General features: G+C 57.2%; 51 protein-coding genes, 1 tRNA gene and 1 pseudogene (2 of these 53 cut by a window edge). 33 read left to right on the top strand and 20 right to left on the bottom strand.

Translation table 11 applies throughout. The features are described 5' to 3' along the window. Together IGS55_RS20585 and IGS55_RS20580 are read left to right on the top strand one after the other, a co-directional pair. A tRNA-Ile gene (locus IGS55_RS20585) sits at positions 1-73 on the top strand; it begins 6 nt to the left of the window's first position. Between the two features lie 101 nt (positions 74-174). Continuing rightward, entirely contained in the window at positions 175-510 is a 336-nt protein-coding gene (locus IGS55_RS20580; protein ID WP_230518445.1) for an FKBP-type peptidyl-prolyl cis-trans isomerase, read from the top strand. 15 nt (positions 511-525) lie between these two features. On the opposite strand, the gene IGS55_RS20575 is transcribed toward IGS55_RS20580, so the two are convergent. The 7 genes from IGS55_RS20575 to IGS55_RS20545 form a co-directional block, all read right to left on the bottom strand. Then, positions 526-1,014 (bottom strand): DUF2726 domain-containing protein, encoded by a 489-nt coding sequence (locus IGS55_RS20575; protein ID WP_230518446.1) that lies wholly within the window; start codon positions 1,012-1,014, stop codon positions 526-528. Between the two features lie 97 nt (positions 1,015-1,111). Next, positions 1,112-1,825, bottom strand: coding sequence for a YjjG family noncanonical pyrimidine nucleotidase (locus IGS55_RS20570; RefSeq protein ID WP_230518447.1), 714 nt, complete (start codon positions 1,823-1,825; stop codon positions 1,112-1,114). A 157-nt stretch (positions 1,826-1,982) separates the two neighbouring features. Beyond that, positions 1,983-2,375, bottom strand: coding sequence for an STY0301 family protein (locus tag IGS55_RS20565; protein ID WP_230518448.1), 393 nt, complete (start codon positions 2,373-2,375; stop codon positions 1,983-1,985). Then, entirely contained in the window at positions 2,372-2,827 is a 456-nt protein-coding gene (locus IGS55_RS20560) for a BPSL0067 family protein (RefSeq protein ID WP_230518449.1), read from the bottom strand. Before IGS55_RS20560 ends, IGS55_RS20565 begins: the two co-directional genes overlap by 4 nt. A gap of 37 nt (positions 2,828-2,864) precedes the next feature. Next, positions 2,865-3,356 (bottom strand): DUF4265 domain-containing protein, encoded by a 492-nt coding sequence (locus tag IGS55_RS20555; RefSeq protein ID WP_230518450.1) that lies wholly within the window; start codon positions 3,354-3,356, stop codon positions 2,865-2,867. 120 nt (positions 3,357-3,476) lie between these two features. Next, entirely contained in the window at positions 3,477-4,082 is a 606-nt protein-coding gene (locus IGS55_RS20550; protein ID WP_230518451.1) for a glutathione S-transferase, read from the bottom strand. Between the two features lie 71 nt (positions 4,083-4,153). Next, positions 4,154-4,873 carry a Crp/Fnr family transcriptional regulator gene (locus IGS55_RS20545; RefSeq protein WP_034747863.1) on the bottom strand — a complete coding sequence of 240 codons (720 nt, stop codon included), beginning with the start codon at positions 4,871-4,873 and terminating at the stop codon, positions 4,154-4,156. Positions 4,874-5,353: 480 nt separating this feature from the next. Here IGS55_RS20545 and IGS55_RS20540 point away from each other — a divergent pair, with 480 nt between their 5' ends. Beyond that, complete coding sequence (locus IGS55_RS20540; protein WP_230518452.1) at positions 5,354-7,039, top strand: methyl-accepting chemotaxis protein; 1,686 nt, start codon at positions 5,354-5,356, stop codon at positions 7,037-7,039. A gap of 11 nt (positions 7,040-7,050) precedes the next feature. Here IGS55_RS20540 and IGS55_RS20535 read toward each other — a convergent pair whose 3' ends face one another. Beyond that, entirely contained in the window at positions 7,051-7,269 is a 219-nt protein-coding gene (locus tag IGS55_RS20535) for an oxidoreductase-like domain-containing protein (protein ID WP_230518453.1), read from the bottom strand. A gap of 387 nt (positions 7,270-7,656) precedes the next feature. Between IGS55_RS20535 and IGS55_RS20530 the strand changes: the two genes are divergently transcribed. The 22 genes from IGS55_RS20530 to IGS55_RS20425 all read left to right on the top strand — a co-directional run bounded on the left by IGS55_RS20530 (position 7,657) and on the right by IGS55_RS20425 (position 33,279). After that, positions 7,657-9,210 (top strand): DEAD/DEAH box helicase, encoded by a 1,554-nt coding sequence (locus IGS55_RS20530; protein WP_230518454.1) that lies wholly within the window; start codon positions 7,657-7,659, stop codon positions 9,208-9,210. Between the two features lie 393 nt (positions 9,211-9,603). Next, entirely contained in the window at positions 9,604-10,644 is a 1,041-nt protein-coding gene (locus IGS55_RS20525; RefSeq protein WP_230518455.1) for a glycosyltransferase family 2 protein, read from the top strand. Between the two features lie 3 nt (positions 10,645-10,647). Next, positions 10,648-11,718, top strand: coding sequence for a dTDP-glucose 4,6-dehydratase (rfbB, locus tag IGS55_RS20520; protein ID WP_230518456.1), 1,071 nt, complete (start codon positions 10,648-10,650; stop codon positions 11,716-11,718). Then, positions 11,715-12,611: a dTDP-4-dehydrorhamnose reductase gene (gene rfbD, locus IGS55_RS20515; protein ID WP_230518457.1), complete on the top strand. Its 897-nt coding sequence runs from the start codon at positions 11,715-11,717 to the stop codon at positions 12,609-12,611. Before rfbB ends, rfbD begins: the two co-directional genes overlap by 4 nt. Positions 12,612-12,613: 2 nt before the next feature. Continuing rightward, positions 12,614-13,504 carry a glucose-1-phosphate thymidylyltransferase RfbA gene (gene rfbA, locus IGS55_RS20510; protein ID WP_230518458.1) on the top strand — a complete coding sequence of 297 codons (891 nt, stop codon included), beginning with the start codon at positions 12,614-12,616 and terminating at the stop codon, positions 13,502-13,504. Next, positions 13,501-14,046, top strand: a complete 546-nt coding sequence (rfbC, locus tag IGS55_RS20505; protein ID WP_230518459.1) for a dTDP-4-dehydrorhamnose 3,5-epimerase — start codon at positions 13,501-13,503, stop codon at positions 14,044-14,046. The genes rfbA and rfbC overlap by 4 nt, the downstream gene beginning before the upstream one ends. After that, positions 14,043-14,897 (top strand): ABC transporter permease, encoded by an 855-nt coding sequence (locus IGS55_RS20500; protein ID WP_230518460.1) that lies wholly within the window; start codon positions 14,043-14,045, stop codon positions 14,895-14,897. The genes rfbC and IGS55_RS20500 overlap by 4 nt, the downstream gene beginning before the upstream one ends. Further along, the gene (locus IGS55_RS20495; protein ID WP_230518461.1) at positions 14,887-16,254 is read left to right on the top strand and encodes an ABC transporter ATP-binding protein; all 1,368 of its coding nucleotides are present in this window, start codon (positions 14,887-14,889) and stop codon (positions 16,252-16,254) included. The genes IGS55_RS20500 and IGS55_RS20495 overlap by 11 nt, the downstream gene beginning before the upstream one ends. Position 16,255: 1 nt before the next feature. Then, complete coding sequence (locus tag IGS55_RS20490) at positions 16,256-19,903, top strand: glycosyltransferase (RefSeq protein ID WP_230518462.1); 3,648 nt, start codon at positions 16,256-16,258, stop codon at positions 19,901-19,903. A 191-nt stretch (positions 19,904-20,094) separates the two neighbouring features. After that, entirely contained in the window at positions 20,095-21,120 is a 1,026-nt protein-coding gene (locus IGS55_RS20485) for a GHMP family kinase ATP-binding protein (protein ID WP_230518463.1), read from the top strand. After that, positions 21,108-21,704, top strand: a complete 597-nt coding sequence (locus IGS55_RS20480) for a D-sedoheptulose 7-phosphate isomerase (protein WP_230518464.1) — start codon at positions 21,108-21,110, stop codon at positions 21,702-21,704. The genes IGS55_RS20485 and IGS55_RS20480 overlap by 13 nt, the downstream gene beginning before the upstream one ends. After that, the gene (locus IGS55_RS20475) at positions 21,704-22,390 is read left to right on the top strand and encodes a nucleotidyltransferase family protein (protein WP_230518465.1); all 687 of its coding nucleotides are present in this window, start codon (positions 21,704-21,706) and stop codon (positions 22,388-22,390) included. Before IGS55_RS20480 ends, IGS55_RS20475 begins: the two co-directional genes overlap by 1 nt. Continuing rightward, positions 22,390-22,938: a D-glycero-alpha-D-manno-heptose-1,7-bisphosphate 7-phosphatase gene (locus IGS55_RS20470; protein WP_268991999.1), complete on the top strand. Its 549-nt coding sequence runs from the start codon at positions 22,390-22,392 to the stop codon at positions 22,936-22,938. Before IGS55_RS20475 ends, IGS55_RS20470 begins: the two co-directional genes overlap by 1 nt. Positions 22,939-22,991: 53 nt before the next feature. Next, a complete protein-coding gene (locus tag IGS55_RS20465) occupies positions 22,992-25,937 on the top strand; it encodes an acyltransferase family protein (RefSeq protein WP_230518466.1) in 2,946 nt (981 codons plus the stop codon). A gap of 115 nt (positions 25,938-26,052) precedes the next feature. Then, positions 26,053-26,826, top strand: a complete 774-nt coding sequence (gene rfbF / locus IGS55_RS20460; RefSeq protein ID WP_230518513.1) for a glucose-1-phosphate cytidylyltransferase — start codon at positions 26,053-26,055, stop codon at positions 26,824-26,826. After that, positions 26,823-27,896, top strand: a complete 1,074-nt coding sequence (gene rfbG / locus IGS55_RS20455) for a CDP-glucose 4,6-dehydratase (protein WP_230518467.1) — start codon at positions 26,823-26,825, stop codon at positions 27,894-27,896. Before rfbF ends, rfbG begins: the two co-directional genes overlap by 4 nt. A 35-nt stretch (positions 27,897-27,931) precedes the next feature. Further along, the gene (gene rfbH / locus IGS55_RS20450) at positions 27,932-29,260 is read left to right on the top strand and encodes a lipopolysaccharide biosynthesis protein RfbH (protein WP_152250489.1); all 1,329 of its coding nucleotides are present in this window, start codon (positions 27,932-27,934) and stop codon (positions 29,258-29,260) included. A 12-nt stretch (positions 29,261-29,272) separates the two neighbouring features. Next, on the top strand, positions 29,273-30,091 hold the full coding sequence (locus IGS55_RS20445; protein ID WP_230502313.1) for a transketolase: 819 nt from the start codon (positions 29,273-29,275) through the stop codon (positions 30,089-30,091). Beyond that, complete coding sequence (locus IGS55_RS20440; RefSeq protein ID WP_230518468.1) at positions 30,088-31,005, top strand: transketolase family protein; 918 nt, start codon at positions 30,088-30,090, stop codon at positions 31,003-31,005. The genes IGS55_RS20445 and IGS55_RS20440 overlap by 4 nt, the downstream gene beginning before the upstream one ends. A gap of 3 nt (positions 31,006-31,008) precedes the next feature. Then, on the top strand, positions 31,009-31,950 hold the full coding sequence (locus IGS55_RS20435) for an NAD-dependent epimerase/dehydratase family protein (RefSeq protein ID WP_230518469.1): 942 nt from the start codon (positions 31,009-31,011) through the stop codon (positions 31,948-31,950). Next, positions 31,947-32,339, top strand: coding sequence for a GtrA family protein (locus tag IGS55_RS20430; RefSeq protein ID WP_230518470.1), 393 nt, complete (start codon positions 31,947-31,949; stop codon positions 32,337-32,339). Before IGS55_RS20435 ends, IGS55_RS20430 begins: the two co-directional genes overlap by 4 nt. 4 nt (positions 32,340-32,343) lie before the next feature. Then, positions 32,344-33,279 carry a glycosyltransferase gene (locus tag IGS55_RS20425; protein ID WP_230518471.1) on the top strand — a complete coding sequence of 312 codons (936 nt, stop codon included), beginning with the start codon at positions 32,344-32,346 and terminating at the stop codon, positions 33,277-33,279. 117 nt (positions 33,280-33,396) lie between these two features. On the opposite strand, the gene IGS55_RS20420 is transcribed toward IGS55_RS20425, so the two are convergent. The 4 genes from IGS55_RS20420 to IGS55_RS20405 all read right to left on the bottom strand — a co-directional run bounded on the left by IGS55_RS20420 (position 33,397) and on the right by IGS55_RS20405 (position 38,107). Beyond that, positions 33,397-35,346, bottom strand: coding sequence for a polysaccharide biosynthesis protein (locus IGS55_RS20420; RefSeq protein WP_230518472.1), 1,950 nt, complete (start codon positions 35,344-35,346; stop codon positions 33,397-33,399). Between the two features lie 82 nt (positions 35,347-35,428). Further along, positions 35,429-35,989, bottom strand: a complete 561-nt coding sequence (locus IGS55_RS20415; RefSeq protein WP_230518473.1) for a sugar transferase — start codon at positions 35,987-35,989, stop codon at positions 35,429-35,431. After that, entirely contained in the window at positions 35,973-36,932 is a 960-nt protein-coding gene (locus IGS55_RS20410; protein WP_230518474.1) for a UDP-glucose 4-epimerase family protein, read from the bottom strand. Before IGS55_RS20410 ends, IGS55_RS20415 begins: the two co-directional genes overlap by 17 nt. A gap of 284 nt (positions 36,933-37,216) precedes the next feature. Further along, the gene (locus IGS55_RS20405) at positions 37,217-38,107 is read right to left on the bottom strand and encodes a sulfurtransferase (protein ID WP_230518475.1); all 891 of its coding nucleotides are present in this window, start codon (positions 38,105-38,107) and stop codon (positions 37,217-37,219) included. A gap of 137 nt (positions 38,108-38,244) precedes the next feature. Here IGS55_RS20405 and dnaE point away from each other — a divergent pair, with 137 nt between their 5' ends. Continuing rightward, positions 38,245-41,784 (top strand): DNA polymerase III subunit alpha, encoded by a 3,540-nt coding sequence (gene dnaE / locus IGS55_RS20400; protein ID WP_230518476.1) that lies wholly within the window; start codon positions 38,245-38,247, stop codon positions 41,782-41,784. 61 nt (positions 41,785-41,845) lie between these two features. Here dnaE and IGS55_RS20395 read toward each other — a convergent pair whose 3' ends face one another. From IGS55_RS20395 to IGS55_RS20385, 3 genes are all read right to left on the bottom strand, one after another. Next, a complete protein-coding gene (locus tag IGS55_RS20395; protein ID WP_034747058.1) occupies positions 41,846-42,076 on the bottom strand; it encodes a DUF6139 family protein in 231 nt (76 codons plus the stop codon). A gap of 117 nt (positions 42,077-42,193) precedes the next feature. Continuing rightward, the gene (locus IGS55_RS20390) at positions 42,194-43,192 is read right to left on the bottom strand and encodes a VirK/YbjX family protein (RefSeq protein ID WP_230518477.1); all 999 of its coding nucleotides are present in this window, start codon (positions 43,190-43,192) and stop codon (positions 42,194-42,196) included. A 152-nt stretch (positions 43,193-43,344) separates the two neighbouring features. Continuing rightward, positions 43,345-44,166, bottom strand: coding sequence for a MipA/OmpV family protein (locus IGS55_RS20385; protein ID WP_189396616.1), 822 nt, complete (start codon positions 44,164-44,166; stop codon positions 43,345-43,347). Between the two features lie 157 nt (positions 44,167-44,323). Between IGS55_RS20385 and IGS55_RS20380 the strand changes: the two genes are divergently transcribed. The 4 genes from IGS55_RS20380 (at position 44,324) to IGS55_RS20365 (ending at position 48,711) form a co-directional block, all read left to right on the top strand. After that, on the top strand, positions 44,324-45,010 hold the full coding sequence (locus IGS55_RS20380; RefSeq protein WP_230518478.1) for a response regulator: 687 nt from the start codon (positions 44,324-44,326) through the stop codon (positions 45,008-45,010). Next, on the top strand, positions 45,007-46,395 hold the full coding sequence (locus IGS55_RS20375; RefSeq protein ID WP_230518479.1) for a sensor histidine kinase: 1,389 nt from the start codon (positions 45,007-45,009) through the stop codon (positions 46,393-46,395). The genes IGS55_RS20380 and IGS55_RS20375 overlap by 4 nt, the downstream gene beginning before the upstream one ends. A 119-nt stretch (positions 46,396-46,514) precedes the next feature. Beyond that, positions 46,515-48,110: an ATP-binding protein gene (locus IGS55_RS20370; RefSeq protein ID WP_230518480.1), complete on the top strand. Its 1,596-nt coding sequence runs from the start codon at positions 46,515-46,517 to the stop codon at positions 48,108-48,110. Next, positions 48,097-48,711, top strand: a complete 615-nt coding sequence (locus IGS55_RS20365; protein WP_230518481.1) for a response regulator transcription factor — start codon at positions 48,097-48,099, stop codon at positions 48,709-48,711. Before IGS55_RS20370 ends, IGS55_RS20365 begins: the two co-directional genes overlap by 14 nt. Before the next feature lie 15 nt (positions 48,712-48,726). On the opposite strand, the gene IGS55_RS20360 is transcribed toward IGS55_RS20365, so the two are convergent. From IGS55_RS20360 to IGS55_RS20345, 4 genes and pseudogenes are all read right to left on the bottom strand, one after another. After that, complete coding sequence (locus IGS55_RS20360; RefSeq protein ID WP_230518482.1) at positions 48,727-49,827, bottom strand: glycosyltransferase family 9 protein; 1,101 nt, start codon at positions 49,825-49,827, stop codon at positions 48,727-48,729. Between the two features lie 35 nt (positions 49,828-49,862). After that, positions 49,863-51,596: a lipid A export permease/ATP-binding protein MsbA gene (gene msbA, locus IGS55_RS20355; protein ID WP_230518483.1), complete on the bottom strand. Its 1,734-nt coding sequence runs from the start codon at positions 51,594-51,596 to the stop codon at positions 49,863-49,865. Positions 51,597-51,647: 51 nt separating this feature from the next. Continuing rightward, positions 51,648-52,862: an O-antigen ligase family protein gene (locus IGS55_RS20350; protein WP_230518484.1), complete on the bottom strand. Its 1,215-nt coding sequence runs from the start codon at positions 52,860-52,862 to the stop codon at positions 51,648-51,650. Between the two features lie 252 nt (positions 52,863-53,114). Next, positions 53,115-54,353 (bottom strand): annotated as a pseudogene (locus IGS55_RS20345) (malic enzyme-like NAD(P)-binding protein); the annotation flags it as partial. Between the two features lie 207 nt (positions 54,354-54,560). Between IGS55_RS20345 and IGS55_RS20340 the strand changes: the two are divergent. The 3 genes from IGS55_RS20340 to IGS55_RS20330 all read left to right on the top strand — a co-directional run bounded on the left by IGS55_RS20340 (position 54,561) and on the right by IGS55_RS20330 (position 56,781). Next, positions 54,561-55,586: a LacI family DNA-binding transcriptional regulator gene (locus tag IGS55_RS20340; protein ID WP_230518485.1), complete on the top strand. Its 1,026-nt coding sequence runs from the start codon at positions 54,561-54,563 to the stop codon at positions 55,584-55,586. A 109-nt stretch (positions 55,587-55,695) separates the two neighbouring features. After that, positions 55,696-56,175: a hypothetical protein gene (locus IGS55_RS20335; RefSeq protein WP_230518486.1), complete on the top strand. Its 480-nt coding sequence runs from the start codon at positions 55,696-55,698 to the stop codon at positions 56,173-56,175. A 66-nt stretch (positions 56,176-56,241) separates the two neighbouring features. Next, positions 56,242-56,781 carry a hypothetical protein gene (locus IGS55_RS20330; protein ID WP_230518487.1) on the top strand — a complete coding sequence of 180 codons (540 nt, stop codon included), beginning with the start codon at positions 56,242-56,244 and terminating at the stop codon, positions 56,779-56,781. On the opposite strand, the gene IGS55_RS20325 is transcribed toward IGS55_RS20330, so the two are convergent. Beyond that, on the bottom strand, positions 56,757-57,230 hold the 3' portion of the coding sequence (locus tag IGS55_RS20325; protein ID WP_230518488.1) for a LysE family translocator. The gene runs 150 nt beyond the window's last position; the window shows 474 of its 624 coding nt (coding positions 151-624); its start codon lies beyond the right edge, outside the window; it ends in the stop codon at positions 56,757-56,759. The genes IGS55_RS20330 and IGS55_RS20325 overlap by 25 nt on opposite strands.

Below are 57,230 nucleotides of genomic sequence, written 5' to 3'. Positions count from 1 at the left end.
CTAGCTCATGCTTGGTTAGAGCAGCGGACTCATAATCCGTTGGTGCCGTGTTCGACTCACGGGAGGCCCACCAGAATTTAGCAAGAATAGAACGAGCCCCGACAGGTGACTGCCGGGGCTTTTTTCGTGCTGTCGTACAATCGCGGCATAGCGATTGATGAGGGATGGAACGAGATGACGGCTGAAGTGAAGATTGACGATATCGTGGTGGGTGACGGCAAGGCGGCGGCGCGTGGCGCGCTGGTGACTGCTCACTATCGGGGCTGGCTGGAAGATGGGACGGAGTTTGACTCGTCGCACAAGCGGGGCGAGCCTTTTCGCTGTGTGTTGAGCAATAACAAGGTCATCCAGGGCTGGATTTTGGGTTTGCATGGCATGCAGGTGGGCGGCAAGCGCAAGCTGTGGGTGCCGGCGGAGCTGGCGTATGGCGAGCGGCAGGTGGGCTTGATACCGCCGAACTCCAATTTGATCTTCGAGATCGAATTGCTGGAAGCGCTGACGCGCGATTGATCGCTTGACACGCAATCAGGCGGGCAGGGTACTTGCCTTCACTCCGGCTTTTTGCGTGAGCAGTTGCTCGATGTCGGCGCGCAGCGCTTGCTGGGTGGGGAAGTTGGCATAACGCAAGGTCACGTAGCCTGCCAGCCTGAGCATGGCGTCGCGTTCCTTGTCCTGGCGTTCGCGGCCGGCGTGGCTGCGGTCGTCGAGTTCGATCACGGCGATGACGTGCAGTTGCTGGCTGCACAGCACAAAATCGGCCACCTTGCGGTCGAAACGGTTTCTGTTTGCCCATCCCTGCACCGTCACCAGCGCGGAAAACGCCACTTGCGCCAGCACCGTACATTCCGGCAAGGCCTTCTGCAGCAGGTGGTACATCTGCTGTTCGCGCGCCGTCATGACGGGTTTTCTTTGCAGGCGCAGCGGCCTGCGCGACTTGGCAGCCTGGCGCGTGGCCAGCATGGCAAGGAACAGGATCACTGCCGCGATGGCGATCAGGACGGTGTAGGAAGGCATGGGCTGGCACCAGAATGGACGAGCTCTGATGGTACGCGAACAGCGGCGTGTTTTCGTGCCGCTGCCAGCGTATTTCCGGTGGTGCGCTTGTTGGCGATCAAGCCTGTTTCAAGTTGACCGGCATCATACCCAGCACCGGCACGATGTCATGCAGGCTGGCCACTTCATAGGTGGGGATGGCGGCCGAGGTGTTGGCCATGCTGTCCGGATTGAACCAGCAGCTGGCTATGCCGTAGCGGTTGGCGCCGAGGATGTCGGCGTCCAGGCGGTCGCCGATGATGATGGTCGTATCCTTGCTGAATGCGCGCGCCATGTTGGCGGCATATTCAAAGAAGCGCACGTCCGGCTTGGCGTGGCCGCACGCTTCGGAGGTGGCGACGAAGGAAATGTAGTCGCTCAGGCCGGATGCGGCGATGCGGCGGTTCTGGATGGACTCGACGCCATTGGTGATGATGCCCACTTCGCCGATGCGCGACAGCGTTTCGCACACTTCTTTGGCGCCATCGATGAGCACGACCGTGTCCGGCAGCGAGTCCAGATACAGACGGCTGGCCAGTTCCGGATCGATGGCGATGCCGTTCAGCGCAAACGTCTTGCGGAAGCGTTCCACCTTCAGGAAGTCCTTGCTCACATCACCCGTTTCGAAACGTCTCCACAGGTCGACGTTGATCGCCTGGTACTGGGAAAACAGCGCGTCGATGTTGTCGCGCAAGCCCAGTTCGTGCATGGTGTGCAGGAACGAGCGTTTTTCGGATGCCCGGAAGTCGAGCAAGGTATCGTCGAGGTCAAACAGGAATAGCTTGTATTTCATGGCGTGTCATTGAAAGGAACTTGGCTTGCATCGTAGCACGTAGCGATGAGTTCGGTTGGCCGTGCCCCGCGCGGGCGATCCACCACAACCGCTGCCAGACTTGTCACACGCACTCCGTTTTTTCCCATGAGCATGCATGAGAAATTCGGTCCAAGCACTATTTGCACTGAAAACTTATTTTCTTCGTTCGCTGTTGGATGGCTGCGGTGCACTGTTTGACTTCCGGCAAATCCAAGCGCAGGTAGCGTTCGGTACCGGCATACAGGCAGTCCACTTGAAACAGATAGTGGGGGGCATCGAAATTGATATTCCAGCGCTGATACAAGGTGCCGACACGTGTCCACTCCCTGATCGGGGCCAGAATAGGCAAGGCTCCGCCATCCACCGGCGGCTGATTCGCCGGATAGGACAGCACGCGCACGCTGTCGAGCCTGGCGGCTGGCAGGTTCCAGGTCAATGGAGCTGCTTGCGGGCAAGAAAGAGGGGCTGCTGCAGTTGGCTGCATCGTTGTGGCCGCGATAGCCAATGCCAGCAGTGCGAGCGGCTTCATTCGACCACCGAATAGAGCTCAGGGCGATTCGATGCGCCTGCCGCCGAACGGCCAAAGTGGATCACGCGGGCGCTCGGTTTGTGGTTGCGCCACTGGTCGAAAATTTCAATGCCGCCAGGCACCTGGCGAATGAAGAGCGCTGCATGGTTGCTCTGCCGCAAATTCTGATAGCGGCCATTGACGAAGGTGGCAATCAGCGTGCCTTTCGCGATGCCACCTTTTTCCAGCAGGTCCGGCACTTTGTCGCCTTCGCTCCAAAGCGACGAGGCACGGGCGCCAGTGAGGTGCCTGGCCAGGGTGACGCACTCGCCATTTCCTACGATCTCTTTTTGCTTTGCATAGTCGGCACGCGCAATGTAGGGCATAGCGTTTCTCTCTCTGGATGACGGTAGAGAGAGCGTACGCAAGATGCGGGCAGGTATCTTGATGTGCGCCAGGGCAATACGACGCATTGACGCGTGTCATGACCCCGCCTGGCGCACGGGCACCCTACATATCCGCCCACCAGTTGAGCAAGGTTTCATCATCGTCGTCATCGAGGTTGACGTAGATGTTGGCGAAGTACCATTCCACGCCCGTCGCTTCGCGGAAGGCGTCGAAGGGACCGTTGACGTTGTAGATGCCGTGATGCCCCGGCACGCTGAAGGTGAGGTTACCCTTGTACTGGCCGTCCATGGTGCCGCCGAGCTGGCTTTGTACGTCGCGTTCGAGCTGGTCCACTGCCTCTTGCGACACGTCGTCGGCATAGATCTGGATGCAGAAGTTGCCGCCGCGTTTTAATACTTCGGCGGGGGCGAGCGGGTCGGCGATGCTGACGATGTCGCCGCGCGCCAGGTTCAGGGTCAGGCCGGGTGAGGCCAGCAGTTCGTAGACGTGCTCGTCGATCTGGCGCGCGGGCAAGGTTTCATACACGGGGCCGCTGGAGTTTTCGCCTGCCAGTACGCGGATGTGTGGCAAGCCTTCGCAATTGATGTCTTCCATTCATTCTTTCATGGTGCCGGCGCGCCGCGCTGTTGGGCGCGCCAGATAGGGGAATACCAATATTGTAACGGGTGCGTGCCTGCTGGGGCCGCACCTGCCGCAGGCAGTTCCCTCGGTGGTTCAGACTGGCGGCGCGGCCAGGAAGGCGGGCAGGGTTTCCGCCGAGCGCGTATAGGCGTGGATGGCCGGGTAGTCAGCCGGTTTGACGATATCGGGCGTTTCCAGCTGGGCGAAGCTCCAGCCGACGGCAATGGTCACGCCCGTCTGGTCGATGGTGCCCGTCTCGCCAGGCAGAGGCAGGCGCGCGCATTCCTGTTCCAGCAGGCTCCACGCGGCGTGCAATTGCATGCTGACCCGTTCCAGCCATGGCGCGTGCTGCTTGTCGAGCGGGCGCAACTTGCGTTCGTAGACGATTTGCACGGCCTTTTCATAGGCGGCCAGCGCCAAGCCTGTCAGGCGCAGTGCGCGCACGCTGTTGGCGAGGTCAGGGATGGAGGTGGCGGGGCGCAGCAGCGACAGATATTGCAGGATCAAGGTGGAATCCATCAGCACTTGCCCGTCGTCCAGGACCAGGGTCGGCACCTTGATGACGGGATTGATTTCGCGCACGGCATCCATGTTGCGGAACACGGACAGCGGCAAGTGCTCATAGTTAATGCCCTGCAGTTGCAAACAGATGGCGACCCTGCGCACATAGGGCGAGTCGAGCATGCCGATCAGTTTCATGGCCAGTCTCCGGGGAAGTCAGCGGGAATGCCTACGATACCCGCTTGCCTGCCCGTTTGCCAGCATGGTGCTTAATTGTGTGCGCTGATGCCGCTGCGGAATTGTTCGAAACCGGCGCGGGCGGCCTTGTAGCAATTGCCGGCGGCCGCTTCCAGGCCTTCGCGGTCGAGTACTTCGACCGTGCCGCGGCGGTACTGGATCAAGCCTTCGTCCTGCAGCTTGCGGGCCGTGACGGTGATGCTTTCGCGGCGCACGCCCAGCATGTTGGCCATGGTGTCTTGCGTCACCTTCAGCTCGTTCGACAGCGAACGGTCGAGGCGGTCCAGCAGCCAGCGGCACAGTTTTTGTTCGATGCTGCAATGGCGGCCCCCCACCACGTTCTGCGCCATTTGCGCAAACATGGCGCTGGTGTAGCGCATCAGCAATTGCGCCAGGGCGCCGCCTTCATTGAACACTTCGCGCAGGAAGGCCGTTTTCAGGCGGTAGCCGTAGCCGGCCGTTTGCACGATGGCGGTGCAGGTGGCGCGCTCCGCTTCGTACAGCACCACGCCGGCCACGCCTTCGCGGCCGACGACGGCGATCTCGGTGGTGGCGCCGTCTTCCATCACATACAGCAGGGAAACGATGGCGTTGGTGGGGAAGTACGTGTATTCAATCTTGCCGCCGCAATCGAACAGGTGCTTGCCGGCAGGCAAAGCGACCAATTCCAGTTGGCAAAACAGGCGCTCCAGATCGGCGCGCGACAAGGCGCGCAGCAATTCGTTCTGTTGCGCGCCCGTGATGCTGATCATGGGCGTGGCGGGAGCGGCTTGCCAGTTGTGCTGGGCGGCTGCGTGGGCATTCGTTGCTGGTGTCAGGTTGCTATAAGCTTTGTACATGGTAGGGCCTCGTCTTCTGATTTTGTTGGATGGCGCTGCTTTTATGGCTTGCTAGCGTTGTGCTGAATCTTGTATCCACTATAGGACCAGAGGGTGCTGGCGGGCATCGGATGAGCCGACGTGCTTATGTAGGCTGGGAACATTGCCCCGTGTCATCCGACTCCTACGCCTGCTGCTGGATTTTTCCCTGTGGAAACAAACGTGCTTGGGTAAAAAACGCCACCTTCCCGCTATGCGTGAACTTTGGCCGCACGCCGCGATCAAACCACTCTGCGCTGCAGTACGACGGTGATAAAATGTTGCAATACGGAAATTTGATATGTGTGCCGGTATGAGCTTGCTCTCCATCACTGCTCACTTTTGTCCCGTTTGTTTAATGAAGGAAAGCAACGCATGAAATGGTTTTTTGATTTGAAAATTGCCACCAAGCTGATCTTGTCGTTTGGCGCCGTGCTGTTATTGACGGCGGCCTTGGGCGTGTCGGCGATCTTGTCCATGGCGCGCATCAATGCCGCATCGACCGACCTGTCCGACAACTGGATGCCCAGCGTGCTGACGGCCATGAATATGCGCAGCGATGTCAGCGATTTCCGCCGCTGGGAGCTGGCGCACATGCTGGCCGCGCAGGATGCCGACATGGCGCAGAACGAAACGCGCATGACGGAAACCCAGGCCAAGCTGAAGGCCGATGCCGACAAGTACCGCGGCCTGATTTCCGCAGCGGGCGAGAAGGAAGTGTTCGAGCGCTTCCTGGCGCTCAACGAAGAATTCATGCGCCTGCATGCAACCATGCTGAGCCTGTCGCGCGAGATGAAAAAGGAAGAGGCGCGCGCGCTGGCCGTGGGGCCGTCGGCCCAGGTCATGCTGGACATGATGGCGGCCCTCGATAAACTGGTGTCGATTAATACGGACGGCGGCGTGCGCTCGAGCGCCAGCGCCGATGCAACCTATGCGGCCTCGCGTGCCAGCCTGATCGGCTTGGTCGTGGGCACCGTCGTCATCGGCATGCTGCTGGCATTGTGGGTGGCGCGCAGCGTGGCGCGTCCGCTGATCGAGGCCGTCGGCGTGGCGCGCCAGGTGGCCGCTGGCGATCTGACGGCACAGATCGTTGTGCAATCGCAAGACGAAACGGGGCAGTTGATGCAGGCCCTGAAAGACATGAATGCCAGCCTGCAAAAGCTGGTGGGCCAGGTACGCAGCGGCACCGAGACCATCGCCACGGCGTCGAGCCAGATTGCCGCCGGCAACCAGGATTTGTCGTCGCGCACGGAAGAGCAGGCCAGTTCGCTGGAAGAAACAGCCTCGTCGATGGAAGAGTTGACCTCGACCGTGAAGCAGAATGCGGACAATGCGCGCCAGGCCAACACCATGGCGCTGACCTCGTCGAGCATCGCCATCGAAGGTGGCAAGGTCGTCGGCGAAGTGGTGGGTACGATGGCATCGATCAACGAATCGTCGCGCAAGATCGTCGACATCATCGCCGTCATCGACGGCATTGCTTTTCAGACCAATATCCTGGCCTTGAATGCCGCCGTCGAGGCGGCGCGCGCAGGCGAACAGGGGCGCGGCTTTGCCGTCGTGGCCACGGAAGTGCGCAACCTGGCGCAACGCTCGGCCGCGGCGGCCAAAGATATCAAGGTCCTGATCGGCGATTCGGTCGAGAAAGTCGAGGCGGGATCGAAACTGGTCGACCAGGCGGGCCGCACGATGGATGACATCGTTGCCAGCATCACCCGCGTGACGGATATCATGAGCGAGATCACGGCCGCCAGCAGCGAGCAGAGCGCCGGTATCGAACAGGTTAACCAAGCCATTGCCCAGATGGACCAGGTGACGCAGCAAAATGCGGCCCTGGTGGAAGAGGCGGCCGCTGCGGCTGAGTCGATGCAGGAGCAGGCCGCCAGCCTGAGCGCCGTCGTCAGCGTCTTCAAGCTCGACGCGGTCAGCGCCGCCGGGAGCCAGCCGCGCGCGTCCGCCACCGTCAAGGCGCCGGCAGCCGTAGCGCCAGCAATGGCGTCGCGTCAACTGGTCAGCACGGCGCGTCGCGCGGCGCCGGTGGATGAGTGGGAAAGCTTTTAATGTAAATTAAGTCAAGCGCGCTTGCGCGGCTTTTTGATGCCCTGGGCAGCGGGCGCGGCAGCAGCTTGCTGGCGCTGTTGCCAGGCCTTCAGGGCTTCTTCGTAGGCGGCCAAGTCTTCCTGGTACATTTCCAGCACGCAAAAGGTGCAACCGCTATGGCAGCATTCGTCATTGCCCGGTTTGCTGGGCGCTTGCGGTTGCGGATCGTGGGGTAAAGGCGCGGTGGGCATGGCGAGGGCAGGGAGTGGAGCAGCAGGCATAGCAGCTGGCATAGGATCTGGCATAGGAACTGGCATGATACGGCATCCCGGCGTGCCGTTGCTGGAACGCTTTTTGCTCAAAAATCACGGTTTCCGTGTACAGTTGCGGTGAATTAGGGTATCGTTTACAGCACTGATATTGTATCTTCTGCGCGCGATGTTCCGCCGGCGCGATCTCCGCCGCCATCGCAGCACATCTCTTCGACGCTCCCGCATACGCCTTCCAGCATGTCCCGGAGCCCGGAGGTGCCGCAAGAACAATGATCCATGGCTTGCAAGACGGAGCTGCCTGTGCCCCGAAATGTTGTTTATTGAGAAAGCATGGCTTCCGCAGTGCGGAGGCACACCAGAAAATTTATGTCTGAAACCGAATCGACTCCTACGCCCAGCCCGGCGATTGCCCCTGAAGCGGCGCCCGCCGCCGCTGCGCCTGCACCAGCACCTGCCGCATCCGCTGCTCCCAGCCTGACTTTTGCCGACTTCGGCCTCGCGCCTGAAATCCAGCGCGCACTGACCGACCAAGGCTACACCCATCCGACACCGATCCAGGAACAAGCGATCCCCGTAGTGCTGCAAGGCCGCGATGTGATGGGTGCCGCGCAAACGGGCACCGGCAAGACGGCCGGTTTTTCCTTGCCGATCATCCAGTTGCTGATGGCGCATGCCAGCAGCAGCATGTCGCCGGCGCGCCACCCGGTGCGCGCGCTGATCCTCACGCCGACGCGTGAACTGGCGGTGCAAGTGGCCGAAAACGTCAAGGCTTACGCCAAGCACACGCCGCTGCGCTCGACTGTCGTCTTCGGCGGCATGGACATGAAACCGCAAACCGTCATCCTGCGCGGCGGCGTGGAAATCGTCATCGCCACGCCGGGCCGCTTGCTCGACCATATCGAGCAAAAGAACATCAGCCTGAGCCAGGTGCAGATGCTGGTCATGGATGAAGCGGACCGCATGCTGGACATGGGCTTCCTGCCGGACTTGCAACGCATCATCAACTTGCTGCCGAAGCAACGTCAGAACCTGATGTTCTCGGCCACCTTCTCGCCAGAAATCAAGAAACTGGCCGCCACCTTCCTCAACGATCCGCTGACGATCGAAGTGGCGCGCAGCAACCAGACGGCCGACAAGGTCACGCAAGTGGTCTACAAGGTGACGGAAGACCAGAAGCATGCCCTGGTAGCCCATCTGTTGCGCCAACGCGACCTGAAGCAGGTCATCGTATTTTCGAACACCAAGATCGGCGCTTCGCGCCTGGCCCGCGTGCTGGAACAGGAAGGCATGAGCGCCACGGCGATTCACGGCGACAAGAGCCAGCAGGAGCGCATGGCGGCGCTGGAAGCGTTCAAGAAGGGCGAGATCGACGTGCTGGTGGCCACCGATGTGGCGGCGCGCGGCCTGGATATTTCCGACCTGCCTTGCGTCATCAACTTCGACTTGCCGTACAACGCGGAAGATTATGTGCACCGCATCGGCCGCACGGGCCGCGCCGGCGCCTCGGGTGACGCCATCTCGATCTACTCGGATAAAGACGAGCGCTTGCTGGCCGATATCGAGAAACTCATCAAGCAAAGCATCAAGCGCGGCGAATTGACGGGCTTCAACCCGGCTCCCGCCCGCAGCGGCGACAGCGAGCGCCGTCCGCCGCGCCGCACCGAAGGTGGCGAGGCGCGTCCCGCGCGCGCGCCCGACAGCCGCTACGCGGGCGATGCCGAGACGCGTCTGGCGAGCCGTCCGGCCGACCGCGCCAGCCGTCCCTTCTCCGCAGGGCCGCGTCGCGACAAGACCGATCCGTGGTTCCTCAAACCGTATGAGCCTGCGAAAGTGGCCGCGCCCGTCGTTGCCGCCAACGTCCCACCCGCGAAGCCCAAGCAAAAAGTTGCCGCATTGCTCGGTGGGTTAATGAAGCGCTAGGTCTGTCGGCATTTCGCCTACTTTCCTGTAGGCATTTTCCTCTTATGCGCCATCAAATGGCGCATTTCTGTATATTCTTCACGCAGAAACAATATTTATTTATCCGCATTCTTTATTTTCGGAAACTGTTTTGCTTGTAATTTTTTTTAGATATCTAGGAAACTTTCTATGGTAATTCAATGCTCAATAAGTTATAATTATAGCAATTATCTTGAGGCAATTTATTTACCTTAGTTTAAATTGGCAATGGAATTTCATTGTTACCTTGTGTTACAAGCTTGTTAAATAGTTGCTGCGTCTGCGATACTTCGTCTACTAGGCGTGCTGAGCGTGCTCAGAGCGGCCTATTGGAATGTCAAACGTGGAGGCAAGTTGGTGAGTCAGGTGAGTGAGATGCTTTCAGGTGATACTCTTTGCAAGATCCATGGGTCTGCCGAGCGTTTTGCAACTGCTAATAAAAAAGAGCATAATGGTACTAGAATGGTAACAAATTCTTGTGGTGATAAGACTGCTGCCGCCAAGGTGGCGATCTTGCTGTGCACCTACCATGGGCAGCGCTATTTGGCCGAGCAGCTTGATTCGTTTGAGGCGCAAACCCATGCCAACTGGGAAGTGTGGGCGTCCGACGATGGCTCGAAAGATGCCACGCATGATATTCTGGAGGGGTACAGAGAGAAGTGGGGTAGCGAGCGCCTTTCCATACATTTTGGTCCCGCTGGAGGCTTCGCAGCCAATTTTCTCTCACTGACTTGCAAGGCAGATATAGCTGCTGACTACTTCGCCTATTCCGATCAGGATGACATATGGGAGGCCGATAAGCTGCAGCGTGCTTTGGATTGGCTGAGTACTGTACCAGAAGGTGTGCCCGCTTTGTATTGTTCGCGCACCCGCTTGGTGGATGGAGATGATTGCGAGATCGGCCTATCTCCCCTTTTTCCAAAGAAACCTGATTTTGCAAATGCACTGGTGCAAAGTATCGGTGGTGGCAATACCATGGTATTCAATGTTGCGGCGAGCAAGTTGCTGCGTGATGTGTGTGATGGCTTATCTGTGCTTACGCATGACTGGTGGAATTATCTGGTAATCAGCGGCTGTGGCGGCAAAGTCTTTTATGATGCTTATCCTTCGCTACGTTACCGTCAGCACAGCGATAATGTGGTAGGGATGAATTCCAGCTGGATGGCGCGCCTGGCGCGTATCAAAATGCTGTTTCAGGGACGCTTCAGGCAATGGAATGATGAGCATATTGCCTCCTTGCAACTAATGCGCGACAGGTTAACGCCCGAGAACCGTCAACTGTTGGATATTTGGGCAACTTCGCGGAATCGCTGGCTGTTGCCTCGCATGTGGGGATTGTGGAAAGCCGGAATTTATCGTCAGACAGTATTCGGCAATTTGGGTTTAATTGTGGCAGCAATATTTAAAAAGATATAAAAAATGAGCATAATCGTAACGGGTGGCGCGGGATTTATCGGTAGTAATTTTGTTCTGGATTGGCTTGCTCAATCCGCTGAAACGGTGATTAATCTTGATAAGCTGAGCTATGCTGGCAATCTGGAAAACTTGATTAGTTTGCAAGGTAACTCGTCTCATCAGTTTGTAAAGGGCGATATTGCGGATACCGATCTGCTTGTTGCGTTGTTGGCTCAGTATCAGCCCCGTGCCGTACTGAATTTTGCGGCAGAGAGTCATGTTGATCGTTCCATTCTGGGCCCTGGCGAGTTTGTTCAGACCAACATCGTCGGTACATTTAATTTGCTTGAGGCTGTGCGCTCCTATTGGGGCGCGTTACCGGGTGCGCAGAAGGCAGAATTCCGCTTTCTCCATGTTTCTACCGATGAAGTGTATGGTTCGCTGGCTCCGGATGCGCCTGCTTTCACGGAGACGCATCAATACGAGCCGAATAGTCCGTATTCCGCCAGCAAGGCGGCAAGCGACCATCTTGTGCGGGCCTACCATCACACGTATGGCTTGCCTGTCTTAACCACCAATTGTTCGAATAATTATGGTCCATATCATTTCCCGGAGAAATTGATCCCGTTGATGATCGTCAACGCCCTGGCCGGCAGGCCTCTGCCTATCTATGGCGATGGGCAGCAGGTACGCGACTGGCTGTACGTGAAGGATCATTGCAGCGCCATCCGGCGCGTGCTGGAAGCCGGTACCTTGGGCGAGGTGTACAACGTGGGCGGATGGAACGAAAAGCCGAACCTGGAAATCGTGCATACCGTGTGCGCCTTGCTGGACGAGTTGCGTCCGCGCGCGGATGGACTGAGCTATGGCGAGCAGATCACGTATGTGACCGATCGCCCAGGCCATGACCGCCGCTATGCCATCGACGCGAGCAAGATTGAGCGCGAATTGAACTGGAAACCTGCAGAGACCTTTGCCACTGGCATCCGCAAGACGGTCGAATGGTATCTAGCCAACGCATCCTGGGTCGCCAACGTGCAGTCCGGTAGCTATCGTGACTGGGTCACGGCAAATTATGCCGAGCGCCAGGCATGAAGATTTTGCTCTTTGGTAAAGGTGGGCAGGTAGGCTGGGAGCTGCAGCGTAGCTTGGCCGCCTTGGGTAGCGTGACCATGGTTGGCACGGATAGCCAGCCATTGTGTGGTGATTTCCGCGACCTCGATGGCATCGCGGCCACCGTCCGTGCCATCGCGCCTGATGTGATTGTCAATGCGGCCGCCTACACGGCAGTCGACAAGGCGGAGAGCGACGCCGATAGCTGCCGGCAGATCAATGCAGCGGCGCCTGGTGTACTTGCTGCGGAGGCCAAGCGGTGCGGTGCGCTGCTTGTGCACTATTCCACCGATTATGTGTTTGATGGCAGTGGCACCGAGCCTTGGCAAGAAGATAATGATGCCGGTCCGCTGAGCGTTTATGGCGCCACAAAGCTGCAAGGCGAGCAACTGATCCAGACCTCTGGCTGCCACTACTTGATCTTCCGCACGAGCTGGGTCTATGCAGCGCGCGGCGGCAACTTCGCCAAGACGATGTTGCGCTTGGCCAGCGAACGCGAACAGTTGTCCGTCGTCAATGACCAGGTTGGCGCTCCTACCGGTGCTGATCTCATCGCCGATGTCACTGCGCATGCAATCATTGCGGCACGGCAGGACCCGCAACTGGTGGGTGTTTATCATCTTGCCGCCAGCGGCGATACCTCTTGGTATGGTTATGCATGCTTTGTGCTGGAAGTTGCACGTAAGAAGGGAGTCGCCTTGAGAATTCATGCGGACGCTATTACTGCGGTCGATAGCACGGCTTTTCCTGCCCCCGCGCCGAGGCCGAAAAACTCCCGTCTTGATACGCATAAATTGCAAACGGCTTTCTCCTTGTTGATGCCGCGATGGCAGCCGGGGGTGGAGCGCATGCTTACTGAAATTATTGAGAGATAGTCATGAATAAACAACGCAAAGGTATTATTCTCGCTGGTGGTTCTGGGACGCGTCTGTATCCGGTGACCCAAGCCGTGTCGAAGCAACTGTTGCCGGTGTACGACAAACCGATGATTTATTATCCGCTGAGCACCTTAATGCTCGCCGGTATACGCGACATATTAATTATTTCCACACCGCAAGATACGCCGCGCTTCGAGCAATTACTGGGGGATGGGCACGCATGGGGCATCAATCTGCAGTATGCCGTGCAGCCGGAGCCAGAGGGTCTCGCGCAGGCATTTATTATCGGAAAGGATTTTGTCGGCGAGGATTCTTGCGCGCTGGTGTTGGGCGACAATATTTTTTATGGTCATGACCTGCAGGGCCAACTGGAACGTGCCGCCTCGCAGGCTGCGGGAGCCACGGTCTTTGCCTATCATGTCCAGGATCCTGAGCGCTATGGCGTGGTTGACTTTGACGAGGATGGCCAGGCGACCAGTCTGGAAGAGAAACCAGTGGCACCGAAGAGTAATTATGCTGTGACCGGCCTGTATTTTTATGATAACCAAGTCCTCGATATTGCGGCCAGTTTGAAGCCGTCTGCACGCGGGGAACTTGAGATCACCGATGTCAATCGAATCTATCTCCAGCGCAAACAGTTGAACGTCGAGATCATGGGACGTGGTTATGCCTGGCTGGATACGGGCACGCACGAGAGCTTGATCGAAGCGAGCAATTTCATTGCCACCATCGAGCATCGGCAAGGACTGAAAGTGGCATGCCCCGAAGAAATTGCTTACCGCAAGGGCTTTATTGACGCGGCACAAGTCGCCAAGCTGGCGGAGCCGTTGGCGAAAAATGGCTATGGACAATATCTGTTGCGTTTGCTGAAAGAGGGAGTGCCGCGTTGAAATTAATCAGCACACAGATTCCTGACCTTTTGATTCTGGAGCCGAAAGTTTTTGGCGATGAGCGTGGGTTTTTTTTCGAGAGTTTCAATCAACGTCAGTTTAAACAGTTGACCGGACTGGATGTCGATTTCGTTCAGGACAACCATAGCCGCTCGGCAAGAAATGTTTTGCGCGGACTACACTATCAAATCCAGCAGCCACAGGGAAAATTGGTGCGTGTCGTACAGGGCAAAGTATTTGACGTTGCAGTTGATTTGCGGCGGAGCTCGCCTACGTTCGGCCAGCACGTCTGTCTTGAACTGTCTGCGGAAAACAAGCGCATGTTCTGGATCCCTCCAGGTTTTGCGCACGGCTTCGTGGTGCTTTCAGAGAGCGCGGAATTTCTATATAAAACAACGGATTACTGGGCGCCGGAGTTCGAGCGTTCCCTGTTGTGGAATGATCCTGCCTTGGCAATTGAGTGGCCGTTGGACGGCATGCCGCAGTTGTCTGCAAAAGATCAGGCTGGGAAAAGTTTCGATACCGCAGAGTGTTTTGCATGAGTCAGCATGCTGTGAGTGTCAATCCGCATGCGGCTCATCCCACATCACCTGTCGCCTTGGCAAAAAGCCTGTGGCGAAATCGGCAACTGGCCATGCAAATGACTAAGCGTGAAGTGGTCGGCCGCTACAAAGGCTCGGCGATGGGCCTGGCATGGTCGTTTTTTAATCCTGTTTTTATGCTGTTGGTCTACACCTATGTATTTTCCGAGATTTTCAAGTCGCGTTGGAATGGACTGGGCGGTGACGGTACCAAAACCCAGTTTGCCATCGTGCTGTTCGTTGGAATGATCGTGCAGGGTTTGTTTTCTGAAATGCTGAACCGGGCGCCGACCTTAATTCTCGGCAATGCCAATTATGTCAAGAAAGTAGTATTTCCTATTGAAATATTACCTGTGGTGAATATGGGTGCCGCACTATTTCACAGCTTGGTGAGCATCGTCGTTCTATTGATGGCATTTGGCATTTTTAATGGTTATCTTCAGTGGACCGCGATCTTCATCCCGCTGGTTTTGCTGCCATTGGTCATATTAACGCTTGGTATCGTCTGGATTCTGGCGTCACTGGGTGTATTTTTGCGCGATGTCGGTCAGTTTATTGGTGTTATTACCACTGTGCTAATGTTTCTAGCACCAGTGTTCTATCCTATCAGTGCGGTCCCTGCGTCGCTCAAGCCGTTTATCATGGCCAATCCCATGACGTTCATTATTGAACAAGCACGGGATGTACTTGTGTGGGGGCATATGCCTGATTGGGCTGGCTTGATTGTGTATACCGCAGTTGCCATATTGATTGCCTTGATTGGTTTTGTCTGGTTTCAAAAGACCAGAAAGGGTTTTGCGGATGTCCTCTGAAGAAATTGCTATTCGGGTTGAGAATCTCAGTAAATGCTATGAAATTTATGACAACCCCCGTGATCGTCTGAAGCAATTTGTGCTGCCGCGTCTACGAAGCGGGGCCGGCCTGAAGAAAAAACAGTATTTCCGCGAATTCTGGGCGCTCAAGAATGTGTCATTCGAAGTAAAAAAAGGTGAAACTTTCGCAATTATCGGACGCAATGGCAGTGGCAAGTCCACGTTGCTGCAGATGATTTGCGGAACCTTGAGTCCCACGAGTGGCTCTGTGCAGACGAATGGCCGCATTGCCGCATTGCTAGAGCTTGGCTCCGGCTTCAATCCAGAGTTTACTGGGCGTGAAAACGTCTATATGAATGCTTCTGTATTGGGCCTCAACAACGATGAAATTGATGCGCGCTTCGATGATATCGTGAGTTTTGCCGATATCGGCAGCTTTATTGAACAGCCAGTCAAGACCTATTCCAGCGGCATGATGGTAAGGCTGGCATTTGCCGTCATTGCCCATGTGGATGCAGATATCCTCATCGTTGATGAGGCGCTTGCCGTGGGTGATGCCTTTTTTACGCAGAAGTGCATGCGCTTTATGCGTAATTTCATGAAGAATGGCACTGTCCTCTTCGTTAGTCACGACACGGGCGCCGTCGTGAATTTGTGTAACAAGGCGGTATTGCTGGAACGTGGTGAGTTCAAGGAAGAAGGTACGCCCAAGGAAGTCATCGAGCATTATTTGGCGACCCTGTATGAGTCGACGACCGAAGCGGCGCAAGCCAAGACCGGGCGCGACATCGTGGCGGCAACGCGGGCCAAGGCAATGGAACTGCCCCACGTTGACATGCGGGCATCGTTGTTCAATGGCTCGACCTTGCGTAATGATATCGAGGTGTTTCAGTTTGATCCAGATCAGGCTGGCTTTGGCACAGGCGAGGCAAAAATCTTCTCAGTGCGTTTGCTCGAACCGAGTGGTGCGCCGTTGTCGTGGATAGTTGGTGGTGAGGAAGTGGTATTGGAAATTCGATGTCTTGCCCAAAGCGATATTCTGCGCCCCATCATCGGTTTTCAATTCAAGGATCGTTTGGGACAGGTAATCTTCGCCGATAACACATTCCTCGTTTATAAGAATAGTCCGGTTGCTGCGGCTGTGGGTACGGAACTGACCGCACGGTTCGAGTTCCGTCTTCCCGTACTGCCGTCGGGGGATTACAGTATTTCGCCTGCGATCGCCGACGGTACGCAGGACGATCATGTCCAGCATCACTGGTTGCACGATGCACTGATGGTGCGCGTGCATGCCAGCTCGGCGTGCTTTGGTTTGATTGGCTTGCCAATGACAAGAATTAGTTTGGAGATTGAATAAGATGCAGTTTACAGGTGAGCGGTTTATTCCCACTGAAGAAGGAAAAATTCAGCTTGAACACTATCATCGCTATGCGGTGGTGCGGGATATGGTCGCCGACAAACGCGTGCTTGATGTCGCTTGTGGCGAGGGATATGGCTCTTCAATGCTGGCAGAGGTTGCACTTGCCGTCACCGGTGTGGATATCTCCAGCGAAGCCGTGCAGCATGCTGCGGCAACCTACGTCAAATCGAATTTGACCTACCTGGAGGGCAGCGCAACCGCCTTGTCCTTTGCCGACGCTTCTTTTGATGTGGTAGTGTCATTCGAGACAATTGAACATTTGGCCGGACAGACTGAAATGGTGTCGGAGTTGCGCCGCGTGTTGCGCCCTGAAGGCATCCTGATCATTTCTTCGCCAAATCGCCCTGTGTATTCGGAGGAGAGCGGCGAGCATAACGAGTTTCATGTCAAGGAGCTGGACTTTACGGAATTTGACGCTTTGCTGAAAGTCCAGTTCCCGGCTGTGCGCTATCTTGGACAGCGCATGCTGATGGGCTCGGTGATTCAACCACTGAGCAGCGGACTCGATGCATTCCGTGCCTGGCACATGGATGCGGGAAATATCCAGGATGGCAGCGGCCTGATGCAGGATCCCGTGTACTTCCTGGCCATCTGCGGTGCGTCGGAAAACCTTCTGCCGGAAACCAGCATCGGCATGACGTCGTTTGTTCATCCAGGGAAACTGGATCTGATCAAGCAATATGTTGGTTTCGCGAAGTGGGCCAAGGCGCAGGATGAGGCAGTGGCAGAACGCGATGGACATATTCGCCGCATGCAGCACGATGCTGAAGAGCATCTCGACTTCATCAAGAAACTGCAGGCGAGTCAGGCTGAATGCGAACAGCAATTGCAGGGCCACGTTAGTACTGCTGCCGACCTGAACAGCGACATGCAATCGCTGCGACAAATTGTCGTGGAGCGCGAAGCCAGCCTGGACGCACTGCGCCAGATGCTTGCTGACCGTGACAGCGGCATGGATTCGCTGCGTCAACTGCTCACCGATCGGGATAGCGGTTTAGATGCGTTGCGTCAGCTGCTTGCCGATCGGGATAACCTTTTGCTCGAGTTGCGTGAACGCCTTGCCGAGCGCGACGAAGGCTTGGCCCTGATGCGGGGCTTGCACGATAAGATTTTTGTAGAAGCTCAAGCCTTTACGGCAACGCACAACGCTCGCATACTCGAGGGACAGCGTTCCAGTGATGCCGCCCTTTCGCAAAGTCGCGATCAGGCTATTCTGGATTTGAGGCATGAGCTCGAAAACTGTCATCAGCATATATCTTCGTTGATAGACGAAACCGTGCGTCGCGGAGAGTGGGGCCTACGGCTTGACGCCGAGATTAAAGAGGCGCGCGATGCCTTGAAGTACATCGTCAACACCAATTCCTGGCGCTTGACGAGGCCATTGCGCGAGGCGCGGCGCTGGGTGAGTGCGCCTGTAATGCAGGGTAAACGCTATATTAAAGGCGCTGTTCAGCTTGCCAAGCGTGGTTATACACGTTTGCCTATTAGTGTCAGCACCCGCATACAGCACAGATTTTTGCTGCAAAAACATTTACCACGGTTATTCCGTATGGCTGCAGATCAAACCATCGGTGTTTCCGTAGAGCATGTGTCCACTGCCGCAACCATCGAAGCACATGATTTCGATACAATCGCGCGTAGTATCCAGTTGCCAGTCTTTGATGCACCGCTGGTGTCGGTGATCATCCCGATTTATGGGAAGTGCGACTACACTTTGCGTTGCCTGATGTCGGTTGCGGCACAGCTGCCGCAGGCTTCATTTGAAGTCATTGTGGTGGATGATTGTTCCCCCGATAGCTCCGCGGAAGTCCTGCGGCAGGTTCGTGGAGTTCGCCTGCTGCTCAATGAGGAAAATCAAGGTTTCATTCGTTCGTGCAACATCGGTGCGAAAGCCGCTACCGGGAAGTATTTGTATTTCCTTAATAATGATACGGAAGTGATTCAAGGTTGGTTAGATGAGTTGCTCAATACCTTCCACCTGTTCGCCAACGTGGGTTTTGTCGGCTCCAAACTGATCTACCCGGATGGTAGCCTGCAAGAGGCTGGCGGCATTATCTGGAAAGATGGCAGTGCCTGGAACTTCGGTCGCAATCAAAATGCATCTTTACCGGTGTATAACTATGCCCGCGAGGTTGATTACTGCTCGGGTGCGTCCATTATGGTACCGCAGCCCCTGTTTGAAAAACTGGGCGGATTTGATGAGCATTATTTGCCTGCTTATTGCGAGGATTCCGATCTCGCATTGAAAATTCGCGATGCCGGCTATAGCGTTCTGTATCAACCACTGTCGGTCGTGATTCATTATGAAGGCATTACATCAGGAACGGATACCGGTGGTCAGGGCGCCAAGGCTTATCAGATTGAAAATAGTAAGAAGCTGTTTCAGCGCTGGAAGCACCGCCTGGCACATCACCAGAAAAATGGTATTGATGTAGATGATGCCAAAGACAGAATGGCGCAGCGTCGCGTGCTGGTGCTGGAGCATTGCACGCCAACCCCAGATCAGGATGCTGGTTCGGTGAGTGTGTTCAATATTTTGCTCTTGTTGCGCAATATGGGCTATCAGGTCACATTTATTCCTGAAGATAATTTCTTGTATATGTCCGACTACACTACCTTGTTGCAGCGCGTCGGTATTGAGGTCTTATATTATCCATATCAAAATTCAGTCGAACAACATTTAATTGAATATGGCAGCCGCTATGATCTGGCGTTCCTGTTCCGCCCTGCTGTAGTGCAAAAACATCTGCAGGCTGTACGGAAGTATGCACCTCAGGCGAAAGTATTGTTTTACACGCATGATTTGCATTATCTGCGCATGTTGCGTGAAGCCGCGTTACAAAATAATTCGGACAAGAAAACTGCGGCATTTGAGATGAAACAAATCGAGCTGGCAGCGATGCGTGCGGTAGACGCATCCATACTGGTCAGTCCAGCAGAGATGGAAGTGCTGCGTACAGACTTGCCTGATCAGAAATTGCATGTATTGCCGCTGATTCTGGATATTCCTGGAACTGAAGTTCCATTTTCACAACGTAACGATATTGTCTTTGTCGGTGGCTTCCAGCATCCACCGAATATTGATGCTGTTCAATATTTTGTCGCGGAAGTCATGCCGCGCTTGCGTCCATTATTACCAGGAATACGGTTCTTTGTTGTTGGCAGCAAACCGACAGCAGAGATCCATGCCCTGGAAAGTGATGATGTTATAATTTCCGGCTTTATCCCGGATTTGACTAGTTATCTGAACCGCATGCGTGTTGCCGTTGCGCCATTGCGTTACGGTGCCGGTGTAAAAGGGAAGATCGGTACAGCGATGGCTGCAGGTTTGCCCACGGTCGCCACTGAACTTGGGGCAGAGGGTATGGGATTGACGGATGGCGAGAATATTTTTGTTGCCGACGATCCTCAGTTATATGCGGAGGTTATTGCCCGGCTCTATAAAGATGAATCCTTGTGGAATCATGTTTCGAAATCGGGAATCATTTTTTCTGAACAGGCCTGGGGAATGGCTGCAGGCGAGGCGAACCTGGAACGTATCCTTGATGATATTGATTTGCCGCGCCTGGTAGTTGCGCCACAGTGATATGTGTCGCGCAGCTGCCCACCGGCTCCTTGTTGCTGACGAACCCAAGGCTGCTGAGCTATTTAGAATTGCACACGATTAAATTTATCTATCTGTATCTCAATGACGACATTATTTTATTTAGACAGTGCGGCAACAAATGATGCGCGCACTGCAACTCCTATTTTGCCTATGCATATGAAGGGATCGTTATGATTATTCGTGCCCGGGCACCTTTGCGTCTTGGCCTTGCAGGCGGCGGCAGCGACGTTTCCCCTTTCTGCGATCTACATGGAGGCTATGTACTGAACGCAACCATTGACCGCTATGCGTATGCTGTGATCAAGACTCTAGATGAACCTAAGGTTCGCTTTGTCGCCACGGATCAGCAAGAAAAAGTGTCTTTTGCGATCGGCGAGGCATTACCTGTCGATGGCGAGCTGCGTCTGCATATGGCGGTGTACAAGCACATGATCCGGCATTACAACGCTGGCGTGCCGCTGGCAATTGAGCTAAGCACATTCTGCGATGCGCCGGCAGGGTCTGGCCTTGGTTCCTCGTCGACGTTGGTTGTCGTGATGATCCGGGCCTTTGCCGAATTGCTTAATTTGCCGCTGGATGATTACGCGATCGCACATCTGGCGTTTCGCATTGAGCGCGTTGACTGTGGCTTGCAGGGTGGCCGGCAAGACCAGTATTCCGCGACGTTTGGCGGCTTCAATTTCATGGAGTTCTACGCCGATGAGCGTGCCGTAGTTAATCCTCTACGTATCAAGAATTGGATTATCTGTGAGCTGGAGGCTTCGCTGCTGCTGTTTTATACAGGGGTATCGCGTGAGTCTGCTAAGATTATCGCGGATCAAAGTGCGAACGTGCTCTCCGGTTCTGTCGAGGCAAAAGATGCCATGCACGGTATTAAGCGCGAGGCATTGGTCATGAAGGAGTGTTTGCTTCGTGGTGATTTCGATGGGATTGTCGATTCGATGCGGCAAGGTTGGGAAAGCAAGAAACGCTCAGCCAAGACGGTCTCAACTCCACATATCGAAGAAATTTATAACGCCGCCATCGCCGCAGGGGCGCTGGCTGGCAAAGTGTCGGGTGCCGGTGGCGGTGGCTTCATGATGTTCTTCGTACCGCCTGACAAGCGCATGGACGTGGTGCGAACATTGAGCAATTTCGATGGACAAGTCAGCAATTGTCATTTCACCAAAAACGGTACACAGGCATGGAGAATTTAATGAAACAGTATATTCAGAAGCAGATTGAAGAATCTCAACGCGTGATGACAGCCATGCTGGCTGATCAGCCATTGCAGGAAGCCACCTTGGCAGCGGCGCAAGCATGTATTACGTCGCTGCAAAACGGCGGACGTATCTTGTTGGCCGGCAATGGTGGCAGTGCCGCCGATGCGCAGCATATCGCGGGCGAGTTTGTCAGCCGCTTCATGTTTGATCGTCCAGGCTTGCCGGCGATCGCGCTGACGACCGATACCTCCATCCTGACTGCCATTGGCAATGATTATGGCTATGAAAAGTTGTTCGCGCGCCAGGTGCAAGCCCACGGCAACAAGGGCGACGTGTTCATTGGTTACTCGACGTCGGGCAAGTCGCCGAACATCCTGTTGGCCTTCCAAGAAGCGCGCGCGCGCGGTCTGATCTGCATTGGCCTGACGGGTAACCGCGGTGGTCCAATGCGCGAGCTGTGCGACCATTTGCTGGAAGTGCCATCGCCGGATACCCCGAAAGTCCAGGAAGGCCATCTGGTACTGGGACATACCATTTGCGGTCTGGTCGAGAGCGCGATCTTCACTGCGCCAAATTGATGGAAGCGATCGTTCTCGCGGGTGGTTTCGGTACCCGGCTGCGCGCCGTCGTACCGGATCTGCCCAAGCCGATGGCGCCCGTTGCAGGGCGTCCTTTCCTTGAGATTTTGCTGACGACCCTGGCGGCCAAAGGCTTTACCAGGGTCATCCTGTCACTGGGCTTCATGGCGGATAAGGTTGTCAGCCATTTTGGCCGTGAGTTCCGTAGCATGGAACTGGTGTACGAGATCGAAACGACGCCGCTCAACACTGGCGGCGCCGTGCGTGCCGCCATCGGCCATTGCCGTAGCGATCATGTCTATGTATTCAATGGCGATACCTATCTGGACCTTGAGGTTGCTGAGCTGGAACGTCAATGGCAAGCGACCAAAGAAATGCAGATCGTCGTGCGCGCAGTGGAAGACACGGCACGCTTCGGCCGCGTGGACCTGTCGCACGGCCATATCGTCGCCTTTCGCGAAAAAGGCGCAGCGGGGCCTGGCCTGATCAATGCTGGCTGCTACGTGCTTCCTGCCGCCGCGCTCGACGCCTTTGCGCTGGGCCAGCCATTCTCACTTGAAACGGAGTTTCTCATCCCTGCCGTGCGGACGACACCAGTCGGTGGCTTCGTCACGCAGGGGCTGTTCATTGATATCGGAGTGCCCGAGGATTACGACCTGGCGCAAAGCATGCTGGCGGAGATTTGATGGAAAAGCGGCGCGCTTTATTCCTTGATCGCGATGGCGTGATCAATCACGACTCGGGCTATACCCATCGTATCGAGGATTTTCATTTTATCGATGGTATCTTTGACTTGTGCCGTGCAGCCCAGCAGGCCGGCTATCTGATCATCGTCGTTACGAACCAGGCGGGAATCGGCCGCGGCTACTATACGGAAGAGGACTTCCAGGTGCTGACCACGTGGATGGTTGGCCGGTTTGCCGAAGAGGGCGTCACCATTACGGATGTGCTGTATTGCCCGTCTCATCCGGAGCATGGCGTAGGGGAATATAAAAGGGATAGTTTCAACCGGAAACCGCAACCCGGAATGATACTGACGGCAGCCGTGAGCCATGGTTTGGATGTTGAGTCTTCGATTATGATCGGTGACAGTGAGACCGACATGCAAGCTGCACTGAGTGCGGGAGTGAAAAAGCGCTATCTCTTGATAGATCATTCCTCGCCAAATTTTTCGACCAGTTGCACGGCGACACTATTAATCGACGATTTTACAAAAGCCGTTGCCGGGTTTTAGTTGTCTTATATTAAATATTTGTAATAATTTCATATAATAAAGAATACATTGAAATGTTAAATTTTACCAGTCGGTTAACTATTTCTAATTTATTGCTCCGCGGGAATAATAATTTCGACATCATGCGTTTGGCCGCAGCATTGATGGTTATTGTCGGTCATGCATATCCGATTGTCGGCGAAAAGAATATGCAAGATCCACTGTTGGGCATTTTGCATTTTGATTACTCTGGATCGTTGGCTGTTAAATTCTTTTTCTTTCTTAGTGGACTGTTAGTCACAGACAGTCTCTTAAAGGATTCCTCTCCCATCAAGTTCTTGACGCGCCGTGCATTGCGTGTTTTTCCAGGTTTGATACTTTGCGTCTTTCTCTCCATTAGTTTATTTGGATTGATTTTGACTACGTTGCCTGTGCGTGAGTATTTACTCAGCCGTGAAACAATAGGGTATTTTTTTGGGAATATTACGTTGCTTGATATTCGTTGGCGTCCCGCAGGCGTACTAATGGATCATCCTTTGGGTTTGAACGGTTCATTGTGGACATTGCCAGTAGAGTTTAAGTTCTATATTGTGCTTGCGTTAACATCGCTTTTTGGAATTATCCACAGGCGCAATATTTTTTCCATGGCTTTATTGGGTATTATTTTTGTTTCGTTTTTTGGAGCGGCAGCGAATACCATCTTCGGTGGCGGCGAGGAAGCCCGATATTTGCCAGGCTGTTTTGCACTTGGCGCATTGGCAGCAGTGTATAAAGAAAAAGTATTGGTTCATGCTTACGGCGTAGTATGTGTTTGGGTGATATTTTTTCTGGCAAAAACCCCGGTTGCTGCTATACCGCAAGGTATTTTGATTCCTGTTTTTTATATTGCATTTTTTTATTCCGTATTATGGATTTCATCGCTGGAGTCGGTGAAGAAGTTGCGACTAAAGTCAGATTTGTCTTATGGTATTTATTTATATGGATTCCCTGTTCAGCAAATAATTTTTTATTATTTTCCAAATGAAAGTGTTTATTTTAATCAGTTGATTTCGGGTTTTTTTGCAACTGTCTTTGCCTGGTTTTCTTGGCATTTTGTGGAGAGTAAATGTATTGCGTTAGGTCGTAATATATTTAATTTTAAAAAGATGAGGAGTGAAGAAAATTTTGAAATGCCTGGTGAAATGATACGTTCAACAAATTTTAAGAATGGCATTTTTGAGAAATTATCATATTTCTCGGCTATTGAATTATTATCCTTGCTAATCGTAGGTGCAGTGATTCATGCAATTGCGCTTCTCTATGTTTATCCTGGATATTATGCTCCGTTGCTGCCTAATCACACTGATTACTATATGGCCACGGCAATGTTTCAGTCGCCAATATGGGGAATTTCTTACATTGGCTGGCCACGTCCATTCGGGTTTATGTTGCTTAATGCAAGTGGCATGTTCGGCATTACCGCTTCCATCGCCATAGTCGTTTTCGTGGTATTGCTGAACTTTGCGCTTACTGCAATGTTATTTCGGCGAATTTTCAAAGTAGATATTGGGGTGCGTTATCTTGTTGCATATAGTTTATATGTTTATTTTGCATATTCGCACCCATATTTTTATCAATTCTATACGCATGATGCTTTGTCTCATTTTGCGTATTTGCTTTTGCTTATTGGGGCTTGGTATTGGTATCGTAATGCGGCGACCCTTGATCGAAAGAATAGCGTCGTTATTGGTATTACTGCCTTGCTGGCATTTTTGTGCAAGGAAAATTTCGGCGTAGCAGTTTGCCTGCTTGCGGTAGGAATTGCATGGTTTGAACCTCGTGCACGTTTGGCAGCCCTGCTGGTTTGTGTGGCGCTGATTCTAGCTCTCGGTTATAACGTCCTCATTGGTTCTCAATTTGTTGGGGCGGCGTCTAGCTCTTACAATGTTGTAATTTCGCCAAATTCAATATGGCGCGAATGGCGCACATACATGCGTGAAGCGTTTGGAGCACTGGGCGGGTGTGTTTTTCTTTTGTCTATTTTCTATATGATATATTATGGAAAAGTCAATCCACTTGCACGTAAAGTTGCGATACTTTTATTCGGTGCAATAGCCGTATTATTATTGCCAAACTCGCTTTTGCCTGATCACCATTTTAGTGGTTATTCTTGGGCGGTGTCTTATCTGGCTCTTTTGCCACTTATATATATCTTTAGTTTGAGACTGAACTGGCAAGTGGCTGGGCAGACTGCCTTGGGCCTGGCTGTACTATATGTGCCAATATCGGTTAAGAAGGAATATAGCCGTAGCGATTGGGTCGTTGCACAAGAACATATTCAGCGTGATTTGCTGCGAGGGTTGCGTGAATATGCAATTGAAGGTTATAAGCCAGGGCGAAAAATTTTGGTAACTGGATTGGTATTTCCATTTAGTCCATTCGAACAGCCATTATCCCTTCAGAGCAAGCCATATTGGCGCGATACTAAGTTTGATGTAATGCGATACGCAAAAAGTGCTATGGATGTTCATGATTCACAAATAAAATTTATTATTGACCCTCCAACAGATTTTTCGATTTATTCGGAAGTCTGGACTTTTTCTAAAGATGGTGCGGCGTTAGGGAAATTTAAGACGGAAGATATAAGTCAACGACTATCGCTCATTGATGTGAAAGGTGTAAAAAAAGAAATCTTTCTGATTTATCCTCAGCTTTTAAGTATTGCTCAGGCACGTTCCAAGGATGAACCGGACAGTGTTGTTCAACTGAAAATAGGAGAGGCGCTTCTGGAATACGGTAATTTTCTTGAGGCGGAGAAGATATTAAAATTGGCAGCCGCTTCTTTGCCTGGAAATCCATATCCTAGTTTCTTCATAGGCAATGCATTAGTCGGGCAGAAAAAATATGCTGAATCGATTACATTTTTCGAGTGTGCAATTTCATTGGATGTTAATAATACCAATGAGTTTTTCAAAAAAAGTCGCGATGCTGCCATGGTAAATTTAAAAAAGTCCATCAATGTAGTTTCTTTTGATAAGTAGTATTCGTGGTTTACTATTTGTGATTTTTGAAAAACATGGAAATTATTTCATTATAATATTGATGATTTGAAAAATAATTTCTCGAATTTTTAATAGTATTGTTGTGGAGATAGAAATGAAAGCAGTCATTCTCGCCGGTGGCCTCGGCACCCGGATCAGTGAAGAAACCTCGGTACGTCCGAAACCAATGGTTGAAATCGGTGGCAAGCCTATTCTTTGGCACATCATGCAAACCTATTCCGCGCATGGCGTGAATGATTTCGTGATCTGCTGCGGCTACAAGGGCTATGTAATCAAGGAATATTTTGCCAACTATTTCCTGCACATGTCGGATGTGACCTTTGACATGGAACATAACAAGATGGAAGTGCATCAGCGTTATGCGGAACCGTGGAAGGTGACTCTGGTCGACACGGGCGAAGAAACCATGACTGGCGGCCGCCTGAAGCGCGTGGCGGACTATGTGAAGAACGAGGAAGCTTTCTGCCTGACGTACGGCGATGGCGTCAGCGATGTCAATATTAGTGAACTGATCGCTTTCCATAAAGCGCAAAAGGTCAAGGCGACGCTGACGGCCACCGTGCCGCCAGGGCGCTTCGGTGCGCTGGATATCTGCGGCAGCAAGGTCAACAGCTTCATGGAAAAGCCGAAGGGCGATGGCGCGATGATCAATGGCGGTTTCTTCGTGCTGTCACCGTCAGTACTCGACTATATCGAGGGAGACAAGACCCTTTGGGAACGCGAACCGCTTGAGCGCCTGGCCGACGAAGGCGATCTGGCCGCGTACCAGCATCATGGTTTCTGGCAGCCGATGGATACCTTGCGCGACAAGATGTATCTGGAAGAATTGTGGCAGTCTGGCGAGGCGCCCTGGAAGGTGAAAAAATGAATGCGGATTTCTGGCGCGGTAAGCGCGTGCTGCTGACGGGCCATACCGGCTTCAAAGGCAGCTGGATGTCGCTCTGGCTGCAATCGATGGGGGCCAACGTGGTGGGCTATGCGCTGGCGCCGCCTACCCAGCCTAGCCTGTTCGAAGAGGCGCGTGTCGCCGAAGGCATGATCAGCGTGATCGGCGATATCCGCGACCTGACTGCCTTGCAGGCAGTATTTGCCGAGCATCGTCCGGAAATCGTGTTCCACATGGCGGCGCAGCCGCTGGTGCGCTATTCCTATGCCGAGCCGGTCGAAACCTATGCCACCAACGTCATGGGAACGGTCAATTTGCTGGAAGCCGTGCGCATGTCGCCAGGCGTCAAGGCGGTGGTGAACATCACCACCGACAAGTGTTATGAAAACCGCGAATGGGTCTGGGCTTACCGCGAAAACGAGCCGATGGGCGGCTATGATCCCTACAGCAGCAGCAAGGGATGTGCCGAGCTGGTGACGTCCGCCTACCGCTCCTCGTATTTCAATGCGCTGCAATACGACAAGCATGGCGTTGCGCTGGCGACCGTGCGCGCCGGTAATGTCATCGGTGGCGGTGACTGGGCGCTGGACCGTTTGATTCCCGATATTCTGTCCGCTTTCGAGCAAGGCCGCACTGTCAATATTCGCAATCCGAATTCCGTGCGCCCATGGCAGCACGTGCTGGAACCGTTGCGCGGCTACCTGACGCTGGCCGAACGCCTGTACCGGGATGGTGCCGCATTCGCCGAGGGATGGAACTTCGGTCCGAACGAGGATGATGCCAAGCCGGTCGGCTGGATCGTCGAGAAGATGAGCGCTTTATGGGGCGAAGGCGCGGTGTGGCAAAATGACGGCGGCGAGCATCCGCATGAAGCGACTTATCTGAAGCTGGACATTTCGAAAGTCCGTGCGCATCTTGGCTGGCAGCCAGCCCTGCGCCTGGAAGCGGCATTGCAAATGATCATTGAATGGTCGAAGCAGCGGCAGGCCGGTGCGGACGTGCGCAGCCTGACCATGGCGCAGATCCAGTCATACCAGAACATCAATAATTAATAATTATCAATATATATATAAGCAAGGTTATTATCATGACAGCTCCACAACAAACCAAAGAACAACTCCGCGAACAAATCAGTGCCCTCGTCGCCCAATATGGTGCGCTGGCCAGTGCCCCGCGTCCATTCGAGCCAGGTGTCACCGTTGTTCCCCCCGCCGGCAAAGTTGTGGGTGCTGAAGAAATGCAGATGATGGTCGACGCTTCGCTGGATGCCTGGCTGACCACTGGCCGTTTCAACGATGAGTTCGAGAAGCGCCTGGCAAAGCTGATCGGTGTGGAATTCCTGATTACCGTAAACTCCGGTTCGTCGGCCAATCTGGTGGCGTTCAACACGCTGACCTCGCCAAAACTGGGCGCGCGCGCGATCCAGCCAGGCGACGAAGTCATCGGCGTGGCGGCGGGCTTCCCGACGACCGTCAACCCGATCCTGCAGTTTGGCGCCGTGCCCGTGTTCGTGGACGTCGAACTGGGTACCTACAATATCGATGCCTCCTTGATCGAGGCGGCCATTACGCCGAAGACCAAGGCCATCATGCTGGCGCATACGCTGGGTAATCCGTACAACCTGGAAGTCATCGTCGCGCTGTGCAAGAAGTACAAGCTGTGGCTGATCGAGGATTGCTGCGATGCCCTCGGTTCGACCTATAACGGCCAGATGGTCGGCACCTTCGGCGACATTGGCACCATGAGTTTCTATCCTGCCCATCACATCACCATGGGGGAGGGCGGCGCCGTGTTCATGAACGATCCCGATCTCAAGACGATCGCCGAATCGTTCCGCGACTGGGGCCGCGACTGCTACTGCGCGCCGGGCAAGGACAATACCTGCGGCCAGCGTTTCTGCTGCAAGCTGGGCACCCTGCCGGAAGGCTACGATCACAAGTACACCTATTCGCACCTGGGCTACAACCTCAAGATTACCGACATGCAGGCAGCCTGTGGCGTGGCGCAGCTCGACCGCGCGGCTGGCTTCGTTCAGGCACGCAAGGATAACTTTGCTTACCTGAAGGACCGCCTGCAATCCTGTGCGGAATTCATGATCTTGCCTGAGGCGACTGAGAACTCGGATCCATCGTGGTTTGGTTTCCCTTTGACCTTGAAGCCGGAAGCGAACGTCAGCCGTGTCGACTTGCTGACCTACCTGGACCAGCACAAGATCGGTACCCGCCTGCTGTTCGCCGGTAACCTGACGCGCCAGCCGTACATGATCGGCCGTAATTTCCGCGTGTCGGGCGAGCTGACCAATACCGACCGTGTCATGCACGATACGTTCTGGATCGGCGTGTTCCCTGGCCTGACGCGTGAAATGCTGGATTTCACGGTTGGTAAATTGGAAGAATTCTTCGGTGTAAATTTCTAATCGGATATGACAATGTCCCCTCCCAAATCTTTTGATGCCAGAGTCCTGCGCAAGACGGTGCTGGACATGGCCCATGCTGGTGCTACGGTGCATATCGGCTGTGCTTTTTCCATCGTTGATATTCTCGCAGTGTTGTACCGGGATTTCCTGCGTTATCCGGGGAATAATCCGCGCTCTCCAGGACGTGATTACCTTGTGCTTAGCAAGGGACACGGTGTGATGGCGCAATATGCCTGCATGCGCGAACTGGGTTGGTTGGAAGAGTCCGCTTTTACCGGCTATTTTGCCGATGGCAGTGAATTGAAAGGTCTGTCCGATTCGCGCATTGCCGGACTGGAAGTGACATCGGGCTCGCTGGGCCATGGTTTTTCCGTGGGTGTGGGCTTGGCGATGGGGGCCAAGTTACGCGCCACGGATCAAAAGGTTTATGCCTTGGTTGGTGACGGGGAATTGAACGAAGGACCGATTTGGGAAGGGGCCATGTTCGCCGCGCATCATGAGTTGAAAAACTTTATGTTGATCATCGATGAAAACGGTTTTCAAGCGATGGGCACGACGGAAGAAGTACTCAAGCTAGGCTCACTGGATGCAAAATTTAAAAGTTTCGGTTTTGAAACATTAACAATAGACGGCCACGACGAGAAGGCAATTGCAGAGGCTGTTGCCCAACTATGGGCAAGTGCTTCGCCTGCGCCAAAGGCGCTTATTGCGAAAACAGTCAAAGGCAAGGGTGTACCGTTTATGGAACATAATAATATGTGGCACTACACGCGGCTCAATGCAGAAACTCACGCAGCCGCCGTTGCTGCCGTAACGGGAGTGGCAGAATGAGGGCCGCTTTTTCAGAGGCGCTGGTACGTATTGCGAAGGCCGACCCGAATGTCTTGTTGCTGACGGGCGATCATGGCTATGCCTTGTTTGATGATTTTCGCAAGGCGTGTCCGGCGCAGTACATTAATGCGGGCATTGCAGAGCAAAATATGGTTGGCATGGCAGCAGGCCTGGCCCGCGCCGGTTTCAGGCCCTTTGTGTATGGCTTGAGCGCCTTCATTCCGGTGCGCGTGGTCGAGCAGATCAAGCTGGATGTTGCGCACGATCAGCTACCGGTTATTTTTATCGGTGATGGCGCCGGTTTTGTGTACAGTCATCTGGGTACCAGCCATCAGTCGACCGAGGATGTCGCGTGTACGCGTGCTATTCCCGACCTAGCTGTGTACTCGCCAGCAGATCGCTTCGAAGTTACTTTATGCATGGATAACGCTTACGAATCCAAGCTGCCTGTGTATTTGCGCATGGGGAAATCCGACCGTGGCGACGTGCATGCTCATGCTGTGCAAGCGAAAGTGGGCGCACTGCTGCCCGTACGCCCTGGTTGCTCGGACAATGTCGCGTTTATCGCTACCGGTGCCTTGTTGCGTACCGCAACCGATATCGCGGCTGCGTCTTATCCTGATGCGGCGGTTTGGAGTGCCCCATTCATCAAGCCGATTGATACCGAGCAGGTCACCGAAATCTGCCGTCGCTACAGCACGGTGATCGTGCTGGAAGAACATTCGGTCCTGGGTGGTTTGGGGTCGGTAATTGCGGAAATCTCCGCAGAGCTGGCACCGGTGCGCGTACTGCGTATTGGCGTCAATGATCGCTTTTCGCACCATTGCGGTACCTATGAGTATTTGTTGAAAGAGCATGGCTTGGATCGTGCATCGATTGAACAACGTATTCATGCCTATCTTGCTGCGGATTAAGTAATGAAAATTGCGATTCTAGGAGCAACGAGCCAGATTGCACAGGATTTGGTTCGCTCCTTTGCCGAACACAGCGATGATGAACTGGTGTTGTATGCACGGCGACCGAATGTCGTACTGCAGTGGCTTGCTGCGGTCGGCCTCCCGCGGCGCTATGCTGTTGCCGATTTTTCCGCATTCAATACCGATTTACATTTTGATGCGCTGCTTAATTTTGTTGGCGTAGGAAATCCTGCACAGGCGGCAGCCATGGGGGCGTCCATTCTTGACGTTACGCAAACCTATGACCAACTGGCACTCGCTTATGTACGTAAGCATTCCACGTGCAGGTATCTCTTTCTGAGCAGCGGGGCAGCATATGGTGATGTGTTCGCTCAGCCAGCAGACGACGACGTGATGGCACGCGTACCGATCAATCATCTGCAACCGCAGGATTGGTATGGCATGGCCAAGTTGTACGCAGAATGTTGCCATCGTGCCCAGCCATCGTTGCCTATTATTGATATCCGGGTATTCAATTACTTCAGCCGGACGCAGGATATGTCGGCGAGGTTCCTGATTAGCGACATGCTGCGCGCGATTCGTGATCGCAGTGTATTGCTGACCAAGTCAGATTATATGGTGCGCGACTACCTGCATCCAGCCGACTTTTATCGGTTGGTACAGGCTTTGCTCAGCGCACCGTTGACGAATGACGCCGTCGATTGCTATACGCTGGCACCGGTTGACAAGTCTCAATTGCTGACAGCGTTACATGAGGCCTTCGGCTTGCGTTACGAGGTGACGCAGGAGGCAGTCAGTATCAATGCGACGGGTAGCAAGGCGCATTATTATTCGCGTAACAGACGAGCGGCACAGTTTGCTTATCAGCCACAGCTGACCTCGTTGGAAGGCGTGCTCATGGAGATGCGCGCGGCGCTGGATATGTCCGGGGGCGTGGCGTGAGCTCTGGCGTCGTGAAATGGCGCGACCCCAAAGTAGTGCGCTTCCTGGTGACGGGGGGACTCAACACACTTTTTGGCTATGCAGTTTTCTCCGGGCTGTTATGGTTATCGGTGCAATATCTGGTTGCGCTGATGCTGGCGACCATTGCCGGCGTGATTTTTAATTATTTCAGCTTTGGACGTCTGGTTTTTCAAACAGAAGTTCAATGGCGCATATTTTCCAAGTTTGTCGCTGCGTACGCTATTATTTACGCCATCAATGCGGCGCTGCTCTCCGCGTTGACAAAGTATTGCTTGCTAAGTCCATATGTAGGGCAGATTATTTGTATTCCGGTTAGTGTTGGATTGAGCTGGCTGTTAATGAATCATTGGGTTTATAAAAAGGATTGATGGAATGTCGGAAAAGAAGATGATCAGTATTGTCACTCCTTGTTATAACGAGGAAGAGAATATTGATGAGCTATACCAGCGCATTGCGGCAGTTATGGCAACTTTGCCGTACGATTACGAGCATATTTGCATTGATAATGCATCGACCGATGGTACTGTTAAACGCATCAAGGAATTGGCTGCACAAGATACGCGCGTCAAGTTGATTGTCAATGCGCGTAATTTCGGACATATCAAGTCTCCATATTATGCGATTCAACAGTCCAATGGAGATGCTTGTGTGTTGATTGCATCAGATCTGCAAGATCCGCCGGAAATGATTCTCGAGTTTGTGAAAAAGTGGGAAGAGGGTTTCAAGACGGTGTTGGCAGTGAAACCGGAGAGCGAAGAATCCTCCGTTATGTTCTTTTTACGTAAATCCTATTACCGCCTGATCACGAAAATTTCGGAAGTGGCACTGGTCCAGAATGCGACTGGAGCAGGTTTGTTCGATCGTGCTGTCATCGATATCCTGCGAACTATCGATGATCCCTATCCTTATTTTCGGGGCTTGTTGTGCGAGATTGGGTTTCCCATCGCTACGGTACCCTTCAAGCAACCGCGGCGTCAGCGCGGTGTGACAAAGAACAACTTCTATACCCTGTATGACATCGGCATGCTGGGGATTACCAACCATTCCAAGGTACCGCTGCGCCTAATGGCAATGAGCGGCTTCTTCCTCGCATTTCTGAGCTTGCTGGTGGCATTCATGTTCTTTGTCGCCAAGCTGCTGTTCTGGGATTCTTTCCAGCTGGGGACTGCGCCCATCCTGATTGGCATTTTCTTCTTTGGCGCCATCCAGGCTTTCTTCATTGGCGTGCTGGGGGAATATATTGGCTCCATCCATACGCAGGTGCGCAAGATGCCGCTGGTGGTGGAACTGGAGCGCGTGAACTTCTAGCGTCCTGTACCCGTCATCCTGGCAGCGCGGTGTGCGCCAGGGGGGGCGCAGGCGATGCCTCACCCTCTCCTCTTGACGGGCATCCGGCACGCCGTTCAGCGTGCCGGATGCCTCTTCCTAGCATAGTTGATATCGGGGATTCTCCACCACCTTGATATCCCGCTGCCCGTCCGCGAGCTGATTTCTCTTGCTCCAGATCAAATCCTCAATCCCGCACTGTGGCGCATATTCCTGCACAGCCAGTAGCAGCAGCGCGCGCAGTTCTTCGTAATTGAAGTCCGTGCAGGCGCGTTGCATGTTGCTGAGGATAGTGCGCAGTTCGGACCACGGGATTTCCGCCTCTTGCGCGCGCATGATCAAGGGGTGTTCCGTGCCTTCCACGTTATTGCCAATCAGTAATTCCTCATACAGTTTTTCGCCCGAGCGCAAGCCGACATGCTCGATCTCGATGCCATCCGGCGCCGTTTTGCTGCGTACTTCCAGGCCGCTCAGATGGATCATGCGGATGGCCAGGTCCATGATCTTGACCGGGTCACCCATGTCGAGCACGAAGACGTCGCCGCCTTCTCCCATGGCGCCGGCCTGCAGCACCAGTTGCGCTGCTTCGGGGATGGTCATGAAATAGCGCGTGATTTCGGGGTGGGTCAGAGTGATCGGGCCGCCCGCTTCGATTTGCTTGCGGAACAGGGGCACGACGGAACCCGACGAGCCCAGTACGTTGCCAAAGCGCACCATGCAAAAACGCGTGTTGGTCTGTTCGCGCGCAAACGCCTGCAGGATCAGCTCGGCCAGGCGCTTGGTGGTGCCCATCACGTTGGTGGGGCGTACCGCCTTGTCCGTGGAGATCAGCACGAAGTTCTTGACGCCCGCCGCCATGGCCGCCTGAGCAATGCTGAGCGTGCCAAAGACGTTGTTGCGCACTCCGTCGATGGGATTGAATTCCACCAGTGGCACGTGCTTGTAGGCCGCAGCGTGGTATAGGGTTTCGACCTGGAAGCTGGCCAGGATGCCCTTGCATTTTTCCGTGTCGAGCACACTGCCGAGGAATGGCAGCAGTTCGACATCCGAGTCCTGGAGCAGCTTGATGTCCTTGAGTTCCTGTTTGATCGAATACAGGGCAAACTCGGACATTTCCAGCAGAATCAGGCGCGCTGGTCGCAGCTTGATAATCTGGCGACACAGTTCGGAACCAATGGAACCGCCAGCGCCCGTCACCATCACGCTTTTTCCCGTAATGCAGCGGGCGATCAGGGCCGGGTCCGGCGTGACCTGGTCGCGTCCCAGTAAATCGTCGATTTCGATGTCGCGCACGTCCTGCATGCGCAACTCGCCGTTGAGCAGACTTTCCACGGGGGGCGCCACTTTGACCTTGACCTTGTGGTTTTCAACGATTTGCAGGATATGCTTCTGCTTGCTCTTGTTGAGCGATGGCATGGCGAGGAAAATCTCGGTGATCCTGTTTTTCTCGATGACTTGCTGCAGATCCGTGGACGCATACACCTTGATGCCGGAAATGGTGGCACCATGCAATTCCTTCATGTCGTCGATAAACGCCACCGGCAAGTATTCTTGGCCCGCCCGCAGTGCGTTCGCCAACTGGCTGCCGGCCATGCCTGCGCCATAGATGGCCACACGCACGACATCTGCTTCCTTGTTGGCATTGAGCAGCATGCCCCTGGCCAGGAAGCGACTGGTCACTACATAGGTGATGGCGCTGACCCAGTAAATGCCGAAGACGCCGCGCGAATAGCCCTGCATATGCGTGGCAAATGCCGTCATTGCCACTAGCAGCGCGACGGACAGGGTCACGCCGAGAATGACGACATAGACGATCTTCTGGTCGATGAAACGGATGACGGCGCGGTACAGGCCCAGGCGGATGAAGATTGGGATCGAGACCAGCGGCGTGGCGATGATCAGCCACAGGTATTGCGTGAGCAACTCCCGGTTGAGGACATCATAGCGCAAGGTGATCGCCAGGAAAAACGTTAGCGGCAAGAAGAGCAGATCCAGCGTGGCGGCCAGCAGTTTCTTGTGCAGTCGGGAAAAGCCGAGGAATATTTTCATGTGTGGGGCGAATAATTGCTTAATGAATGACAGCTTGATGCGTTAGCGCGCCGGCCAGATGGCCCGGTGCTGTCGCTGCATATTAATGGGTAATGCCATCGCGCCGCACGACCTTCAGAAAGGTAAGTACGATAATCTTGATATCGAAGGGTAGCGATTGCCGTTGCAGGTATTCCACGTCCAGCTTGACCTTTTCCGGAATCGGCAATTCATCGCGGCCATTGACTTGTGCCCAACCCGTCAAGCCCGGTGGCAGTTTTTCGACGCCATATTGTGTGCGCAAGGCGATCAGATCGTCCTGGTTGAACAGCGCCGGGCGGGGGCCGACAAAGCTCATGTCGCCGCGGATGATGCTCCAGAGCTGCGGCAGTTCGTCGAGGCTGCTTTTGCGCAAGAAGTTGCCGACTGGCGTCAGGTGCGAATGGGCGTCGGCGAGCAGGTGCGTGGCCACGGCCGGCGTACCTACCCGCATGCTGCGAAACTTGGGCATCTTGAAAATCGTGTTGTTCTTTCCTATGCGGTCGGACCAGTACAGGGCAGGCCCTGGCGAGGTAAGCCGGACCAATAGCGCAACGAGCACGACGGGGATGAGCAGGATCAAGGAGGCCAGCAATACCAGCATGACATCAAACGCACGTTTCACGTACAGTTCCTTTCGCAGCTTTTTGTAAACCTTGATCCAGTGTCAACGGAGGTTCCCAGCCCAGCAAACGGCGGGTCTTGTCGATATCGACCTGTAACGACCCGCACAGGCGCTGCGCGACAGCGCGCTTGCCGAGCAGGCTGGCGCCGAATGTCAGGCAGGCGGCGGGCACTGGGATCAGGCGCGCGGGGTGGCCCATGGCACGGCCCATGCGCTGCAATAATTCCGTGGTGGAGGGATCTTGCCCATCGGATACCAGAAAAGTCTGGCCGGCTGCTTGCGGGTGACGCACGCAGGTGGCGATCAAGTCCACCAGGTTGTCGAGTGCCACCAGGCTGCGCCGGTTATGAATCGCACCCAGGGGCAGGGGAATGCCGCGCGCCAACCAATGCATCATGGCGGCGAAATTGGCTTTGACGCCCTTGCCGTAGACCAATGGCGGACGAACGATGACCACTTGCATGCCGCTCTGGCTTTCCAGAGCGCGCAGACCTTGCTCGGCCTCCATTTTCGACACGCCATAGGCATCGACCGGCGCGGGGGCATCATCAGCCGTGAATGGCTTGTTCTCTGCCGTCATTTCGCCATTGACCTTGATGGAGCTGATAAATACAAAGCGCCTGACTCCTGCTGCGGCCGCTTGCTCGGCCAATGCCAGCGTCCCTTGCACGTTGACCCGGCGGAATTCTTCGAGAGGGTCTGCAGCGCTGTCATCCATGACATGGACGCGCGCGGCACAATGCACGAGCGCGCTTACGCCTGTCAGGGCGGCACGCCAGTCCGTGTTCTGGGCCAGCGCGCCGACCACTATCTTGTCAATGCCGGGCGGAATGTGCGAACCGACGCTGCGTACCGCGGCACGCACGGGTATGACGCCATCCTCAGCCAGCCTGGCCAGGACGGCGGAACCCACGAAGCCGGTACCACCGGTTACCAAAATCATCTTTTACCTTTGTTGAATAGCACCTGCATGGCGTATTGGCGGCATTGCCAAGCGCTCGGTGTGAAGTGTCAGGAGCGCATTTCTCCACCGATAATTTTTTGATAATATCTTCTCAATTGAACCCGAACTGTGTCCGTTTCAACATCACGGGTAACGGTGCCTCCGGCAATGCACACTTGGGCGGGGCACCCTGCATCGCTTGGGGCCCAAGGCCATCACGCTTTGTTCCAGCGGGCAATCATTGACGACGATAAAGACCTTGCCATGCGCGAGTATCGCCGAGTTTAGCCTTTTTGATAGCAATGCGGGCAAGACACCTCATACACATATTCCGGCGCCAGTTGCTGGCGCGGCGTGACGACGGCGCGGCAGACGAAACACTGCACGGTTTCCGTCGGTTCCAGTTTCGGGTTCAGGGCCGTGCGGTAGTCGAAGACGAAGCAGTCGCCCGTGTAGTGCTCGCCGCCCACTTCCTCGAAATACTTGAGGATGCCGCCGTCGAGCTGGTACACGCTGTCGTAGCCGATTTCCTTCATGTGGATGGCGGCCTTTTCGCAGCGGATGCCGCCGGTGCAGAAAGTGACGACGGTCTTGCCTTCCAGCTCGTCCTTGTGGGCGGCGGCGACGGCCGGAAATTCCGTAAACTTGTCGATCCGGTAATCGAGCGTGTTGTTGAACGTGCCCACGTCCACTTCAAAGGCGTTGCGCGTTTCCATCATGACCACGGGTTTGCCCGCGTCGTCGACGCCGGCGTCGAGCCAGCGCTTGAGCGTGTGCGCGTCGACGGACGGGGCGCGGCCCAGTTCCGGCTTGATCAGCGGCATGCGCATGGTGATGATTTCTTTTTTCAGCTTGACCAGCATGCGCTTGTGCGATTGCTCGTTCGACAAGCTCTCCTTCCATTCCAGATCGGCCAGACGCGCATCGCTGCGCACCCAGGCGAGGAAGCTGTCGATATGCTCGCGCGTACCCGACAGGAACATATTGATACCTTCCGGCGTCAGCAGGATCGTGCCCTTCAGCTCCAGCGCCAGGCATTGCTCCTGATACAAAGGGCGCATGGCTTCCGTATCGTCGAGCGTGATGAATTTATACGCGGCGATATTGACAAACGTGGCGGCCAGCGGGCTGGCGGCGGCGGAAACGGCGGGTGTTGCTGGGGTGATGGCTTGCATGATGGCGATCGGCTTAGACTGAACAGCCGATATTATAAGCCCGACAGGCCAGGCAGGATACCCGGTCCGTACGCGCGACGCGGTAGAATAGACCCCATTGAATTTTGCACGAAACGGTACACAGGATGGAAATGGTAATGCAAGAGGCCGGCGCTCCGGCAGGTTCACAGCAAGCGATGCAGCCCGGTCCTGCCTTCGTCCATTTGCGCGTGCACTCGGAGTACTCGATCGTCGATGGCCTGGTGCGCATCGACGACGTGGTCAAGGCGGCGGCGAAGGACAAGCAGGTGGCGCTGGCCGTCACCGACCTGTCGAACCTGTTTGGCATGGTCAAGTTCTACAAGGAAGCGCGCGGCAAGGGCATCAAGCCCATCGTCGGCGTCGACGTGTGGATCACGAATGACGACAACCGCGAAAAACCATCGCGCTTGCTGTTGCTGGCGAAGAACCGCATGGGCTATCTGCAGCTGTGCGAACTGCTGTCGACGGCCTGGCTGACGAACCAGTACAAGGGCCGCGCCGAGCTGCGCATCGAGTGGCTGCAGGCGCTGGCGACGAATACCTACGACCTGTACCCGGGCGAAAGCGCGGCCAATGGCTTGATCGTGCTGTCGGGCGCGCACTTCGGCGATGTCGGTACCGCCATCGAAAATGGCAACCTGGCCCTGGCCGAGCGCAATGCGCAGCGCTGGGCCGAAATTTTCCCCGGCCATTTCTATATCGAAATCCAGCGCGGCGGCCAGGCCAACCAGGAAGCGCAGGTGCGCCATGCGGTGGCGCTGGCGGCCAAGCTGGGCTTGCCAGTGGTGGCCACGCATCCCGTGCAATTCATTTCCCCTGAAGAATTTATTGCCCACGAAGCCCGTACCTGTATCGCCGAAGGCGAAATGCTGGCCAATGCCAAGCGCGTGAAACGGTTTAACGACAGCCAGCGCTTCCTGTCGCAGGCCGACATGGCGGAGCTGTTCGCCGACTTGCCGGCCGCGCTGGCCAATTCCGTGGAAATCGCCAAGCGCTGCAATCTGACCCTGACCCTGGGCAAGCCGCAACTGCCGAACTTCCCGACACCGCCCGGCATGACCATCGACCAGTTCCTCGTGGCCGAATCGCAGGCGGGCCTGGAAAAGCGTTTGATCCAGCTGTATCCCGATCCCGAGCGCCGCGAGAAAGAGCGTCCGCGCTACGAGTCGCGCCTGAAGTTCGAGACGGACACGATTTGCAACATGAAATTCCCCGGCTACTTCCTCATCGTGGCCGAGTTTATCCAGTGGGCCAAGGAAAACGGCGTGCCCGTCGGCCCGGGCCGCGGTTCGGGCGCCGGTTCGCTGGTCGCGTATTCGCTGCTCATTACCGACCTCGACCCATTGCAGTACAACCTGCTGTTCGAGCGCTTTTTGAATCCCGAACGCGTTTCGATGCCCGACTTCGATATCGACTTTTGCCAGGAAGGGCGCGACCGGGTCATCCAGCACGTCAAGGATTTGTACGGCAAGGAGGCCGTCTCGCAGATCGCCACCTTCGGTACCATGGCGGCCAAGGGCGCGATCCGCGACGTGGGCCGCGTGATGGATTTCGGCTACAACTTCTGCGACGGCATCTCGAAGCTGATCCCGTTCAAGCCCGGCAAACCCGTGTCGATCGCGGACGCCATCGAGGAAGAACCGCTGCTCAAGGAGCGCCTGGAAAACGAGGAAGAGGTCAAGCAGCTGCTGGACCTGGCGCAGCAGGTCGAAGGCATCACGCGCAATATCGGCATGCACGCGGGGGGCGTCTTGATTGCTCCCGGCAAGCTGACGGATTTCTGCCCGCTGTACACGCAGGGCGGCGATTCGGGCGTCGTGTCGCAGTACGACAAGGATGACGTGGAAGCCGTCGGCCTCGTGAAGTTCGACTTCTTGGGTCTGACCACGCTGACCATCCTCGACCGCGCCGTGCGCTACATCAAGCAGCTCGACCCCGCGCAGGCGAACTTCGACCTGGCCACCTTGCCGCTGAACGACAAGCCGTCGTACGACTTGCTGACCAAGGCCAAGACCGTGGCCGTGTTCCAGCTCGAGTCGCGCGGCATGCAGGGCATGCTGAAAGACGCGCGTCCCGACCGCTTCGAAGACATTATCGCGCTCGTGGCTTTGTACCGTCCGGGCCCGATGGACCTGATTCCGGATTTTTGCAAGCGCAAGCACGGCGAACGCTTCGATTATCCCGATCCGCGCACGGAATCGATTCTGTCCGAAACCTACGGCATCATGGTGTATCAGGAGCAGGTGATGCAGATGGCGCAGATCGTCGGCGGCTACTCGCTGGGCGGCGCCGACATGCTGCGCCGCGCCATGGGTAAAAAGAAGGCCGAAGAGATGGCCGAGCACCGCGAGATCTTCCGCGCCGGTGCGGCGAAGGATGGTTTGACGGCGGAAAAGGCCGACGAGATTTTCGACTTGATGGAAAAGTTCGCCGGCTACGGTTTCAACAAATCGCACGCCGCCGCCTACGCCTTGTTGTCGTACCACACGGCGTATCTGAAAGCGCACCACACGGCCGCCTTCATGGCCGCCAACTTGTCGCTGGCCATGGACGACACCGACAAGATCAAGATCCTGGTGGAAGACTCGCTGGAAATCTGCAAGCTGACCTTGTTGCCGCCGGATATCAATGAGTCCGATTACCGCTTCACGCCGAGCGGCGCGCCACCGTCCGTGAGCGGCAAGAAAGTCACGCAGATCCGCTATGGCCTGGGCGCCGTGAAAGGCTCGGGCCAGAACGCCATCGAAGCCATCATCGCCGCGCGCGAAGCGGGCGGGCCATTTACGAGCCTGTTCGATTTCTGCAAGCGCGTGGATAAAAAGCAGATCAACCGCCGCACCATCGAATCGCTGATCCGCAGCGGCGCCTTCGATTGCCTGAAGGTCGACCGCGCCATCCTGCTCGCATCCGTGGCATTCGCCATGGAATGCGCCGACCAGGCCGCCAAGGCGGCCAACCAGGTGAGCCTGTTCGGCGGCGACGACAGCGACATGGTGGCGCCGCCCGAATACGTCAAGGTGCCCGTGTGGACCGATAAACAGCGCCTGACGGAGGAAAAGATCGCGCTGGGCTTCTACCTGTCGGGCCATTTGTTCGATTCGTATGCGCCCGAGGCGCGCCGTTTTGCACGCACGAAACTGTCGGAACTGTCGCCATCGCGCGAGCCGCGCATGATGGCCGGCGTCATCACGGGCTTGCGCACGCAGATGACGCAGCGCGGCAAAATTCTCATCGTCACCCTGGACGACAAGAGCGGTACCGTCGAGGTGACGGTGTACGGCGAATTGTTCGATTCCAACCGGAAAATCTTCAAGGAAGATGAATTCCTCGCCGTCGTGGGCAAGGTGTCGGAAGACCGCTTCTCGGGCGGCTTGCGTATCACGGCCGAGAGCGCCTTCGACATCATCGCCGCGCGCGTGCAGTATGGCCGCCAGCTGGGCCTGACCTTGCCGGCCACCCTGGATGCCAAGCGTATCCGTGACGTGATCATGCCGCACCGTGCGGAGACGGGCTTGCCGATCGCCGCGCGGGTCAGCCCGCAAGGCGTCAGTTGCGTGCTGCAGTTTGGCGACGAGTGGAAAGTGGCGCCATCGGATGAGTTGCAGATGGCGCTCGAGCAAATGCTGGGCGCGCAAGAGGTGGCGGTCGAATACTGACCGGCACCACCCGGCATACAACAAAGCCAAACCGCGGACATGCTGGTTTGGCTTTTTTCGTTTACATGTCTTTCAGGCCCGTGATCGCATAGCCTTTGGCGGCGATCTGCTGGTGTGGCTGTTCTATATGGTAGTCGGGCAAGATTTCGGCATCGTCGGCCACTTCGCTGGCGCGTGTTTCGAGCTGCCAGTCGGTATTGGTCACTTCTTCCGGAATGAGCTTTCCTTCCGGCACGGCGAGGTAGGAAAAAATGCCGTCGTGCTCGGCCCGGCGGTAGATGTCTACGCGCATGAATGCCTCCTAGTAAGCGTTGGGGGAACCGGCGCACCGCAGTGCATGCCGATAGCGCTAGCGTAACAGGATTGCGCCGTGCACGGGTTGTAGCGTGTGCCGCAGGTGGGGGGACGCTCAGGCGACAACGGAAGCGTAGTCGTCGTCATCAAGCATGGCCGCTTGCCGCGCCTCGCCGGCGGCCGCCGCAGTACCTGCCGTGGCGGCTTGCGGCGGGCTGCGATGGGCGTCGAGGCCGCTGCGCAGGCTGGCGATCATGGCCAGCGTCAATTCGTGGCGCTTGCGTGCTTCCGAGCGTTTCTTGGAAGGAATTTCTTGCAGCGACGGCAAGGGCAGGTTTTCGCACGCCAACTCAAAATCGCCATCCTGGCGCACTTGCGCGCCCAGTTCTTGCCATAACGCATTGTAGTCGGCGAACAGACGGCCCTTCTTGGCGGAGTGGTGCACGGCGCGGTTGATATTGCCGACAAGAACCATCTTGCGGCAGCCGTGTTCGTATCCCAGCTGGCGCACCAGGCGCGCCATCAGGGTCTTCGGACGCATGCCGTGCAAGTCGCGCGTTGCCTCGCGCACGCGGTGCGCGCTGTCCTCGCCCTTCGGACCTTGCAGGCAGCCGATGCGCATGCCCAAGGTGGTGCGCAGCTGGCTGCCGAAGAAGGAAAAGGCGATCGAATAGAGCACATCGTCGTCATCCATCAGTTGCAGCACCATCTCGCCTTCGCGGTCCATCGGATGCAGCGAACACAGTTGCAAATGGTAGGACGCGCCCGACTTGCCCGCCACCGTGCCCAGGCGTACGGGGCCGCGTGCCGCTTGGCCCATCATCTTGCCCCAGCCTTGCTGCAAGATGAAATGGTAGTGTTCGGCCAGCAATTCCACGCGCTGCTGGCAATTCAAGGTCAGGCTCAGGTAAGGGCGGTAGACCTTGTGGATCATGTGCGGATAGGCTTGCACCAGGTCATGAAACACCGGATGCGAGTTCAGCAGTTGCAGCCATAGTCGGGTTTGGCGCTGTTGCACGCGGGCGCGCAGATGCAGCTTGAGCAGTTCGCGCCAGCGGCGCATGCCGCTCGGCATCGCCATCAAGCCGTCAGACAGGGTAATGGTTGGCATCATCGTGGCGTGGCGTGGCGTGGCGTTTCGTGGCAAGGCGTGCTGCATGCATGGAAGGGATGCTCATGGTCGGAAAACCATGTCATCTTATGCACGCCATCCCTCCCTGTAAATTGGCGAAACAGCGTACGGGTTCCCCTTATGCCAGCCCTGTTTTAATAGCGGTAGGTGACGTACACGGCGCCGATCGGCGAGGTCTTGCGCTGCACGATGGGGCTCTTGGCCGCGTCGCCCAGGCGGCTCTCGACACCGATTAAGGTATTGATACCCCAGCGCGCATCGAAGCGGTGCTCCCAGTTGACGGTGGCTTGCGCTTCATAGAAACCGGCCTTGGGCGTGTATTGCTTGAACGAGGTGTTCGCGGCCTGGGTGGCCGTGACGCCATACATGGTCTGCACGTATTTGCGCTCGCCCCAGGCCAGCTGGCCGCCGATGGTCACGCTGTCCTTCTGCATGCCCTTGGCATCGGACCTGCCGTAGACCTGTCCCGTCGCTTCGAAATGCACGTTCGCGCCATTTTCGCGGTTCGACAGGGGAATGTCGCTCGACACGCTCAGCGACAGGCCCGGCAATGGCGAATAGCCGACGCTGAGCAGGGCGCTGGCGTTACCCTTGACTTCGCCCATGCCTTTCAGGTAATCGCTGCCGCCCCAGCCGTTGGCGCCATTGCGCTTGTGGTCTTCGCGGTTGCCGCGGTAGCCCAAGGCAGCGCTGTAGCTGAAAGGGCCGGCCTCGCCGCCATAGCCGATGCCGCGCGAGGTGCTGAAGAACAGGCCATTGGCCATCGCGTAATCGAGAATGATCAGCGGCGAGGCCGACAGCTTGTCGGCGCCGGAATAGCTGGACACGGCGGCGACACCGCCGCCGATGGTGAAGACATTTTCCGCAGCCGGTTCGGCCGCCGCGGCAGCCAGGGGATTCAAGCTCAGGCCGCAAGCCAGTGCCAGCGAGGTCAACAAGGTTGTAGATGCGTGCATGGAGTTTTCCGTCAGGTGGAGAACCGAGTCCGGAGTGGCTCGATTGACTGCCGACAGTATCTGCCCTTGCCATGAAGGAAAAATGAGCCTTTTATTAAGATTGCATGAAGAGCGCTTCTTTACCCTTTCTTCAGCTTGCGGTGGTTTAATACTCACCATGAAGATACTGCTGATTGAAGACGATATGGACCTGGGCAATGGCGTGCGGATCGCCTTGCGCGACCAGGGCATGCAAGTGGTCTGGGTGCGCAGCCTCGAGGATGCGGCGCGCAGCATCGAGCACGACAGTTGCGAGCTGGTGTTGCTGGACCTGGGCTTGCCCGATGGCGATGGCCTCGATTTGCTGGCCCGCTTGCGCGCGGCCCGCCTGCCCGTGCTGATCCTCAGCGCCCGCGACACGCTGGAACAGCGCTTGCGGGGCCTGGACGGCGGCGCCGACGACTACCTGGTCAAGCCCTTCGTGCTGGCCGAGCTGCTGTCGCGCGTGCGCGCGCTGGCGCGCCGCAGCTATGGTTTCGACGGCGACACCATCGAGTTGCGCGGCCTGCTGCTGCAGGTACCCACGCGCCGTGTCAGCGTGCATGGCCGGCCCGTGGAGCTCACGGCCAGTGAATATGCGCTGCTGAAGACCTTGCTGATGCGCGCCAATCGGGTCATCACGCGCCGCGTGCTGGAAGAACATATCCTGCCGGGCGGACTGGCCAATGCCAGCAATACCCTCGATGTGCACATGGGCAACCTGCGCCGCAAGATAGGAGAAGGGTATATCCGCACCGTGCGCGGCGTCGGCTATGTCATCGACCAGCAGGGCGAACCGTCCACCGCGCCGGGTACTGGCGCATGATGGGGCGTTTCTGGGCCATGCTGCGCCGGCCTACCCTGGTGCGCCGCCTGATGATGGCGCAAATGCTGATGCTGACCTTGGTGTGGAGCCTGGCCGTGGCGTATGTGATGGTCGAGGGGGCGGACGAAGCGAGCAATGTGAGCCGCAGCGTCCTGCACGCCATTATCAGCGTGGCCGATAACCTGGCCGAGCAGCCGCAGCGCCAGGAACAAAGCTTGCGCGCCATCGACGCAGCCTTGCGCGAAGAGTTTGAAACGGGACGGGTGCCGGAACTGGCGCCGCGCATCCTGGTCTGGCGCGAAGGCAAGCTGGTCTACAAGTCGCCCGATGCGCCCAGCGGTATCCGCAGCGCCGGCCCGGAGCGGATGGAGGTGGTGTACGTCAAGGGCCAGGCCTGGCGCAGCCGCAGCCTGGCCGAGGGCAGCACGCGCGTGACGGTGCTGGAAGCGGGAGGCGCATGGCAATTGTTCATCACGATCAATTCACGCGGTTACTACCTGCTGCCGCTGCTGATCAGCCTGCCGTTCCTGCTGGTGCCGGCCTGGCTGTCGATCCGCCTTGCCATGCGCCCGTGGCGCAAGCTGGCGCAAGAGGTAGCGGCGCGCGGGCCGCAGGATTTGCGGCCGCTGGCGTTCAAGCCGCCGCATGGCGAACTGGCGGCGCTGGTCGACAATATCAATGCGCTGCTGCAGCGGGTCGATGCCAGCGCCGCGCGCGAACGCAGCTTCATCGCCGATGCCACGCATGAGCTGCGCACGCCTCTGGCAGCCATGCGCGTGAATGTCGAGGCCTTGCAGGGCCAGGTACATGATGCGCGCCAGCAAGAACTGCTGGACGGTATCTTGAACAGCGGCAACCGGGCCGCGCGCCTGGTGGGCCAGCTGCTGCAGCTGACGCGCAGCGAAGTGCAGGCGGGCGCGGGCGAGTTGCCGCGGCGGCAGGCGCTCGACACCTTGCTGCAAGACCGCCTGGCGGCCCTGTCCGGCCTGGCCCAGGCGGGCGATATCGAGCTCGAGTTGCAAGCCAGCGTCTCGCTCAGCGTGCCGGGACAGCGCGAAAGCCTCGTTTCGCTGATCGACAATCTGGTGGAAAACGCCATCAAGTACAGCCCGCGCGGCAGCAGCGTGACGGTGTCGCTGCATGCGGAGCGGGGCCAGGCCGTGTTGCATGTGGCCGACCAGGGACCGGGTATCGCGCCGGCGCTGTATGACCGCGTGTTCGACCGCTTTTTCCGCGCCCCGCAGCAGGCGCAGCCAGGCAGTGGCCTGGGCTTGTCCATCGTTGCTTCCGTCGTGCGCCAGCATGGCGGCACGATTCAGCTGCACAGCGGTAACGGCGGCCTGGGCTTGCTGGTGGAGGTGCGCTTGCCCTTGGCCGTGGTCTGACCGCGCTGGCAGGTCTTGTGATATTGCATGAAAATTATGTCATGTGCATATAACGCAAGATGACATGGCGTGGCGCACGCTTGCGATGCATAATGCGGGACAGTTAAAAAAACACCGTTATGCGTCTATTCCTGTCCCGCTACCTGCCGTATCCCGCCTTTGTCGGCCTGTATCTGCTGTTTGACTGGGCCACGTATATCGATCCGATGTACGGGCTGAACATTACCCCGTGGAATCCCGATCCCGCGCTGGGCCTCGTGTTTTGGCTGATCCATGGCCGCAAGGCGGCGCTGCCATGGTTCATCGCCCTGGTGGCCGGCGAGGTGCTGGTGCGCGGCATGCCGGCGGGCCTGCCCCTGACCTTGCTCTGTTCGGCGTGGCTGGTGCTCGGCTATGGCGGTATCGGCGCAGTCCTGCGCCGCAGTTTCAGCAGCAGCGACATCTTCGACAACCGGCGCCGCCTGAGCGCCTGGGTTCTCATCGTGCTGCTGGGCACCGCGCTCAATGCGCTCGGCTATATTTCCTTGCTGTCGCTCACAGGGCGCATACCGGCCGGCGAATGGGGCACGGCCGTCTGGCGTTTCGGCATCGGCGACACGGTCGGCATGCTGGTGTCGATGCCGCTGATCTGGGTGCTGTTCAGCGAGCGCGGGCGCGAGCGCCTGCATGCCGCCGTCTGGCGCTGGGAAACCCTGGCGTACCTGGCCCTGGCCAGCTTCGTGCTGTGGAGCCTCTTCGGTTCCATCGTGCGCTCCGAATACAAGCATTTCTATTTCCTGTTTCTTCCCGTCATCTGGGCCGCCTCGCGCCAGGGCTTGCACGGCGCCATGCTGGCCGTATTTGTATTGCAGCTATGCATCATCACCTTGGTGAAATGGACGCATGCCGTCGATATCCAGTTTTATGAATTGCAGCTGCTCGATGCCGTGCTGGCGCTGGTGGGCTTTTTTATCGGCATCGTCGTCGATGAAATGCGGCAAGTGGCCGACGAACTGAAACACACGCTGCGCCTGGCGGCAGCCGGCGAAATGGCGGCCGCTCTGGCGCATGAGCTGAACCAGCCGCTGACGGCCTTGTCGACCTATGGCAAGGCGTGTGAATACCTGCTGGAACGGGGCGAGAGCGGCGCCTTGCTGCAAGGCGCCATCGGGCACATGATCGTCGAATCGGGACGCGCCGCGGACGTGGTGCGCCGCCTGCGCGACTTTTTCCGCACGGGCGCGATGCAGCTCGAGGCGGTGCGGGCGAGTGAGCTGATCGAGGGCCTGGCACGCCAGTTCACGCCTCTGTTCCACGAGCATGGCATCGAGCTGGCGCTGGCGCCGCCGTCGCCGCTGGCCGTCAACGTGGACCGCCTGCAAATCGAGCTGGTACTGCGTAACCTGCTGGCCAATGCACAGGATGCGGTGATGGGCCAGCCGCGCGGCCAGCGCCGGATTACGGTCTCGGCCGAGCCGCTCGAGGGCGGCCGGCTGCGCCTGTCCGTGGAAGATAGCGGCCCCGGCATTTCCAACAGCCTGGCCGCACGCCTGTTCGAACCGTTCGTCTCGACCAAGGCCAGCGGCCTGGGGCTGGGGTTGGTGCTCAGCCGCAGTATCGTCGAAGCGCATGGCGGCCAGCTCTGGGCCGAAGTGGGCAAGCATGGCATGTTTCGTTTTATCCTGCCCCTGGCGCACGCCGGTGCAGGCGCTACGGGAGAGTATGGTGACAAGTAATTTGACGGTGTTTATCGTGGACGACGATCCCGCCGTGCGCGATGCGCTGGGTTTGCTGTTGAGCATACGCGGCTACCGCACGGCCCTGTTTTCCTGCGGCGAGGATTTCCTGCACAGCTGGCGGCCCGAGTGGGCCGGCTGTCTGCTGATCGATATCCGCATGTCGGGCATGGATGGCCTGAGCCTGCAGCGCTGCTTGCTGGAGCGCAAATGCCTGCTGCCGATCATTATCATTACGGGGCACGGCGACGTGGCGCTGGCACGCCAGGCCTTCAAGGCGCAAGCCAGCGATTTCCTGGAAAAACCATTTGATCACGACAAGTTGCTGGCCGCCATCGATGAAGCGTTTTCGCGCGAGGCGCATGCGCGCGGCCAGTTGCAGCGCCAGGTGGACGGGCTGGCCTTGCTGCGCGCCTTGACGCCGCGCGAGCGCGAAGTGTTGCAGTTGGTGGTGACGGGCCAGCACAACCGCGATATCGCCCCGGCGCTGGGCATTTCCGTGCGCACGGTGGAAGTGCACAAGGCGCGCCTGATGGACAAGCTGGGCGTCGATAATGTGGCCGATCTGGTGCGCATCAGCATGCTGGCCACCGGCGGCTAGCCGCTGAAGCGTTCTCTAGGCGATGGTCTGCAATACCTGGTCGCTTGAAATCGCCTTGACCCAGTCGCTGCGCCGCGCCACCGTGATGACGGTGCTGTTGGCGCTGTCGAAGGGGGCCCATTCCGGATTCTTCTTGCGCATCAATGCCACCACGGGCACATGCACGGCGTTCGCCAGATGCATGATTGATGTTTCCACCGAAATAATCAGGTCGCATTGCGCCAGCATGGCCGGCAGCTGGAAAAAGTTGTCGACGGCACTGAAGGCTTGCGTGCGCGGCAAGTTGCGCGCCTGCACGACGGCATTCACCTTGGCCAGTTCCTGAGGCATGGCATTGATCAGGAAGCAGGCATGCTGCCATTTCGGCATCGCTTGCATGCGCGTGATCAGCTCGGCAATGCGCTCCAGGGGCCAGCCGCGCTTGTGCGACTTGGCAAACGGGTTCAATAGCACGAGCGGCCCCTGGCGCGGGGCAAAGCCCCAGGCGGCCAGCTGCTCCTGCGCCTGCTGCAATGCGTGCTCGGGAATGTGCACGAAGGGATAGCGTTCGGCCACGGGAATGTCGAGTCCCGTCAATTGATGGAACCAGTCCGCATACACGCTGCTGATATGGTGTTCGCCGGCATCCTGTCCCGCATACGAGGCCAGCACGGCGTCGATCTTGCGGTAGGCCAGGTAATGCCAGGGGCGTAGCGGGCTGAACGGCTTGCGCGTGCCGATCACCAGCCCGTGCGGGCTGATCGCGCGGGCAAGGTCCGCATATTGCTGTGGCCGTACATGGGCAAGCGACACGACGACAGGATAGTGCTCCGCCTTGGCTTCACGCAGTGACTCTTCGTACAGCGCGGGGCTATAGGTCTTGCGGTACACCTTGGAAAACAGGCCCGACTGTTCCACCCAGTCGTAGAGCGAATAGGTGCGCAAGCTTTCCCATTGTTTGGCGTCGGATGTGCGGCGTACTTCGTCCACCCACAGGTGGATCTGGATATGCGGGTAGGCCGCGGCAAAGGCGCGGAAACCGTTTTGCAGGTAGGTGAAGTCTCCCAGCGCCAGATGGGCGATGAAAAGAATTTTGTCCGACTTTTGTAGAAGTTCGGCGGGAATCAAGGGCGTCATGTATCAGTACGATTTCAGGTATTCATTCGGTGGTGTCATAGCACTTGCTGGGAAAATTGCAGGCGATGGAGGTTGGCATACGCGCCGTTGGCATCCAATAGTTGCTGGTGACTGCCGGTTTCCATTATTTTCCCATGTGACAATACCACGATACGGTCCGCACGTTCAATTGTTGATAGCCGATGAGCAATAACCAAGGTGGTTTTCCCTTGCATCAGGTGCTCGAGTGCCGCTTGCACGGCCCGTTCCGCCTCCGTATCCAGTGCCGAGGTGGCTTCATCGAGGATCAGGATGGGCGCATCCTTGTAGATCGCGCGGGCAATGGCCACGCGCTGGCGCTGGCCGCCGGACAGGCGCGAACCGTTGTCGCCCAGGCGCGTTTCCAGGCCGTCGGGTAAACCGTCGATGACGTCCGACAGGAAGGCTGCCGCGGCGGCCGCTTCGATGCGCTGCCGGTCCGGTGCCGCATCGCCATACGCGATATTGGCCGCCAGGGTATCGTCGAACAGCACCACCTGCTGGCTGACCATGGCGATCTGGCTGCGCAGGCTGGTCAGGGCGATGGCATCGATATTCTGTCCATCGAGCAAGATTTCACCGCTGCTGGCCGAGTAAAAGCCGGGCAGCAGGCTGACCAGGGTCGATTTGCCGCCGCCGGACATGCCGACAAAGGCGACCGTTTGCCCTGGCGCGATGCTCAGGTCGATGTGCTGCAGGGCCGGCTCCGGATGTCCGGGGTAGGCAAAGCTCACGTCCTTGAACGCGATGCAGCCTTTGCTGCGGCCAGCGAGGGGCTTGCCGCCCGTGCGTTCCGGCGTCTTGTCGATCAGCAAAAAGACTTCTTCCGCCGCGGCCATGCCGCGCTGCAGGGGACCGTTGACTTCGGCCAGTTGCTTCAAGGGCGTCAGCAGCATCAGCATGGCAGTGATGAAGGAAACAAAGCCGCCGACCGTGATCTGCCCCTGCTCCGACTGGAACAATGCCATCACGATGACCAGGGCCACGGCGGCGGCCGTGATCACTTGCGTGATGGGCACAGTGGCGGAAAAGGTCGTCGTCATGCGCATGCTGTAGCGGCGCAATTGTTCGGCACGCTCTTCGAAGCGGGCTTTCTCGTAGGCCTGGCCGCCGAAGATCTTGATCACTTGCTGCGCGCGCGTGGTTTCCTCGATGACCTGGGTCAGCTCGGCATTGACGGCCAGCGAGTCGCGGTTGAGTTTTTTCAGGCGCTTGCCCGTGGTGCGCACGACGATGGTCAGCACGGGCAGCAGCACCAGGGTGACCAGGGTCAGTGCCCAGTTCAGGTACAGCAGCCACGCCAGCAGGCCCAGCACGGTCAGCGAGGAGCGCACGATCGAGGTAAACACCTTGGTTACCATCTCGATGATCTGTTGCACTTCAAACATGATGGAGTTGATGACTTTGCCCACCGTGTGCGTGTTGTAGAAGTCGATGGGCAAGTTCAGCATGCTGGCAAACATCCGGCGCCGCAATTCGTTGAGGATGCGCGTGGAGACATAGCTCATCAGGTAGCTGCTGGCAAACGTCGATGCGCCGCGGATGGCAAAGATGCCGATGACGATCAGTGGCACTAGCCAGAAGGAAAAACTCACCTTGCCGCCAAAACCATTGTCGAGTAGCAACTTGAGCGCATACGGCAGCAGCGGCTCCGTGGCCGCCGTGACGACCATCGCCAGCAGGGCCAGGGCCAGGTGTTTTTTATACGGCGCGTGCAGCGCGGTGAGGCGCTTCAGGTCGGGCGTGAGCATCGGTATGGTTCCTTGCAGGGGGCCGCAAAAACGGTCAGGCGAAAAACGAGCTCAAGCGGTACGCTCTTGCTGACGCAACAGGGCCCACAATATCACCATCGGGAACACCAGCATGATGATGCCGATATTCAGGGTGAGCGAGCTCGTCGTCAGGCCAAAAATCATATAGCAGCTGCACAGTATCACGCCTGCCAGTGCATATGGCTGGGCTGCAGGAGCGCTGTGGCGCAGGGCGCGGCCAAACAGGGACAAGGGAACGAGGAAGAGCGCCAGCAGTGCCAGCAGGCCGGTGACGCCACGCTTGACCAGCGTGTCAATATAGTCGTTATGGGCATTGGTATACTCGCCGACTGTCTTACTCATCTTGCCTTCAGCCGCCAGGATGCGCTTCGCCTCCAGATAACCGGTACGGCCTATACCTACCGCCAAATGGTCACGGGATATCAGCAAGGCCGTGCGCCACATTTCCAGGCGTTGCCCGACGGACGACCATTTGAGATCGGCGCCATGTTCAAAATTCTGCGTCTCCTCGACAGCGGCATGCATGCGCTTGCGTATCTGGGAATCAGGCATGGAGTAAGTGACCGCACCCAAGGCGATGATCGCGATGGCAGTACTGGCAATATAACGTTTGCCATCTTTTTTCGCGTAATGCAGGGCGATGATGCCAGCGCAAACGGGCAAGGCCAGCCAGCCGCTGCGGCTGCCGCTGATGACAGAGCCGAGAATGCCGGCTAAGCCGCCGACCAGCAAGAGCGTTGACCATGCCGTACGGTGGCGTTGTTCGCGGGCCCAGACCAGGCCGCTCAGCGATAGCATGCCCAGCAACATGCTTACATTGCCGTAATGGATGGCGTTGCTGGTTGCCGCCTGGGGGCGTTCCATGTTCAGCACGATGAATTGCCAAAACGCCAGGGTGGCACCGCCGATGGCGCCAATGGCGACACCGCCCCACCAGGCCGCAGGCCGCGGCGGATAGGCGAGCAGCAGCAGCAGCACGGGCACGGCCAGCAGTGCCCGCAGGGGCATGTCGAGTTCGCGTGCCGGATCGCCGTGATACAGCATATTGGCGGTAAAGATGGCGAAGTACAGCAGCAGGGTACCGAGTATCAGATAATCGCGGCGTTGCAGGTTCAGGCGGGGGCGTTTCCACAGCAGCCAGCTGCTGGCCAGCAGGAGAACCAGCGCGCCAAGGGAATATCCGCTGTTGACAGCCAGCGCCAATGCCGAAAAGAGAAAAACACAAACAGAGGTCAGGCCGAGCATGAATATCCTTGGTAACGCACGTGTCGCCATGATGGCAACTGTAGCAACATAAAGTAGGCGTCATTGTAATCGAAGGTGGCTGCAAAAACGCCCGTACGGAATTGACTCTTCGACAACTATGTAGACGGTCTCAAGGAGGAGAATGTAAAAAACCATGGTTTTTAGCCATGGTTTTTTTGTAAGCAATGGTAACTTGCTGTTATTTTGCTAAGGCCGCAAGACCTGTCATGCGTCTCAGGCGGTGGCTGGCACGCGCGTGGCGACGCCGGTGGCGATGGCCGCTTGCGACACGGCAGGCGCGACCCAGCTGCGCAGACGCTCGTCGAATGGCGACGGTATCAGTTGCAGCGGACTCAAGGCGCTGCTCTCGTGGCCCGGCAGCGGCTCCTTGGCCAGCGCGGCGATGGCGCGCACGCAGGCCAGCTTCATTTCTTCGTTGATGGTGGTGGCGCCCACGTCGAGCGCACCGCGGAAGATGTATGGGAAGCACAGCACGTTGTTGATCTGGTTCGGGTAATCCGAGCGGCCCGTGGCGACGATGGCGTCGTCGCGCACGGCATGCACTTTTTCCGGGGCGATTTCCGGATGCGGATTGGCCAGGGCAAAGATCAAGGGCTTGGCGGCCATCGATTCGACCATCTGCGCGCTGACCACGCCACCCTTCGAGACGCCGATGAAAATGTCGGCGCCGACCATGGCATCGGCCAGGTCGCGGTCGCTCGTGTCGTTCGCGTAGCGCGCCTTGTTTTCTTCCATGTTGGCATCGCGGCCCGGGTAGATCACGCCCTGGCTGTCGCACACTTTCAGCAGCGACTTGTTCAGGCCCAGCGAGACCAGCAAGTCCAGGCAGGCGATCGAGGCCGCGCCCGCGCCCGAGACGGCCACCTTGACGTTGCCGATATCCTTGCCCACCAGTTCCAGGCCGTTCAGGATGCCGGCCGCGACGATGATGGCCGTGCCGTGCTGGTCGTCGTGGAAGACGGGAATGTTCATGCGCTTGCGCAATTGCTGTTCGATGTAGAAGCAGTCGGGCGCCTTGATGTCTTCCAGGTTGATGCCGCCGAAGGTCGGCTCCATGCGCACGACGGTGTCGATGAACAGGTCGGGATCGTTCTCGGCCAGTTCGATGTCGAACACATCGACGTCGGCGAACTGCTTGAACAGGCAAGCCTTGCCTTCCATGACCGGTTTGCTGGCCAGCGGGCCGATATCGCCCAGGCCCAGCACGGCCGTGCCATTCGTGATCACGGCCACCAGGTTGCTGCGCGACGTGTAGGTGCCGGCCGTGCGCGGATCTTCCACGATGGCTTCGCAGGCAAATGCCACGCCCGGCGAGTACGCCAGGGTCAGTGCGCGGGCGTCGCCCAGCGGTTTGGTCGGCGTGACGGAAATCTTGCCTGCGCGGGGTTCCGCGTGATAGGCGAGGGCGGCTTCTTTCAGGTTGAAGGTTTCGCCGTTCTGTTCGGCGTGCTTGCTGTGCGAAGTAGACATAGGAATTCTGGGAAGGGCATGCATGGCCCGAGTGGTAAGTCCGAGCCATGGTATGCAAGCGTTTGCACACTGTCAAGGCTGGATTGTACTTAAGCGTAACAAAACCGCTTTGAGAACAGGCACTATTTCAATGCAAGCGCTTGCTCGGTTTTTGACGAAATGGGCATTTTTTGCGATAAAATCACGGTATTGCGATCCGGGAAGCCCATGACAAACAAGAACCCCACCTTAAGCGACGTTGCGCGGGCCAGCGGCGTGCACTTTTCCACCGTGTCGCGCGTGATGAACCCGTCAACGCGCCAAATGGTCAGCGCCGAGGTGGCCGCGCGCGTGCTGGCCGAAGCGGGCCGCCTCGGCTACCGGCCCAACCGCGCCGCCTCCACCCTGGTCACGCGCAAGTCGCGCATCATCGGCGTGGTCTTGCCCGACATTACCAACGCGGTTTTCCCGCCCATTCTGCTGGGCATCGAGGAAGGCTTGCGCAAGCATGGCTACCTGGCCATCGTCGCCAACGTGGGCGCCGACGAGGAAGAACAGCTGTTCGTCATCAACCGCCTGCTGGGGCAGCAGGTCGATGGCCTGATTTTGGCTACCGCACGGCGCGACGATCCCGTCATCAAGATGTGCATCGACCAGAATGTGCCCGTCGTCACCGTCAACCGCAGCGATGAAAACGGCGTGGCGTCCTGCGTCGTCAGCGACGACGTGGTCGGCATGCGCCTGGCCGTCGAGCATTTGCTGGCGCTGGGCCACCGCCATATCGCGCACATCGCGGGACCGGAAAACCTGTCCACCGGCCACGTGCGCCGCCTCGGTTTCCTGGCCGCCATCCAGGCCAGCGAACTCGCTCCCTCGCAAGCGTTCGTCTTTGAAAGCAGCGGCTATTCGCGCGAATGCGGCAAGCAGGCGTTGCTGGAACTGCTGCGCCATTCGCCGCAAACGACGGCCGTGGTGACGGGCAGCGACCTGGTGGCTCTCGGCTGCTACGACGCCATCCGCGAACTGGGCTTGAGCTGCCCCGAAGATATTTCCGTCGTGGGCCACAACGACATGCCGTACATGGACATGATCCGTCCACCGCTGACCACCATCCGCATCCGCCACCACGGCATCGGCACGGAAGCGGCCCGGCTGATCCTGCAAACCATCGCCTCGCCCGATTCGCCGGTGCTCGACGTGCGCCTGAAACCCGAACTGGTGGTGCGCGAATCGACGGCCGCGCCGCGCGCCTGACACCTTCTTGCCCTTCTTTCTGCCGAGTATGTTTAAATCTTGATATTGATAATGATCAAGGCAACGCCATGCAGACGAGAGCCAAGCAAGCACAGCAGGGAGGCCGCTGATGCCGAAGAATTTCGGCATGCCCGGCAACGCCTGGCGCTATGCGCTGGACAGCGACTATGGCTATTGTTCGCCCTTGCTTGACGGCATAGAGTTTGAAAACGAGTGGGTCACCATCCGCGAATCGGCGATCCGCATCCGCGCCGGCTATGCCTGGGATGGCTGTTCGCCCTGTATCAGCGTGCTTGGCCTGTTTTATGTGGGCACGCCCGATGGCGCGCAGCACCTGGGCTTGCCGGCCACCTATCATGCCAGCCTCGTGCATGACGTGCTGTGCCAGTGGCGCGCCGACATTCCCGTCACCCGCGCCCAGTCGATCGCCATTTTTCACCGGTTGCTCAGGGAGGTGCGCTTCCCTTTGGCGGGACTGTATGCGGGCGCCGTCTTCCTGTTCGGGCCACGGCGCGGCTTCATGCGGCCTGTCGCGCGCACCGCGGTGGCCGCCCCGCACCCGCCGGGCGCAACATTAAAGCGGCGCTAACGCCGCCGCCGATGCGCCATGATGTTAAACTGGCGCCCCTCATCGTTTCTCTTGCCCTCTACCGCCATGACCAAAACCAACACGCCTTCCCCAAAACGCCGCGAAGAGGGCGTCGCCAAGCTGACCGTCAATCCCTTCCTCGACGCCGAGTTTTACGCACGCATGCGCGACTACACGGAGCGCGATGCAGCCATCATCAAGGAACTGAAGGCGATCGCCGAGATTCGCGCCGGCAACAAGCAGCCCGATCCCCGCCTGGCGCCGTCGTTGCAAGCATTGCGCGATACCGTCAAGAAAGGTTTGACCTTTGGCGAGATGCTCGACCGCATGGCGGCCGGTAAAGAAAAAGGCTTGTGGGAACCATGGATGACGACCTTCGGCATCGAGATCCGCGCCGTCAACTACGGCGCCGGCCCGCGCAACGCCTGCCTGGTGCTGGACCTGGCCGCGAATGCTCCGGCGCACGCGATGTTCGCCAAGGCCGGCATCCAGAACTGGCGCAGCCTGGCCGCCGACGACTGCTCCGTCGTGCGCTCGGAAAAGGCGACGGAAACGACGCCCTTGAAAGTGTACGCCGTGTTTTACCTGGATCCGCTGCCGGCTTGAACCAGTAGCACTATCGCTAACGCAATCAGCATCACGCCCGACAGCCGTTCCAGGGCAGGCAGCGCACGCGCGAAGCGCTGCCGCAGGGCGCTGCTGCCGATGGCCAGCGCCACCGCCATATCCCACGCCAGCACGGCAAAGACCATCCACGCGCCATACGCCGCCATCGCGGCCGGGCTCGTTTGCCTGGCGGCCAGCACGGTGGCCAGGCTGACGTAGAACAGCGCATTCTTCGGGTTCAGGATGGCGGAAACAAACCCCACCACCATACCGCCGCGCCAGCGCGCCTTGCCGGTGGCGGGCGCGGCTTCCAGGCTGCTCTTGCCCGCATGGCGCAGGAACAGCCAGCCCAGATACAGTAGATAGGCACAGCCCGCCAGCCGCACCACCATGAAGGCCGTACTGCCCGCCCGCAGCACCGACAGTCCTGCAAACGCCGCCACGATAAA

The organism is Janthinobacterium sp. EB271-G4-3-2 (assembly GCF_020858035.1).
Lineage (GTDB): Bacteria > Pseudomonadota > Gammaproteobacteria > Burkholderiales > Burkholderiaceae_D > Janthinobacterium > Janthinobacterium aestuarii.
Note: the sequence above shows the minus strand (reverse complement) of the source record. Positions and strands in the feature narration are given on the sequence as shown.

What these genes read in the sequence shown, in the direction of transcription:
- IGS55_RS20580 (WP_230518445.1), top strand. Translation starts at nt 175, where the DNA reads ATGACGGCTGAAGTGAAGATTGACGATATCGTGGTGGGTGACGGCAAG.
- IGS55_RS20575 (WP_230518446.1), bottom strand. Translation starts at nt 1,014, where the DNA reads ATGCCTTCCTACACCGTCCTGATCGCCATCGCGGCAGTGATCCTGTTC.
- IGS55_RS20570 (WP_230518447.1), bottom strand. Translation starts at nt 1,825, where the DNA reads ATGAAATACAAGCTATTCCTGTTTGACCTCGACGATACCTTGCTCGAC.
- IGS55_RS20565 (WP_230518448.1), bottom strand. Translation starts at nt 2,375, where the DNA reads ATGAAGCCGCTCGCACTGCTGGCATTGGCTATCGCGGCCACAACGATG.
- IGS55_RS20560 (WP_230518449.1), bottom strand. Translation starts at nt 2,827, where the DNA reads ATGCGTCGTATTGCCCTGGCGCACATCAAGATACCTGCCCGCATCTTG.
- IGS55_RS20555 (WP_230518450.1), bottom strand. Translation starts at nt 3,356, where the DNA reads ATGGAAGACATCAATTGCGAAGGCTTGCCACACATCCGCGTACTGGCA.
- IGS55_RS20550 (WP_230518451.1), bottom strand. Translation starts at nt 4,082, where the DNA reads ATGAAACTGATCGGCATGCTCGACTCGCCCTATGTGCGCAGGGTCGCC.
- IGS55_RS20545 (WP_034747863.1), bottom strand. Translation starts at nt 4,873, where the DNA reads ATGATCAGCATCACGGGCGCGCAACAGAACGAATTGCTGCGCGCCTTG.
- IGS55_RS20540 (WP_230518452.1), top strand. Translation starts at nt 5,354, where the DNA reads ATGAAATGGTTTTTTGATTTGAAAATTGCCACCAAGCTGATCTTGTCG.
- IGS55_RS20535 (WP_230518453.1), bottom strand. Translation starts at nt 7,269, where the DNA reads ATGCCCACCGCGCCTTTACCCCACGATCCGCAACCGCAAGCGCCCAGC.
- IGS55_RS20530 (WP_230518454.1), top strand. Translation starts at nt 7,657, where the DNA reads ATGTCTGAAACCGAATCGACTCCTACGCCCAGCCCGGCGATTGCCCCT.
- IGS55_RS20525 (WP_230518455.1), top strand. Translation starts at nt 9,604, where the DNA reads ATGCTTTCAGGTGATACTCTTTGCAAGATCCATGGGTCTGCCGAGCGT.
- rfbB (WP_230518456.1), top strand. Translation starts at nt 10,648, where the DNA reads ATGAGCATAATCGTAACGGGTGGCGCGGGATTTATCGGTAGTAATTTT.
- rfbD (WP_230518457.1), top strand. Translation starts at nt 11,715, where the DNA reads ATGAAGATTTTGCTCTTTGGTAAAGGTGGGCAGGTAGGCTGGGAGCTG.
- rfbA (WP_230518458.1), top strand. Translation starts at nt 12,614, where the DNA reads ATGAATAAACAACGCAAAGGTATTATTCTCGCTGGTGGTTCTGGGACG.
- IGS55_RS20500 (WP_230518460.1), top strand. Translation starts at nt 14,043, where the DNA reads ATGAGTCAGCATGCTGTGAGTGTCAATCCGCATGCGGCTCATCCCACA.
- IGS55_RS20495 (WP_230518461.1), top strand. Translation starts at nt 14,887, where the DNA reads ATGTCCTCTGAAGAAATTGCTATTCGGGTTGAGAATCTCAGTAAATGC.
- IGS55_RS20490 (WP_230518462.1), top strand. Translation starts at nt 16,256, where the DNA reads ATGCAGTTTACAGGTGAGCGGTTTATTCCCACTGAAGAAGGAAAAATT.
- IGS55_RS20485 (WP_230518463.1), top strand. Translation starts at nt 20,095, where the DNA reads ATGATTATTCGTGCCCGGGCACCTTTGCGTCTTGGCCTTGCAGGCGGC.
- IGS55_RS20480 (WP_230518464.1), top strand. Translation starts at nt 21,108, where the DNA reads ATGGAGAATTTAATGAAACAGTATATTCAGAAGCAGATTGAAGAATCT.
- IGS55_RS20475 (WP_230518465.1), top strand. Translation starts at nt 21,704, where the DNA reads ATGGAAGCGATCGTTCTCGCGGGTGGTTTCGGTACCCGGCTGCGCGCC.
- IGS55_RS20470 (WP_268991999.1), top strand. Translation starts at nt 22,390, where the DNA reads ATGGAAAAGCGGCGCGCTTTATTCCTTGATCGCGATGGCGTGATCAAT.
- IGS55_RS20465 (WP_230518466.1), top strand. Translation starts at nt 22,992, where the DNA reads ATGTTAAATTTTACCAGTCGGTTAACTATTTCTAATTTATTGCTCCGC.
- rfbF (WP_230518513.1), top strand. Translation starts at nt 26,053, where the DNA reads ATGAAAGCAGTCATTCTCGCCGGTGGCCTCGGCACCCGGATCAGTGAA.
- rfbG (WP_230518467.1), top strand. Translation starts at nt 26,823, where the DNA reads ATGAATGCGGATTTCTGGCGCGGTAAGCGCGTGCTGCTGACGGGCCAT.
- rfbH (WP_152250489.1), top strand. Translation starts at nt 27,932, where the DNA reads ATGACAGCTCCACAACAAACCAAAGAACAACTCCGCGAACAAATCAGT.
- IGS55_RS20445 (WP_230502313.1), top strand. Translation starts at nt 29,273, where the DNA reads ATGTCCCCTCCCAAATCTTTTGATGCCAGAGTCCTGCGCAAGACGGTG.
- IGS55_RS20440 (WP_230518468.1), top strand. Translation starts at nt 30,088, where the DNA reads ATGAGGGCCGCTTTTTCAGAGGCGCTGGTACGTATTGCGAAGGCCGAC.
- IGS55_RS20435 (WP_230518469.1), top strand. Translation starts at nt 31,009, where the DNA reads ATGAAAATTGCGATTCTAGGAGCAACGAGCCAGATTGCACAGGATTTG.
- IGS55_RS20425 (WP_230518471.1), top strand. Translation starts at nt 32,344, where the DNA reads ATGTCGGAAAAGAAGATGATCAGTATTGTCACTCCTTGTTATAACGAG.
- IGS55_RS20420 (WP_230518472.1), bottom strand. Translation starts at nt 35,346, where the DNA reads ATGAAAATATTCCTCGGCTTTTCCCGACTGCACAAGAAACTGCTGGCC.
- IGS55_RS20410 (WP_230518474.1), bottom strand. Translation starts at nt 36,932, where the DNA reads ATGATTTTGGTAACCGGTGGTACCGGCTTCGTGGGTTCCGCCGTCCTG.
- IGS55_RS20405 (WP_230518475.1), bottom strand. Translation starts at nt 38,107, where the DNA reads ATGCAAGCCATCACCCCAGCAACACCCGCCGTTTCCGCCGCCGCCAGC.
- dnaE (WP_230518476.1), top strand. Translation starts at nt 38,245, where the DNA reads ATGCAAGAGGCCGGCGCTCCGGCAGGTTCACAGCAAGCGATGCAGCCC.
- IGS55_RS20395 (WP_034747058.1), bottom strand. Translation starts at nt 42,076, where the DNA reads ATGCGCGTAGACATCTACCGCCGGGCCGAGCACGACGGCATTTTTTCC.
- IGS55_RS20390 (WP_230518477.1), bottom strand. Translation starts at nt 43,192, where the DNA reads ATGATGCCAACCATTACCCTGTCTGACGGCTTGATGGCGATGCCGAGC.
- IGS55_RS20385 (WP_189396616.1), bottom strand. Translation starts at nt 44,166, where the DNA reads ATGCACGCATCTACAACCTTGTTGACCTCGCTGGCACTGGCTTGCGGC.
- IGS55_RS20380 (WP_230518478.1), top strand. Translation starts at nt 44,324, where the DNA reads ATGAAGATACTGCTGATTGAAGACGATATGGACCTGGGCAATGGCGTG.
- IGS55_RS20375 (WP_230518479.1), top strand. Translation starts at nt 45,007, where the DNA reads ATGATGGGGCGTTTCTGGGCCATGCTGCGCCGGCCTACCCTGGTGCGC.
- IGS55_RS20370 (WP_230518480.1), top strand. Translation starts at nt 46,515, where the DNA reads ATGCGTCTATTCCTGTCCCGCTACCTGCCGTATCCCGCCTTTGTCGGC.
- IGS55_RS20365 (WP_230518481.1), top strand. Translation starts at nt 48,097, where the DNA reads ATGGTGACAAGTAATTTGACGGTGTTTATCGTGGACGACGATCCCGCC.
- IGS55_RS20360 (WP_230518482.1), bottom strand. Translation starts at nt 49,827, where the DNA reads ATGACGCCCTTGATTCCCGCCGAACTTCTACAAAAGTCGGACAAAATT.
- msbA (WP_230518483.1), bottom strand. Translation starts at nt 51,596, where the DNA reads ATGCTCACGCCCGACCTGAAGCGCCTCACCGCGCTGCACGCGCCGTAT.
- IGS55_RS20350 (WP_230518484.1), bottom strand. Translation starts at nt 52,862, where the DNA reads ATGCTCGGCCTGACCTCTGTTTGTGTTTTTCTCTTTTCGGCATTGGCG.
- IGS55_RS20340 (WP_230518485.1), top strand. Translation starts at nt 54,561, where the DNA reads ATGACAAACAAGAACCCCACCTTAAGCGACGTTGCGCGGGCCAGCGGC.
- IGS55_RS20335 (WP_230518486.1), top strand. Translation starts at nt 55,696, where the DNA reads ATGCCGAAGAATTTCGGCATGCCCGGCAACGCCTGGCGCTATGCGCTG.
- IGS55_RS20330 (WP_230518487.1), top strand. Translation starts at nt 56,242, where the DNA reads ATGACCAAAACCAACACGCCTTCCCCAAAACGCCGCGAAGAGGGCGTC.